Genomic DNA, 57,671 nt, shown 5'->3' with positions numbered 1-57,671 from the left:
GTTACAAGGGCAGGCGTGCGATCGCAGAAATATTAATATTGAATGACGAGATTCGCGAGTTGATTATCGAGAAGCGGCCGATACGCCAGATCAAGGAGGCAGCGCGCTTAAATGGCACGCGTAGCCTGCGCGAAGCAGCATTGGAATTAGTCAAACGCGGCGAAACGACGCTGGATGAAATAAAACGGGTGACCTTGCATGCTTGATTGGCGTAAAGGCACACTCAGGATAGGTGTATCCCAGCAAGGCATTGGCGTGTTACACACGACCGGCTGGCGTTCGCGCACCTCTATTTTGCTTGATCAACGCTTTGATATAGAAGCGGCGGCCAGCCCTCTGGAGTTACTTTCGCGCTGCCAGGTAGCAATCGGCAGCATCAAGCTTAGCGGCATGCCGGCTACCGTCGTGCTCAGCGATGACTTCGCCAGGCTGTTCATGGTGGCACCACCGCAGAATGTTATCAGTTTGCAAGACTGCAAGGCCGCCGCAGCCATGCGCTTTCAGTCGCTCTATGGAGAATCCATGGCGAGCTGGCAGTTGGCCGCCGACTGGAATGCGAGCCGTCCCTTTCTTGCCTGTTGCCTACCTCATCCTTTGCTCAGCGCTCTGCAACAATTCGCGCGAGAGAGTAGATTTCAATTGATCAGTGTGCAGCCTCAGTTTGTCGCCTCCTTGAATGGTTGGCGACATCGACTTCACAAGGATGACTGGTTCGGCCAACTGCACAACCGGGTACTTAGCTTAGGAGCGACGGTCAACAGGAAGCTCCATGCAATACGAGCAACGAATATTCCTGATGATGCACAAGGCAACGACTGGCTGCAACAGCATGTCGCCAGGGAGGCTTTGCGACTCAACCTGCCTGTCCCGCGTAGATTGCAGCTATGCGGAGAAATCGACAAACTTGCTCTAAGTCCAACCGAAGCGAAAGGGACAGATGCACTTATCTGCAGTGCATTGCGAGATCCTTTCTTGCTAAAAGTCCAGACTTTGCCATCGCCGCACATTGCGCTAGCACGCAGTGGAGTGAAGCTATGAACGAAATTCGTGTCGACTTCGCGCCACCTTCGCTGCGTCGTCGCATAGCCAGCGCGTCAATATTTACATGGTTACTGTTGGTTGCGGGACTTTCTCTGTCGGCTTCTGCAGCTTGGTCCATAAATGGATTCGTAGAGTCGTATGAGGCACAGGCCACGACCATCGCCCGACTCCAGACCAAACTAAGCCGGCGTACCCTGGCAGTGCCTGTCGTTGAAAAAATCACGATTCCTGAACCGCAAGCAATCGCCGTCAACCATGCAATTGCACAACTGAATTTGCCTTGGCGCGATGTGTTGGATGCAATAGAAGCCGCCACCCCAAAAACGATCGCCTTGCTGGCGCTGGAGCCGGATGCCAAGCGCAATCTGATCAAGGGCTCTGCGGAGGCAAAGTCCAGTTCAGAAATGATCGCCTATATCGAAGAGTTGAAGCACCAGGCTTTCTTTGTCTCAGTGATCTTGAATAAGCACGAAATCAACGAACGCGATCCGAATAAGCCATTGCGCTTTCAGTTTGAAGTGCAATGGGCGGAGGACGCCAAATGACGATGCAAAGAATTCGGCAGGCAGGCTTGCAGTTGTATTTGGGCTTACGCCGATCCGGCTGGCTGATCAATGTTGCCGCGCTGCTGTTCATCTTGGGAATTTTCGGCTGGAGCGTGGGTGTACCGCATTTCAAAGAGAAGCTGGCCGTCCAACAGTCAAAATTACAGCGGTTGCAGCATACTGTTGCATCACTACCACCTACCGTACTACCCGCTAAGATGCCGGTCGCGCAGCTTCGGCTGAAGGATTTTTATGCAGCATTGGGTGAGCAGCGCTATCCTGAACAGCAGGTAAAAACCCTGTTCGCGATCGCTGCCAAAAACGGCTTGGCACTCTCTCAGGCAGAATACAAAGCAACTTATGATAGCGCTGGCCGATTCCATACCTACAGAATTCAATTACCGATCCGTGGGCAATATCCGGTGATTCGTCAGTTCTGCGAACAAGTACTATTGGCCATCCCATTTGCATCGCTGGATGAAATCACCTTTAAGCGTGATGCAATCAACAATCCCCAACTGGAGACCAAGCTGAGTTTTACTTTGTATCTGAATGCTAAGCAAGACCAGGTTGCCGGCGGTGAAGTAGCAAACCGCAAAGCAGGAATAGAGTGATGAACACGAAACACGTGCTGATGGCAGCCGGTTTGTTGGTCACTGCGTGGCTGGCATTTTTTGCTGACAAGACGCCCAACACGGGCGTCACAGAAGCGGTCAACCGCACAACTACGTCTGAAACAAAATCGGCTACAAGGGAAGTTGCTCCCATCCCAGTGACCGGTTCGACGATCAAATCACCGTCATCCGCTGTTACTACCAGTGGGCGTTCAGGCAAAGAAAAAAAAGAGATCAGCATTCTCGAACTACGTCCCAGAGACCAATTACTGGGGAGCACGTCGTTCGAGAAAGGCACAGATGGCGTATTTGCAGCCCAAAGCTGGGTACCGCCTCCTCCGCCCGTGCAGAAACCTCCGCCTCCACCACCGCCGACGGCGCCTGCGCTACCGTTTAGTTACCTGGGGAAGAAGAATGAAGATGGAAAACTGGAAATTTATATTGGTCGCGGCGACCAGACCTACATCGCCCGCGAGCAGATGGTGATCGATGACACTTACCGAATCGATGCTATCAAACCGCCATTGATGACCTTTACCTATTTACCACTGAAACAAGTGCAAACTCTTACCATTGGAGGCGTCGATTGATGCCGCATGATCCGACACAGACGCCGGTTAGCTCTAATACAGAAACGTCAAATAAATTAAAGACCTCGAAACCCGCGGACACGTGGACTAACTTCGACGAAGAGCTGAAGGGGAAACTCTCTAAAAAGATCGTTGTCTGGACGACGGGCTGCCTAGGCATTCTACTGCTGACGGCTTGTGCAGGACAGATGGCCTATCGTAACGGGAAAGAATTGGTCGCAGACGGTAAAGTAGAACAAGGCCTGGCAAAATTCCAGGAAGCGATTACCTATGCCCCACAGGACGCCCAGTTTCGCTCCGCCTACCTGCAGACACGTGAACGCGCCCTGAATAGTTATCTGGAGCAGGCGGACAAACTTGCCAACGGTGGACAACGTACCGACGCCGAAAAACTGTATCAACGCGCCCTCTCTATCGCACCTGGTAATGAACGGGCAAAAGCGGGGCTGTTGGCATTGGACGTAGGTCAGCGTCATACCAAAGCTCTGCAAGAAGCTAGCGCGGCTTTCAATAAAAAGGATGTAGAAACTGCGCGCGCCAGACTGGCAGGCATCTTAGCCGAGAACCCAGAAAACGAGCAGGCCTTGGCGTTGCAACGGGCCATCAACGAAAGAACCATGCGACCAGCATCTGAGTCGCTATTGGCGGCTAATTATAAGAAGCCGATCACGATTGAATTCAGGGATGTAGCGTTGAAACAAATTTTTGATGTAATCTCGCGCAGCTCCGGCCTGAATTTTTTGTTCGACAAAGAGGTCAAAACGGATCAACGGACTTCCATCTTCCTGAAGAACAGTACCATTGAGTCAGCGGTTCATTTCACGTTGCTGACGAATCAGTTGGAGCAACAGGTATTGGATGGTAATACCATACTGATCTATCCGAATACTGCAGCCAAGCAAAAAGACTATCAGGAGATGGTGGTTCGCACTTTTTTTCTGACGAACGCAGATGCCAAGAATGTCGCCAACACCATCAAAACGATAGTTAAATCGCGCGATATCGTCGTCGATGAAAAACTGAATATGCTGATCGTACGCGATAGCCCAGACGCGATAAAAATCGCAGAAAAACTTATCGCCCTGCAAGATGTCGCCGAACCGGAAGTTATGCTGGAAGTAGAAATTTTGGAGGTAAAACGCACCCGCCTGCAAGACCTAGGTATTCAATGGCCAGGGAGTTTGAGTCTGACACCTTTGTCCCTATCGGGCGTATCAGGCACCGGCACGACCAGCAGCAACTTGACACTGAACGACCTGCTGCATCAGAACCAGCGGAGCATAGGTGCCAGCGTGGGCACGACAACAATCCGGGCCAATGTTCAGGATTCGGATGCAAATCTGCTTGCCAATCCCAGGATACGCGCCCGTAACCACGAAAAAGCCAAGATCCTGATCGGCGAACGCGTCCCCAATATTACGTCCACTGCGACTTCAACTGGCTTTGTCTCTCAGTCGATTAACTACATCGATATCGGTCTGACTTTGAATGTGGAGCCAACCGTATATCTGGACGACGATGTTGCCATCAAGGTGTCGCTTGAAGTCAGCAGCATCATTAACCAGATTACCACGCAATCCGGCACCAGCGCATATGAAATCGGAACGCGTACTGCCAGCACGGTACTGCGCCTGAAGAATGGCGAAACTGAGGTATTGGCGGGCCTGATCAATGACCAAGAACGCCGCTCAGGGAACAAAATTCCTGGCATAGGTGAAGTACCCGTTGTGGGCAGGCTGTTTGGCAACACTAACAACAATGATGAAAAGACAGAGATTGTCCTTTCCATCACGCCACATCTGATCCGTAACATCCAGCGACCAGACGCAACGCAGGCAAGCTTCCGCTCCGGAACAGAAAACAGCCTTCGTGTGCGCCAGGATTCCACCATCACCAATCCTGTTACGACGGCTCCAACTGTAACCAACCCAAGTGGAACCCAACAGAATCGCCAGGCGCCAGCCGCACCTGCAACGGGTGCCAATGATGCATCCATGGGAAGCGGATCGTTAGGCTCCGCGTCCGGGTCTTCCAACGCCAACCCAGTCATCGTTGCCCCTGACCTACAGGGTGGAATTTCTGGAGGCGGCATCCCTTCTGCGAGCGGCGCCAAGCCGGTGTTGCAGGGGCCACCGCAGGCGAAAGTCGGCGACACCATTTCCTTACAAGTAGTGATGCAGTCGGATCAGCCGATTGCAAATTTGCCTTTGACCCTGCGCTATGACAACAAAGTATTGCAGGTGACTGGGATTTCGGAGGGAGATTTCATGAAGCAAGGCGGCGTGCAGACTCGCTTTACCAGCGGGGTTGATACCAACGGCAATATTTTAATAACCGATACCCGTGCCGATAATTCGGGCGTGGCATCGCCAGCGACCTTGGTGACAGTCAATTTCCGCACCTTGGCTGAGATGCCGGCAACGCAAGTGCAATTGATCAGCATGACTGCCACTGGCCCGGTTGGAAACCAGATCAACGCCGTTCTACCCGCGGCCTACTCTGTCCAGGTGATACGGTAAGCATATGCAACTCTGCGACCATAATGCATCTTCTTATCATGCGTAAATCTGCGCCTCCCTTCCTTAGCTCGCAGGAACAAGCCAACGCGGGTTTTACGTTGATTGAATTGCTGGTCACTTTGGCGATCATGGGTGTGCTTGCCAGCATAGCAGTCCCGGTCGCCCAGGTCACAATTCAGCGTAGCCAAGAAAATGAGTTGCGGCAGGCCATACGAGAGATTCGCCGCGGCATTGATGCCTACCAGCGCGCCAGTAGCGAGGGACGGGTTTCCAATCCTGTGGGAAGCAGCGGATACCCTAAAGATCTGGAGATACTGGTGGAGGGCGTGCCGGACCAACGCGACCCTAAACGGAACAAGATTTACTTTTTAAGGAGGATTCCCAGGGATCCGATGAGTCCTGATACCAATATACCGGAGTCAGCATCATGGGGAAAGCGCAGTTACGCGAGCGAAGCGAATGATCCGCAAGAAGGGGATGACGTCTATGACATCTATTCCTTGTCCCAGAAAGTGGGATTAAACGGCGTTCCTTACAACAAATGGTGAGCGCATGAATACATCCGTTAAACCTTATTCGAAGCCAGCCGGTTTTACGCTGATTGAACTGCTGGTAGTACTCGCCATCGTTGCGCTATTACTGACTTTGGCAGTGCCTCGCTACTTCCAAAGTATCGAGGCATCCAAGGAAACAGTATTGGCACAAAACCTCAATGCGACTAGGGAAACGATCAATAAATTCTATGGGGACACAGGCCGCTACCCGGAATCGCTGTCAGAGCTAGTGGGTAAAAAATATCTACGCGAACTTCCCTTCGACCCGATCACGGAAAGCAACACGACCTGGCTGATCTTGCCACCAGACGACAGCGCAATGGGGAATGTATATGACATCAAGAGTGGTGCCGTGGGATTGAACCGCAAGGGGCAGGCCTTTGCCGACCTATAGTCATTCCAACATAACCGGGGTGCGTCGCCTGAGCCCATATGCTCGTGGGCTAAAATCAAGAGCGCGAGGGTTTACTTATATCGGTCTGCTAATCACGCTGGCTATTATAGGTGTCGCGACCGCTGCGACTTTGCAACTCGGTCTTGTGATTCAGAGAAGGAATGCGGAGCAAGAATTGCTCACCATCGGTAGAGAATTTCGCGCGGCCTTGATTAGCTATGCCAGCGCGACGCCGGCAGGACAATCGTCTCGCCCTCGTACTTTGGAGGATCTGTTAAAGGATCCTCGTTATCCTAATATTCGCCGGCATCTGCGAAAAATCTATGATGATCCGATCACGGGCAAAGCTGAGTGGGGAGTTTTAAATTCACCGGATGGGTCAGGTATTATTGGCGTGCATAGTTTGTCGACTGAGGTACCGATCAAGATCGGAAATTTTGAGATGGAGTTTCGGTATTTGAGTGGAAAAACTTCTTATTCGGACTGGGTCTTTGCTCCGACAATTTAGTAACAGATCCGATGATTAAACTACGCTGAACGTGGAAAATTACTGTTATCCATAGTCTAATGCACTGCATGTAATCCTAGAACCATTGTAGCGCGACTGCATTTTTTTGATATTATCAGCACAATTCTAGTCGGATCCCGGAGTATCACTTGGATCGGCGACGACGTTCAAGACTTTTTTCGAGTCTACTTGAAAACCAACGATCAAATTCTTGGTTCGTTGCGGGACTCGCAAGTTGGTCTTCGTAAGTCAGGCGCTCATAATCCTTACTCCCGAACTCGCGCCCAACTGGCGCCATGCCGAGCCAGGCCCGCTCCTCTTCTTGTCATATGATTTGAGATTTGTGATAGCGCGCATACACTAGCCGTTTAATTGCTCGTTGTTTCATCTTAGTCTCTGGATCAGCAGCAAATTACTGGTATTGAAATCATTATCTAAGCGAACTGATTGACGGGCAACCGGCTTGCAAGTCAGAACGGGCCGTTACGTAATCGATGTCCCACACTTACTTTCTGGCAATACCGGCAGATATTAGCTTAGGAAGCGAAAGTAAAGGATTCTAATAGCGAACAATTCCCACTAATGGTGGCCCCTCTGGACCGTCGTCAAGAGGGTTATTTAATTATGTTCACTATATGTGAGACTGCAGATGACCCGCAAGGCGTTTTCAAAGAGTCCAGTAATGTTGTCAAAGAAGATGGGATTCTTTGAGCTAGCCAAGACCGAAGCCAAAACAAATCATTCCTAAGAAAGCAATTAAATTTTCTTCGACTCTCTATCTTTCTCCAATCTTCTAAACTCTTCTAGGATCCCTTTTACTGCGCCAATAACCGGTGCAAAAAAACCGCGAGGTGTCTCTTTCGCTGCCATCCAAATTACTTTTAAGACATGACTCATTCTCACCTCTCTTTGGCACAACTCACTTTAAATATAGCACGAGAACCGCAAGGAATAACATTGCGTCGTTAACTTCATTTATCAGGAATAATGGAAGAAATTTTTATTCCTGTTTTAGGCAAAGTCTGCCATAGTCAACTCGAAAACGTAATGCAACTACAAGAAAGGATTTGACATGAAAGTTGCAAGGGCCGGTAAGAGCCGGATGGCTAAAGCCTCGGTGGCTATGAACGGGAGTCCCTCCGAGAATTATGAAGCATTGCTAGCCAAGGCAACTGATATCGCGAAAAATATGCAACCAGGCATGGAGCAACGGGCAGCAAAATTGCGCGCCCTTAACATGAACGATGGCGGGTTATTAGCCGGACCAGTAAAGAAATGAGGGATTACCAATTGCCGAATGCAGCAAGCCTGGGTCGCGTTGTTTGTAGGTATCCCTTTCGAACACATTGAGAGCTGTTCTACGGCCGACTCTAAATTTCAATTTACAAAATTCGGTGACTGAAACGCGATCAATATGAATTACCTGGATTATTCGCAATCCAATCAAGGTGCAACCAGAACGCCTACCACCATGCCCGAGAACGATATCAGAAGAGGGACCGTTGCCGGCGCTGGGATGCCCGTGGTGAACGGTAGATAAATGGAAATTCGCAATAATCAAATAAATATGCTTACCGGAACCTTAAAACGCCCGGCTAGTAACTTAATTTGACGGGTGTCCAACTGCTGCTTCCCACAAAGAATATCCGACACTTCATCCTCGCTGCCTATCTCCGGCATATCGGATTGCGCAAGATGATGCTGCTCCATTAGAAAGCGCAGTAACTCAACAGGCGCGATCGCCGGGACTGAGTTCTGCGCGCTTTCGTAATCAGCGACCAGCAATCCCAATACGTTCGTTAGATCGGCTAGCGGCGAGAATTCGTTGGCTGCTCCCGTGTCTAGCAGTTGATTGATAAATACCACGGCATTGACGTAGTCATTCTTCGTGCGAATAGGGCGCAACGGTACAAGCGATGCCAGCGCTTGAAACCGTATAGTGATTTGTTCAATAGCACTGTGTTCCATTGTGCCTCCAAATTTATACTGTAACTTAACTCAATTATCAATTCATCTGCAATTTTTAAACTCAAATTCACCCGCCGTCGAGGGTAATGGTACTTTTCGTACAAATTGAAGCGCTTGGAGCAAATAACTCTGAGAGTGAATTGAGGTCCACCGCTTCAGTTAAAGCCAGTTACAGGCTAATGCGTGCGCCAGTTAGTCCCGTACACTTCGACTGGAATCAGCTTTACAAAAAGGAGCGGGTGACCGTTTTTTGCGCGAACGGCAATGCGCAAAGTAGCCATTGGGAATGGATTTGGTTAGGGGATCAATACATTCAGATAAGTCGCACAAAAAACGAAGGATTTAGGAGTTATATAAATAGAATTCCGAGTTAGCCGAACGTCGACAATAGTGTCATACCATCGATCGCCTCATACCCCAGTCATCCAGTACAGGTAACAGTACTTCCACCTAAACCAGCTGGACCAGCCATTTGCCGAAGGCAACGCTACCGTGCAGGATGCGCAGCACTTCCTGCAAGCGGTATACACGCCGGTAGATCGCGGAGTTACCGCGCCAGTGCGCAAGCGAGCCAGGGACTTGCTCAAGTCTGTTGGCGCCGTAATCAACACGCTGTGGCCGGCTGTCACGACATCTTCCAATGCCAGGCTCATTACCTCACTGCGGTAGATCCAACGGCTCGTGCGGGGCATCAATGTTTTTGATGGGGGCGTGCCTTGTTGGATTTGCCTCCAAATTTTGGATCATCTTTTTTTACAATTATACATTTTTTGGCATCGTCGAAATATTGCGTACCACTCGGACATTCGCACGACTTACCATCCAACGATAATTTACTTCCGATTGGGCAATTTAACATTGTGAACGCGAAGGTCTGACAGCCATACCCACTGTCACCATTGCAAGCATATTGATTTCGGAGTTGAGCCCCAAATGGCCCCATTCCACAAATCGGATACGGCTGGTTGGGATTGGTATGCTCAGCAAAATAAGTACAGGATGCTGTTGGGTCAGATAGGTCAGACGCCATCATCCCGCCAGTTCTCCACAAGCCCTTAACCGTACTAGTTGAAGCAATACTGGCTCCCGAATAAAGTATGAATAGTACGCTCAAGATAACCATAAAGATTATCTTTTGTATGTTGATACTGAGGAAGCCAACACTGTTTTTCGCATGAATATGTCGATTATTTGAAGCTGTGACCCAGCCAAGTTGTAACGCCAAAAATTTTAAATGCATTAAGTTCTCCGGACTAGTTTCTTGAGGTGAATTGAAATTCGATAACCCGATTAAAAAATTGGCTATGCCATATTGCCGTTCTATTTTTATAGAATGCTATCATCAATGGAAATATTTCCTAATAGAAATTATTCTCACACAACTTGTTTTTCTTGCTAAACCCCATTTCTTGAAAGATACGCCAGTAAACAGATATCCATAAACGCCCGCCAGTTGCCTCGCTGCAGGTTCGCACAGCTTGAGCAGGGATGAAGATTTGGGATTAGAAGGGGAAAATGGGAATTTCAGGACTTGCTCATTGATTGGATTTATAAAGCGGATACTTTCAAAAACGTGAAATTCAAAACATTAATAACTTCTTCAAAGTAATTTTTGATAAATTCAGACTTAAATGAAAAAAATCCGGTCGAATTCAGAGTTAGCTGCATTTTTTGTTCAAAATTAGAAGCTTACGAGTTTTGTAACTTATTGAAGTTTATATAAACAGAGTTTCGAGTTAGCTGAACGTCGACATTTGTGTCAGCAACCAGATGACGCCCCCTGACTTTTTCCTTTCTTGCGGGCCAGGCGGTGGCAGATGATTTGTACAAAATCATGACAATTTCCAGACATCTGCAGAGGGATTGATATTGGCAAAAAAGTTACGCTTCGCCATCACATCAAGGCATTGGCCTTGATGATATAAAAAAGAAAAGGCAGCGAAGATGAAGAAATGTATAGGAATCAGCAGCGCAGCAATGCTCACCATTACCCTGGTTGCTTGCGGTGGATCGGTGGAATTGAACCCTCCGCCACCACCGGTGCCGGTACAACTGAGTGTGGATTTCAATAGCTCTCCAACAGGCTGGGTAGGAGGCTACTCCGACTTTAGTACCTCTACAAAACCGAATGATGTGGTCACCGATTTCAAAACCCTGCCTGCACCATTTTCCGGCAAAGGCCTGTATGTTTTCGGCACCAACAGAAGCGATGACCTGTTTATCTACGTCAAGAAAAAATTTACCGGTTTCGCACCGAATAAGCAGTATGCGCTGGACTATCAGATTACTTTCCTCAGCAATGCCGCTTCCGGCTGTATTGGTGTAGGCGGAGCTCCCGGCGAGAGTGTTTACGTCTATGGCGCGGCGGCTGCCATCGAGCCTCTGACGATGCAGGCCGGCGAAGAATACAGCATGAATATCGACAAGGGTAATCAAGCCGCACCGGGTAAAAATGCCTTGGTACTGGGAAATATCGCTAACAGCAGTACCAATTGCGGCAATGCGCCATATCAGGAAAAAAACCTGGCCAGCAAAACGCCGCTGCAAGTCACGGCCGATGCCAGCGGTGCGATATGGCTATTGCTGGGTCTGGATTCCGGCTACGAAGCTGCGAGTCAGATTTACTATAAGTCCATCGTCGTGACAGCCTCGCCTACCGGCCGTTAATTACGCAAAGCGGTAATCCCGCACATCCAGAGCCCCTCCAGGGCTGAACCTGCGCCCTGGAGCCTCTGTTTGCCAACACATCGCGAGCTCCCTGAAGCCCAGGGAGCTCGCCATCCTCATCTCCTGCAATCAGTTCTTTGCAATTTCGCAGTTTGCGCCTATCCTAGCAATTAATGCCTAAATTGCAATAAATGGTGAGCTTGCCAAGCACCTTGTAGCAATAGGGCATGGACAGAATCAAGCCACCTGCAAAGACACTAACTGATACAAGAGAAATCATGTCAACTCTCGCCTGCCGTTTGATCCATGCCAGCAACCTCGCCTATAGCATCCCGCAGACAGGGGCAAACTTTGATCCGGCAACCATTGCCGCTGCCGTCGCCAATGTCGGCTTCCTGCCTGCAACACTGCAATTTTTCCGGGCTCCGACTCAGAATCAAATCAATGCCTGCTACTACGGAGAAACGGCCACCGAAGCCATCCTGAGTTTTCGAGGCACCCTGCCGCCGACCAATGCCTCGCTGGACGGCTTTTTCCGCTCACTGCTGGACTGGATCAATGACGGCGATATCAAACTGGTCAAGGGATCCAATCTGGCCGGTATGGTGCATAGCGGATTTCTCAAATCCCTGGACGAACTGTGGGACTGGATAGATGGCCTCCATCTGAAAAAAGTCGTCGACGGCGGTAAATCACTGAGGATTACCGGTCACAGCAAAGGCGGCGCCCTGGTATATCTGGCCGCATATCGGCTGGCGCAACTCGGGGTCAAGGTTGCCAGCGCTTACAGCTATGCAGGCGCCCGCGCCGGAGACGAAGCCTTTGCCAAGGCTTACGATCAGATGGTCAAGAACGGCAATATCCAGGAAGCGTTGCGCTTCGAATACCAGAACGACCTGGTTCCTCATCTACCTCCATCCACTAGTTCCTGGCGCGTGATACAGCAGGGATTGACGCTGATACATAACAAATTCCCCCTGGCCGCACCACATGCGACAGCCAGCCCGGCGGTGGTACGCGACGTGGACAATTTCCTGACCCAGTTCGATCACATTTCCAACTGGCCGTCTTACGTGTCGGCTGGCAAGCTGCAATTCATAGACTGGAGCAACAACATCGTCGCCGACTCGTTTTCCTTGTCTACCGACCGTAACCTGCGGCTTGCCACTGCGATGGCCGAGTTCAAATTTGAAGAAATTGCGGGCGACCATTCCAGCACGGGCGGCTATATGCAAATCCCCTGCAAAGTCTGACGCCCAGCGATACGCCCTCCCCCGCAGGTTGAAAAACGCCGGCTGACTGCAGACCAAGCTCCGTTTTTCAAGAATCTCTGTTTCTGCCACGCATTCCTTCAGGTTTATGCGTGCGTCTTGCCGCCCATGCCAAAAACCAATAGACTAAGGCTAGAGACAATCACAATCCGGCCCTGCTCACCATCCAGTTTCCTCTCTGATGGCGCGATATAAGGTCGAGTGCACCGAAAATTACAATCATGCGTATCTTGCTTGCAGAAGACGATAGCGTACTTGCCGACGGCCTGACCCGTTCCTTGCGGCAATCCGGCTATGCCACCGATTGCGTCAACAATGGGCAGGAGGCCGATTCCGCATTGTCGACGCAGGATTTCGATTTGCTGATCCTGGACCTGGGCCTGCCTAAAATGAGCGGCCTGGAAGTATTGCGGCGTTTGCGCGCGCGCAACTCACATCTGCCGGTGCTGATACTGACCGCAGCAGATTCCGTCGAGCAAAGAGTCAAGGGCCTGGACTTGGGCGCTGACGACTATATGGCCAAGCCCTTCGCGCTGTCGGAACTGGAAGCCAGGGTGCGCGCACTGACGCGGCGCGGTGCCGGCGGCGGCCCCACCTTGATTACCCACGGCCCGCTCACCTATGACCAGGTAGGACGCATCGCCTACATCCGCGAACAAATGCTGGACCTGTCCGCGCGCGAACTTGGCTTGCTGGAAGTCTTGCTGCAACGTACCGGCCGCCTGGTTTCCAAGGAACAGTTGGTTGACCATCTGTGCGAATGGGGTGAAGAGGTCAGCAACAACGCAATTGAAGTGTATGTACACCGTTTGCGCAAAAAGATTGAGGTAGATGGCGTGCGCATCGCCACCGTGCGTGGCCTGGGTTATTGCCTGGAAAAATTCTTTGTCGCTCCCGCGCCAAACCCGGCATCCGCAAGCACACCTGCAGGTTCAGCGGCATCCTCGATAAGCACGCCAAAAGCCACTGACACAGAGCCCACATGATGCCGGAAAGCGGCGCGCACGAAACCGCTGCCCCTGTTGCCACATCCGTACCGGATAGCAAAATCCACAGCCAGCCGCCGGAAAAAATTCAGCGCTCGCTGTTCGGCGAGATCCTGGACTGGATGCTGGCACCCTTGCTATTGCTATGGCCGCTCAGCATCGCCATCACCTACCTGGTCGCCAAATCCATCGCCAACCAGCCCTTTGACCGCGCCTTGGAAGATGATGTACTGGTGCTGGCGCAGCAGGTTAAGGAAGTGGACGGCAAAGTCGTCACGCAACTTTCCAATCCTGCGCGCGATATCTTGCGCGCCGACGATCTGGACAGCAGGTATTTCCAGGTAAAAGGCAGCAAGGGCGAACTGATAGACGGCGACCGCGAGCTGCCACAACCCAATGACGAAGAAAAACCGCTGCCGGGTGCGGTCACGCTGCGCACCGACAATCTGCGCGGCATAGAAATCCGCGTAGCCTATAGCTATATAGATTTGAACAGCCGGGCTAGCCTGGGCTATGGCCCGGGGAAAGGCAAGGCCGAGCCGCATCTGGCGCTGGTGCAAGTCGCGGAGACTCTGGAAAAACGCACTGTGCTGGCCAACGAAATCATCAAAGGTGTGATCCTGCCGCAATTCATCATCCTGCCGGTAGCGCTGGCGCTGGTCTGGTTTGCGCTATCACGCGGCTTGTCGCCGCTGGCCGAACTGCAGCATAGGATACGCGCCCGCCGCCCTGATGATCTGAGTCCCATCGATTCACGCCAAGTACCGGAAGAAATTTCCCCACTGGTACGCTCGCTGAACGACATGCTGAGCCGCTTGGCGCAAACCATAGAAATACAAAAACGCTTTATTGCCGACGCCGCGCATCAGATGAAAACGCCGCTGGCCGGCATGCGCATGCAGTCTGAGCTGGCTTTGCGCGAAACCGACCAGGCAGAGATACATCGCTCGCTGCTGCAGCTCTCCAAAAGCTCGGAAGCCGCAACCAGGCTGGTGAACCAGTTGCTAACACTGGCACGCGCAGAAAATCAAACTCCCGCGACCAAGCCGCTGGTGCCGGTGGAACTCGCCGAGCTGGCCCGCAGCACCGTGCAGGACTGGATACAAACTTCATTCACCTACGGCATAGACCTGGGTTTTGAACAACCAGGGTATCCGGTGATGATCGTCGGCAATCCGCTGATGCTGCGCGAGCTGCTGAACAATCTGATCGACAATGCACTGCACTACACGCCGAAAGGACAAAGCGTTACAGTCAGGATACGGGTTGCAGACAATGAGCAACTGGCAATACTGGAAGTGGAAGATAATGGCCCCGGCATACCGCCATCGGAACGCAGCCGCGTGTTCGAGCGCTTCTACCGCATACTGGGCAGCAATGTCGCAGGCAGCGGGCTGGGCCTTTCCATCGTTAGGGAAATTGCCCAGCAACACGATGCGCAGATTGAGATCGTCAACAACTCTCGTAATCAGGATCCGAAATATCCAGGCTGCGTGTTTCGCATTGCGTTTCGGATGAATCCGCACTCCAGCACACACTCGGCCTATATAGGGGATTTCGGCTAATGGAAAATTCTATCGACGAGGGCATGACGGCGCAGTCCCAGCGCAGATACAGTTGCTGGCCGCAGACGCGGCGCCTCAGCGCATACTTGCTGGCCGCATGGTTCGTCATGACTTTTGGCATGCTGTTCTTCGCGCGTGAATTATCCAACGTGTATTTCTTCGGCTGGTCGCTCCCCTTATACATGGCAGCACAGGGATTAAGCCTGTTTTATGTCTTGATACTGGCTGTGTACTCCCTTGGCATGCGGCGCATAGAAAAATCCGGAAAGGGCAAAGCCTGATGGCGCAAAAAAGCTTTACCAGAAGACTGACCATCTACTACTTCTGGTACACCGTATTGTTTTTTGTCTTTCTGATCAGCCTTGCCGTACTGGAAAAAGAAGGTGTGCCCAGGGTATGGATAGGTTATCTGTTCATGTTCGCGACCATCGTCATCTACGCCGGCATAGGCGTAATGAGCCGCACTTCGGATATCTCTGAATACTATGTGGCAGGCAGGAGGGTACCGGCCGTATTCAACGGCATGGCCACCGCCGCCGACTGGATGTCGGCCGCCAGCTTTTTGAGCCTGGCAGGCGGTATCTACCTGACGGGCTTCGACGGCCTGGCCTACATCATAGGCTGGACCGGCGGCTTTTGCCTGGTGGCGCTGCTGATCGCGCCGTACCTGCGCAAGTTCGGCCAGTACAGCATTCCCGATTTTCTCGGTACCCGTTATGCGGGCAAACACGGCAGCAATTTTGTTCGTGTGCTGGCGGTCATCGCCACCGTGATCATTTCGTTCACCTATGTGGTGGCGCAGATCTACGGCGTGGGCCTGATCACTTCGCGTTTTACGGGCGTGGACTTTTCAGTCGGCATCTTCCTCGGCCTCGCGAGCATCCTGGTCTGCTCCTTCCTCGGCGGCATGCGGGCCGTGACCTGGACCCAGGTGGCGCAATACATCATCATCATCGTGGCTTACATGATTCCGGTCACCTGGCTATCGATCAAGCACACGCATATGCCAGTCCCTCAGCTAGCCTACGGCAGTACATTACCGGCACTGAACGCGAGAGAAAAAGTCTTTGCCAACGATCCCAAAGAGCAGCAGGTCAGGGCCATTTTTGAACAAAGGGCCGATGCCTATCTGGACAAAATCCAGCATCTGCCGGGATCCTGGGAGGAAGGGCGCTACGAGGCGCAGCGCAAACTGGAAGATCTCAAATCGGGCAATGCATCGCTTATTGATATCAAGACCGCGGGCAGGGAGTTAGCCAACTATCCGCAAACACCGCAAGAGGCCGAAGTGCGCTGGACTGAAGCCAGGAACAGCAACCTGGCACGCGCCGAAGTCCCGGTGTCCAACTTCCAGCCTTATGCGGCAAAGAACAAGGAGGATTCCGACATCAAGCGCAACAACTTCATGGCCCTGGTATTTTGCCTGATGATGGGCACCGCGGCCCTGCCGCATATTTTAATACGCTATTACACGCCGCCGTCGGTCAAGGCCAGCAGGGATTCGGTGTTCTGGTCTCTGTTCTTCATCATGCTGCTGTATGTAACCATTCCTGCGCTTGCGATACTGGTCAAATACGATATCTATACCTCGCTGGTGGGTACCGATTTTTCCAAATTGCCGTCCTGGGTCACCTATTGGAGCAGCGTGGACAAGATCAATCCGCTGGTCAGCATTACCGACATCAATCATGACGGCATTGTGCAATTGGCAGAAATCGCGCTGGACGGCGACATCGTGGTACTGGCTACGCCGGAAATCGCCGGCCTGCCCTATGTGATCTCAGGGCTGATCGCCGCCGGCGGCCTGGCGGCTGCCCTGTCTACTGCCGATGGCTTGTTGCTGACCATCTCCAACTCACTGTCGCACGACATATACTACAAAATTGTTGATCCACAAGCATCTACCCAAAAGCGAGTGACCATTTCCAAGCTGCTGCTGCTGGTGGTCGCCCTGATCGCCGCTTATGTCGCCTCGCTAAAACCGGCGGATATTCTGTCACTGGTCGGCGCAGCATTTTCTTTGGCAGCATCCGCATTATTTCCGGCACTGGTCCTTGGGGTATTCTGGAAACGCGCGAATCAACAGGGGGCTATTGCGGGCATCATTACCGGCTTTGCCGTCTGTGTGTACTACATGCTGCATACACATCCCTTATTTGGCGGTAATATAAGCAATCAGTGGTTCCATATCGCCGCCATCTCCGCCGGTGTATTCGGCGTACCGGCAGGCATGCTGGCCCTAATCGGCGTCAGCCTGCTGACCCCGGCAACGGATCTGCACACCTTGGACCTGGTTGACTATATCCGTGAACCGGATTGAAAGGATCCCTATTCCGTGTTTTGAAATACCCTGTCGCGCCCCTGGCATGTTTCTTGATAGTTAGTTTTGTGTAGCTAAATCATAAGTACAACTTTCACGCGAAAACAGGATCATGGCAAAATTTTTCAATGAAATGCATGCCGATGGTAGTGATACCGCGACTAGCACTGATGCAGTACGAGAACATTATCGCGAGTTTGATGCCTGGTTAAAGCGACAGCCGGCCGATACCATCGCCAGGAAACGCGCCGAAGCCGACCTGATGTTCCGCAGGGTAGGCATTACCTTCGCCGTGTATGGCGACGACGCCGGCACCGAGCGTCTGATTCCCTTCGACATCATTCCACGCATCATCCATGCCGAAGAATGGACGCAATTGCGAGCCGGTCTGGTACAGCGTGTGCAGGCGCTGAATATGTTCATTCATGATATTTATCATGACCAAAACATCATCAAGGCCAAGATCATTCCCGCAGAACAGATTTACAAGAATGCGCAATACCGTCCGGAAATGCAGGGCATCTCGGTGGCGTCTGACATTTACGCCCATATCGCTGGGGTCGATATAGTGCGGGCCGGTGCCGGCGAATTCTATGTACTGGAAGATAATCTGCGCGTGCCGTCCGGCGTTTCCTACATGCTGGAAGACCGCAAGATGATGATGCGGCTGTTTCCGGAACTGTTTGCGCGCAACAAGATTGCTCCCGTCGACCATTATCCCGATATGCTGCTGGATAATCTGCGATCAGTGGCACCGATGGGCGTTACCGATCCGACCATCGTCGTAATGACACCCGGCATGTACAACTCTGCCTATTTCGAACATGCTTTCCTGGCCCAGCAGATGGGGGTGGAACTGGTCGAGGGACAGGATTTGTTCGTCAACGACAATGCCGTATATATGCGCACCACGCGCGGCCCCAAACGGGTGGACGTGATCTATCGCCGCATCGATGATGATTTCATGGATCCCCTCGCCTTCCGTCCTGATTCTTCGCTTGGCGTGCCGGGCCTGCTATCGGTCTACCGCTCCGGCAGGGTCACGCTGGCCAATGCCATCGGCACCGGTGTAGCGGATGACAAGTCGATTTATCCTTTCGTACCGGACATGATCAAGTTTTACCTGAGCGAAGAACCTATCCTGAACAACGTTCCGACCTATCAGTGCCGCAAGAAAGAAGACCTGGCCTATACGCTGGCCAACCTGCCTGACCTGGTCGTCAAGGAAGTGCACGGCGCCGGCGGCTACGGCATGCTGGTCGGGCCTGCCTCGACCAAGGCGCAGATAGAAGATTTCCGCCAGCGCCTGCTGGCCAAGCCGGACGGCTATATCGCCCAGCCTACGCTGGCGCTGTCTGCATGCCCTACCTATGTGGAGAGCGGCATTGCGCCGCGCCATATCGACCTGCGCCCGTTTGTGTTATCCGGCAAGACGGTCTCCATGGTGCCCGGCGGGCTGACCCGCGTCGCTCTGCAGGAAGGCTCGCTGGTCGTCAACTCCTCGCAGGGTGGCGGTACCAAAGACACTTGGATATTGGAGAGTTAAAATGCTAAGCCGCACCGCCGATCATTTGTTCTGGATGGCCCGTTATACAGAACGCGCCGAAAATACCGCCCGCATGCTGGACGTCAATGTGCAGACGTCCATGCTGCCGCAATCCGCTGAAGATGCAGAAAAAGGCTGGCGCGCCATGCTGGGCATCTCGGAATTGCAATCCCGCTTTGATAACAAGTACGGGCTATTGAACTCCAAGGATGTCGTGGATTTCATGGTTCGTGACCCGGACAACCCATCTTCCATCTGCGCCTGCCTGACCGGGGCGCGCGAGAATGCGCGCGCAGTACGCGGCACCTTGACCACCGAGGTATGGGAAACCCAGAACGCCACCTGGCTGGACATGTCCAAGCGCATCGATAGCGGCTTGCTGGAACGCGATCCTAGCCAGTTTTTCGAATGGGTCAAGTACCGCTCGCATCTGTCCCGCGGCGTGACGCTGGGCACCATGCTGAAGGACGAGGCCGTGCATTTCATCCGCCTGGGCACCTTCCTGGAGAGGGCAGATAATACCGCGCGTATCCTGGATGTGAAATTCCACGGCGCCACCGGCAAGCGAACTACCGGCAATGAAATCTCGCAGAGGGATTTCTACTATTGGGCAGCGTTGCTGCGCTCGGTTTCCGGCTTTGAAATCTACCGCAAGGTCTACCGCGACGTCATTACACCGGAGCGGGTTGCAGAATTGCTGATGTTGCGCGGCGATATGCCGCGCTCGCTGCTGGCCTGCATGGACGAAGTGGTGAACAATCTGAAAGAGGTGCGCAACGATGTGTCTGCAGAAACGGAACGCTTTGCCGGCAAGCTGCATGCGGAACTGCAGTTTGGCCGCATAGAAGAAATTCTTGGGGCGGGCTTGCATGTGACGCTGACGGAATTCCTGGAGCGCATCAACGAACTGGGTAATCGCGTCAGCCGCGACTTCCTGGTTCCCCTTGCTGCTTAGCCGGCCCGGTTCCCTTATGCGACTATCCATACGCCATGAGACTATCTACCGCTACAGCATGCCGCTGGCGTATACGATACAGCAGTTGCACCTGACTCCGCGTCCCGAACCCCAGCAGAACGTATTGTCGTGGCAGATCAATACTTCAGGCCAGATGCACGCGTATACCGATGCCTACGGCAATCTGTGCCATACGCTGACCATTACCGGCCCGCATGAACAAGTCGCCATCATTGCGCAAGGTATCGTTGAAACCACCAGCCCGGACAGGGGCCGGCTGGCGGACGACAATCCACAGTCGCCGCTGATCTTTACCGTGGCGACCCGCTTGACTGAAGCGACACCGATGGTGCTGGATTTTGCCGCTGACAGCTTGCCGCCGGCTGGGCAAGCGGTACAATCGCAGCACCTGATCACGCTGGCGGAGCGCATTTGCGGTGCAGTGAGTTACCAAAGTGGTGCAACCATCGTCACCACCACCGCCACCGATGCGCTGCAATTGGGAAGAGGCGTGTGCCAGGATCACGCGCATCTATTCCTGGCCTGCTGCCACGCGCATGGAGTGCCGGCGCGCTACGTGTCTGGCTATATCGACCCGGAATCCACCGGCCACGCAGAGAGCCACGCCTGGGTGGATGCGTGGATCAGCGAGGCGGATTTCAATGGTTGGGTCAGCATAGACGTCACCCACGCCCGCCTGATGACCGATGCCTATTGCCGGCTGGCGATTGGCAGGGATTATGATTCGGCGGCCCCGATCCGCGGGGTCAGGCGCGGTGGCGGTAATGAAATATTAACAGTGAAGGTAGAGGTCGTTCCTTTGTTGACAGAATGAACAAAGCCCGCCAGTACGGAAGAAATCGGTGCAGGCCAACATCATTTCAGCAGCCTAAAGTGTAAAATAGTGGTTTTAATCAAGATGTTGCAAACATGACATATTGTGTAGGCATGCGCCTCGACGAAGGCCTGGTTTTTCTCTCCGATTCACGCACCAACGCAGGCGTGGACCAGGTAGGCACTTTCCGCAAGATGAGCGTGTTTGAAAATCCTGGCGACAGGATGATGGTCTTGATGACGGCCGGTAATCTGTCAATTTCACAATCGATACGCCAGCTCATTTCAGAACATGTCAGCGAAGACGGCCAAAGTATCTGGACTGCAGCAACCATGTATGATGCCGCGCGCATGCTGGGTGACGCGGTGCGTACCGTGCACAAGCGTGATGCAGAATCGCTGGCCGAGTTCGGCATCGATTTCAATGTCAGCATCATCTTCGGCGGCCAGATCAAGGGCGAGCGTTGCCGCCTGTTCCAGGTGTATGCAGCCGGTAATTTCATAGAATCGCACAACGAAAGCACCTACTTCCAGATCGGTGAAGCCAAATACGGCAAACCCATCATAGACCGCGTGGTCAACCCGTCCACTAGTCTGGATGAAGCCGCCAAGTGCGCACTGATCTCCATGGACTCTACCCTGCGCTCCAATATCTCCGTGGGCCTGCCGCTGGATCTGCTGGTGTACAAAGCCGATAGCCTGGCGGTGAGCCGCTTTGTGACCATTGATGAAAAAAATCAATATTTCCAGATGATACGCAACACCTGGGGCCAGCAACTGAAGACGGTCTTTGAAGGCATAGCCGATCCCATCTGGAATGCAGCACCGGATGCAACCAGCAATGTGCTGTCGTCGACCAATATGCATAGCAAGCCGGTCCGGGTAAAACTTCCCGAGCATCTCGGCTCGTCCGCTGGCCAGCAAGCATCCGAACTGCAATCGCTGGCGCAGCAGTTCAATAATAAACAGCCCTGAAACCTGGCCCCAAATACATCGCCCCTAAGCCGTCCCTCGGCCAAAATCGCCAGATATGAGACAAACACGGCAATAAATTGATTTATTGCCATGTTTCATATGTACAATATCTTTTCCACAACAAAGAAACTGGGAAAGATCGGTGATGAATCAAAAAAAATGGTGCAAGCCGCTCATGGCCGCCGTAGCACTTTGTTTTTCTTGCGGCATGCTTGCCACTCCCCTAACCCAAGCCCAGGCTGCTCCGCCCGCCGTCAGCGAATTTTTCAAGCCCATCGTATTGAACAGTGCGCGCTTGTCGCCGGACGGCAAATCAGTCGCTATTCTGGTATCCGGCTCGGATGAGAGAGTGATGCTGGCCGTGATTGACGTTACGACGAATGCGCACAAGATTCTGGAGCACTTTTCCAGCCTGGATATCGCCAATGTCCACTGGGTCAACAATAAGCGGGTTGTGTTTCAAGTGACGGATAAGACTATCGGACAAGGCGAGACCCGTACCGGTCCCGGCCTCTTTGCCATCGATATCGACGGCAGCAATCACCGCGAACTGATAGAGCGCTTCTATACATCGGAAAGAAAGATCAGCCGCCAATTGCCGCCAAATCATTTTTTTGTCGATGTCGATCATCAAAAAGATTCCGATGACGTCTTTGTCGTGGAACAAAATGGCAATAACCTGAAACCGACGCTGAATTTTCTGCGCCTCAACACCCGTACCGGCCTGACACAGCGTATCGAAACGCCCAAGAATTCCGTCAGTTTCCTGGTGGATAAGGCAGGCCAGGTCAGGGTAGCAGAAGCCTCTGACAAAAGTATCACCTCCATCTATTACAAAGATCCAAAGACGGAAAACTGGCGCAAGCTGATCGAATTTGATCCCCTCAAGGAAGAAGGCTTCACTCCCCTCTTCATTAGTCCGGATGGCAGCCTGTATGTCTCTGCGCATCAGGGGCAAGATACCACCTCCGCCTATAAATATGATCTGGAAAATAACCGGGTATCTGGCACACCGCTGATCAGCATGAAGGGCTATGACTTTAGAGGATCCTTTGTCTACAACACGGTAGAAAACAAAGTAATCGGACTGCGCTATGAAACGGACGCCGAAGCCACCATGTGGTTCGACGACAGCTGGAAAAAAATGCAGGAAAGAATAGACGCCCAGCTACCCGATACCATCAATACAATAAGCGGCGCAGAATTTGCGTCCAGCGAAACGATTTTGGTCCATGCACATTCCGATATCTACCCCGGCGTCTATCTGCTGTTTAACACCAAAACCGGTAAATTTTCACCGCTTGGCGAAGCCATGCCCAATATCGACAGGAGGCAGATGTCGCATATGGATATGGTGCGCTACAAGGCGAGGGACGGCTTGGAAATTCCAGCCTATCTGACGCTGCCAAGAGGAAGCAGCGGCAAGAATCTTCCGTTAGTGGTGATGGTTCACGGCGGCCCCTATGTCAGGGGCGGCCACTGGCAGTGGAACCCCGTTACGCAATTCCTTGCATCGCGCGGCTATGCAGTGCTGGAACCCGAATTCCGTGGCAGCACCGGCTACGGCTCCAAGCTGTGGACTTCCGGATGGAAGCAATGGGGCCTTGCCATGCAGGACGACGTGACCGACGGCACAAAATGGGCCATCGCCCAGGGCTATGCCGATCCCAAGCGTATTTGCATCGCCGGCGCCAGCTATGGCGGCTATGCGACGTTGATGGGACTGATCAAGGAACCGGATCTCTACCAGTGCGGCATCAGCTGGGTAGGTGTATCCGACATCAACCTGCTCTATGACGTGACCTGGAGCGACACCTCGGACGACTATGCAAAATACGGCATGCCTACCCTGATAGGCGATCAGGTAAAGGATGCCGCCCAATTAAAAGCCACATCACCGATAGAACAGGCTTCCCGCCTGAAAAAACCGCTTATCCTGGCCTATGGCGGCTCCGATGTCCGTGTGCCGGTAGTGCACGGCACCAAGTTCTACAATGCGGTGAAGGCACACAATCCTAACGTAGAGTGGATCGTCTACGGCGAAGAGGGCCACGGATGGCGCCTGAAGAAAAACAATATCGATTTCTGGACGCGGGTCGAAAAATTCCTGGACCAGAATATCGGTAAAAAATAAGCCATCCAGATTCCAGTACAAGGGCACTCCAAGCGAGTGCCTTTTCTTTGGCGCGAGGGATTTAACCGCTTTTTATCCGTTTCTCTTGTCTATTTCTTGCGCCAGTCGCAATCCGCAGCATGGTCCTGCACCATGCCTATACCCTGCATATAGGCATAGATGATCGTCGAACCGACGAACTTGAAACCGCGTTTTGCCAGATCCTTGGAAATCGCATCCGACAACTCAGTCTTGATGATGCGCTCACCCTTATTCTTGATAGGCTTGCCTTTCACCCACGCCCATAGATACGCGTCCAGCCCGCCCAGTTCTTCGCACAGGCGCAGATAGGCTTGCGCATTGGTGATTGCGGCGGCCACCTTAAGTTTGTTCCTGATAATGCCGGGATTGGCCAGCAGTTCCGCCACCTTGGCGGCATCATATTTGGCAATCTTTTTGGCATCCCAACTGTCAAACGCGAGCCTGTAGCTTTCACGTTTGTTTAGCACGGTTTCCCAGCTCAAGCCGGCTTGTGCCCCTTCCAGGTTCAGCATCTCAAACAGGCGCCGCTCATCGTGGCAAGGCACGCCCCATTCGTTGTCGTGGTAGTCCAGGTAGAGGGGATTGGCGGAATTGGCCCAACCGCATCGTTTGCTTGCCATTGGTGATTTTTCAGATTGGAGAGTTGATTAGAAAATTATTTATTTGACAGCTTAAAATATTATCATATGGCATCATATCGCCTCGACCATCTTACGCTCGGCACTCCCGGGTTTGCAATGAAAACATTTTTGAAGCTTTCTATCATTTTATTGGCATTGCCCATGGCAGCTTGCGGAGGGGGAGGATCTAGCGCAAGCTCGCCGCCCACTACGGTACCACCAGACAATCCGGTAGCCGAAGGACCTGCAGGCAAACCCGCAGAACTGGCCAACGTCTGCACGCCGGCCGGTGAAAAAAGCTGGATCAGGGCGAACCTGGATGATGTCTATCTTTGGTATAGCGACATCGTCAATGTGCCGTCGGTCACTTACAGCACCCCGTCCGCTTATTTCGATGCCTTGCTGGTCAAGAGTAAAGACAGGTTCAGCTTCACTGCCAGCAAGAGCGAAATCGATGATTTTTTTCAGTCCGGGCTGGATATCGGCTATGGCGCCGACCTGGTTAACGAAAACGGTAAATTGCGCGTCACTTACGTACAACCCGGCTCTCCGGCGGATCAGCAGAAAATTGCCCGCGGCGCCCAGATCATCGGCATTAACGGCAGCCCGATCACCACGCTGAGTAGCACTGTCCAGCGCGCGGCGCTATATCCAACCGCCACCGGCGCCACCAACAGCTTCGAGGTATTGGATAAGGCGGCGGGCAGCAGCCGCGTGGTACAGATGACTGCCGTATCGGTGAACAAATCGCCGGTATTGCAAGATACAGTGATCACCACGCCGGATAACAGGAAGATAGGCTATCTGCTGTTTACCGACCATGTAGCCACCGCAGAAATTCCGCTGGTACTGGCTTTCCAGAAGTTCAAGACTGCAGGCATCGACGACCTGGTTTTGGATGTGCGTTACAACGGCGGCGGCTACCTATATATCGCCGACGAGCTGGCTTCCATGATAGGCGGCGCCAAAGTGCAGAATCAATTGTTTGAACAACTGCGCTTCAACGACAAGCATCCCGAAAAAACCAATGATCCCAACTACAAGATGAACTTCGTCAACCTGAGCCGGCAATTTCTCAGCCTGCCGCTGCTGAACCTGCCGCGCGTTTTCGTTCTGACGACGGCCCGCAGTTGCTCGGCCACTGAATCGGTGATCAATGGCTTATCACCGTTTATGCAAGTCATCACGATAGGCGGCGCCACCTGCGGCAAACCTTACGGATTCATCCAGCAAGACAATTGCGACACCTCCTACTTCGCCATCCAGTTCGATGGCGTGAATTCCGCCGGACAAGGTGGCTACGTCAATGGCATTGCACCGAAGTGCAGCGCCGCCGACGATCTGGAGCATGCTCTGGGAGACAGCAGCGAGCGCTTATTATCGACCGCGATCGGTTACAGCAAGACAGCCAGTTGCCCTGCTAGCGGTTTTAGCGTATCCGAGCTGGCGCAGCGTAGCGCAACACCGGCACCGGAAAGCGAGCGCTACCCATGGCGGAATAATCGCATCGTCAAATAATGCAGCCCATAAAAAAAGCGCACCTCGTGCGCTTTTTTTATTGCCGATAGACTGCCTGGCTCAGACAACGATAGTCTGTGCTTCATCGCCTTCACGTGCACGGATTTCACCGATGCGTGTGACTGTTTCGCCGGCTGCCGTCAATTGCGCCAATGCCGCATCCGCATTGTCCTGCGATACGATAACTACCATGCCTATGCCGCAGTTGAATACGCGGTGCATTTCAGCGTCGGCCACGCCGCCGTGCTGCTGCAGCCAGGTGAACAGCGGCGGCATGACCCATGCGTCTTTATGCAGGACTGCGGTCAGCTTGTCGCCCAGTACGCGTGGCACGTTTTCAACCAGACCGCCGCCGGTGATGTGCGCCATGCCTTTGACTTCCATGCTGGCCATCAGCGCCAACAAAGGTTTCACATAAATGCGGGTCGGTGCCATCAGCGCATCAGCCAGGCTGCGGCCGTGGAAATCGCTGTTCAGGTCAGGCTTGGAGACTTCAATGATCTTGCGAACCAGGGAGAAACCGTTGGAGTGGATGCCGGATGAAGCCAGACCCAGGATCACGTCACCCGGAGCAATCTTGCTGCCGTCGATGATCTTGGATTTTTCTACTGCGCCGACGGCAAAACCTGCCAGATCATATTCACCGTCCGGGTACATCGAAGGCATCTCAGCGGTTTCGCCACCGATCAGTGCGCAGCCGGCCTGTTCGCAACCGAAAGCAATACCCTTGATCACGTCTGTTGCGGAAGGCACATCCAGCTTGCCACAGGCAAAATAATCCAGGAAGAACAAGGGTTCCGCACCCTGTACCAGAATGTCATTGACGCTCATCGCGACCAGGTCTATCCCTACCGTATCATGGCGGTTCAGGTGAAAAGCCAGCTTCAGCTTGGTGCCGACACCGTCGGTACCAGATACCAGCACCGGTTCCTTGTATTTTTTACCAATTTCAAACATGGCGCCAAAACCGCCGATTCCAGCCATGACACCTTCACGCATGGTGCGCTTGGCGTAAGGTTTAATCGCCTCTACCAGCGCATCGCCGGCGACCATGTCGACACCGGCGTCACGATAAGAAAGGGAAACATTATTTGTTGAGCTCATGATATTAGGCAATAGAAACGAGAATAGATGCGGTAGAGGCGGTAAAATAGCGAAGTTGCGCGAAAATGCCTCTGCGAAACCGCTATTTTAACAAAACGACTCGGCAAACACCCGCTTTTTGGGTATTGAGTGCATACAGCCCCTTATTCAAGCCTTACTATTCAACGTACATAACAAATCGACAACGATGCCTTTTGCCTTTTCACCAGAACAAAAACAGACAGCTTTGTGGCTCAGCGTAGCCCTGGCATTCCTGGTTCTGCTGAGCTTGCTGGGGCCGGTGCTGATGCCTTTTGTGGTGGCCGCCATACTGGCCTATATGCTGAACCCCTGGGTGGACCGGCTGTGCGCGCGCCGCATAGGAAAGTTCAGCCTGCCGCGCCCCGTTGCAGCAAGCTTGCTGATCGTACTGCTGATTTGCTCGGTATTGGCGATGGTGTTGATCATTACACCTATACTGCAAAAACAGGTTCCGCAGTTGCAAGAACAGATTCCACGCTTTCTGGACAAGACCAATACCGTTCTGAGCCCTAAATTGCAGGAACTCGGCATTTCCGTGCAACTGGACAGTGCAGGCGTCAAAGCGATGCTGACCGAACAATTGAAAGATAGCGGGGAAACCATCGCCAAAGCGGCCCTCTCCTCCATCCGTGTTGGCGGTACTGCAGTCATGGGCTTGCTGGCCAATCTGCTACTGATCCCTATCGTGCTGTTTTATCTGTTGATCGACTGGCATGCAATGATGGCAAGACTGGAACACTTCATTCCACGCCGCTGGGCCCGCAATAGCCGCGATGCGGTGCTGGAAGTTGACAGCATCCTGGCACAATACCTGCGTGGCCAGATCATGGTGATGCTGGTGCTGGCGGTGTATTATTCGGTCGCGCTGGCGATTGCCCGCTTTGACCTGGCATTGCCGGTAGGAATCATTACAGGTTTACTGGTGTTCATCCCTTACCTGGGTTATGGCCTGGGACTGGTGCTGGCACTGATCGGGGCGGTATTGCAATTCAATGACCTCAGCGGCCTGATTTCGGTCGCCATCATTTACGGCCTGGGCCAGGTGATCGAATCCTTTTTCCTGACACCCAGGCTGGTTGGCGAGCGCATAGGCTTGCATCCGCTGACCGTGATTTTTGCATTGCTGGCCTTTGGCCAGTTGTTCGGTTTTATCGGTATCCTGGTGGCCCTGCCTGCCTCGGCCATCCTTGCAGTCGCAGTCAAGCATTTGCGCTCACATTATTTTAATAGTAGTTTTTATCATCAGCCATGAGGCAATTATTGCTGGATCTGGACGCGGAAAAACCGCAGTCTCTCGATACCTTTGTTGTTGGACAGAACGCCGAACTGGCGCAATTGCTCAGCCTGTTTTCTACACGCACTCCCAGCCTGTACGGGGAGCGCTTTGTCTATTTATGGGGCCAGCCTGGCGCCGGCAAGACCCATTTGCTGCAAGCCCTGGCCGATACCGGCGACGCCCGCTTCCTGACACCGGACGCTCCCAGCGAAGCCTTCACCTACACACCCGCCATCAGCATGTATTTGCTGGATGATTGCGAGAAGCTGTCGCCGCGCGCGCAGATCGATGCCTTCAACCTGTTCAATGAAGCAAGGGCCAATGGCGCCTTCCTGATCGCCGCCGGCAATCACCCGCCCATGATCCTGGGTGTCCGGGAAGATTTGCGTACCCGGCTGGGCTGGGGCCTGATCTACCAGGTGCACGGCCTGACCGATGAAGACAAGATCAATGCGCTGGAAAAAGCGGCGCTGCAACGCGGCATGAGCATTTCCGCTGGCGTGCTGCCCTACCTGATCACGCACTACCAGCGCGACATGAATTCGCTGACCAAGATGCTGATCGCGCTGGACCAGTTTTCGCTGGAAACCAAACGCCCGATTACCCTCCCGCTACTACGAGATTTCCTGCTGCAGCAGGAAGCCTATACTTCCTAGCCGCCATGAATAATATCGCCCTGTTTGATCTCGACCACACGCTGATCCCTATCGATTCCGATTATGAATGGGGCCAGTTCCTGAGCAGGATAGGCGCAGTGGATGCCGCCGCCTTTGAAAAACGCAACGCGGCGTTTTTTGCGCAATACCAGGCCGGCACATTGGACCCGGTGGAATACCTGGAGTTTGCGCTGGGCACGCTGGCGCAATTCCCGCGCAAGCAACTGGATGCCTGGCATGAGCAGTTCATGCAGGAAGTGATACAGCCTGCGCTATTGCCGGCTGCGCTGGATCTGGTCAAGCGCCATCAGGATCACGGCGACCTGATGGCAATCATTACCGCGACCAACCGCTTTGTCACGGCTCCGATCGCCAGGGCATTGGGTGTGGACAACCTGATCGCTGCCGAGCCTGAACTGACAACGGATGGCAATCTCACCGGTAAACTGCTGGGAATACCTACTTCCGGCGAGGGCAAGGTGATACATCTGCATCAATGGCTGGACCAGCAGGGCAAGAAACTGGAAGACTTCACCTGCAGCCACTTTTATAGTGACTCGCAAAACGATATTCCTTTATTATCCGTCGTCACCCACCCGGTGGCGACAAATCCGAATGCTAAACTATTGGCACATGCTACCCAGCAGGGCTGGCCTATCCTTACCTTATTCAACGCGCAATGATTAAAAAGTTTATCCGCAAGATGCTCGGCGTCAAAAGCAAAGCAGATACTGCCGGCGCTAATAATGAACCGACGGTACTCAGCGCCAAAGAGCACGGCATCAATCCCAACCTGCTGTCATCCAATGCCATCCGCGTTACGCAAACCCTGCAGGAGGCCGGCTTCAAGGCTTTCGTGGTCGGCGGCGCGGTGCGTGACCTGTTGCTGGGAGTGAAGCCCAAGGATTTCGACATCGCCACCAATGCCACGCCCGAGCAGGTCAAACGCCTGTTCCGGCGCGCGTTCATTATCGGCAAGCGCTTCCAGATCGTGCATGTGATGTTTGGCCAGGATTTGCTGGAGGTGACCACCTTCCGCGGCACCGTCACCGACGGCGCACCGAAAGACGAACACGGCCGGGTATTGCGCGATAACACTTTCGGCGAACAGCATGAAGACGCGGTACGCCGGGATTTTACGATCAATGCGATGTACTACGATCCGGCCACGCAGACTGTGCTGGACTACCATGACGGTATCGCCGATATCCGCAAGAAAACCCTGCGCATCATAGGCGTGCCCGAGGCACGCTACCGCGAAGATCCAGTGCGCATGCTGCGCGTGGTGCGCTTCGCGGCCAAGCTGCAGTTCACGATAGATCCTGCCACCAGCGCCCCCATCGCAGTGATGGCGCCGCTGATCAACAATGTGCCTACCGCGCGCGTGTTTGATGAAATGCTGAAGCTGCTGATGAGCGGCCACGCGATGGCTTGCCTGCAGCAATTGCGCAAGGAAGGCCTGCATCATGGCCTGATGCCTTTGCTGGATGTGGTGCTGGAACAGCCGCTGGGTGAAAAATTTGTAACGCTGGCGCTGGCCAATACCGATGAACGCGTACGTCAAGGCAAGCCGGTGTCGCCGGGCTTCCTGTTCGCGTCGCTGCTATGGCACCAGGTATTGGAAAAATGGGATGCCTACAAGGCTTCCGGCGAGTTCCCTATCCCTGCGCTGCATCTGGCTGCCGACGATGTGCTGAACCGGCAGACCGATGCCCTGGCGCTGCAACGCAAGATAGGCTCGGACATGCGCGATATCTGGGCCATGCAGCCGCGCTTTGAAAAACGCGCCGGCAAGACGCCCTACAAACTGCTGGAGCATCCACGCATGCGCGCGGGCTATGATTTCCTGCTGCTGCGCTGTGCTTCCGGGGAGATTGATGCCGAGCTGGGCGAATGGTGGACCGGTTTCATCAATGGCGACGGCGAAGAGCGTGAGCATCTGCTAACCGTCAAACCCAAACAAGAAGCCGCTGCGCCGAAGAAACGCCGCCCGCGCCGCCGCGGCCCTCGCAATCCCGCCGCCGGAGGCAAGCCGGATAGCGCAAGTGAATAAAGCGGGCAAGCGCCATCAGGCTTACATAGGCATAGGCGCCAATCTCGGCGATGCGCGTGCGACGGTGGAACTGGCGATCGCCCGGCTGGGCAGCCTGCCGGACACCAGCCTTAGCAAGCAATCCAGCCTATTCAGCAGCGCACCGATTGATTCCAGCGGCGACGACTATGTCAACGCCGTGGCAGAAATCAGCACTGCGCTGGATGCCCCGATCTTGCTGGCAGCACTGCAGCAGATAGAGGCCGATTTTGGTCGCGAGCGCCCCTACCGCAATGCACCGCGTACCCTGGATCTGGACCTGCTGCTGTACGCAAACCGGCAGATCGACACTCCCGAACTGAGCGTGCCGCATCCGAGAATGACAGAGCGCGCCTTCGTGCTGCTGCCGCTGTTGCAACTGGATCCTTTCATCAGCATTCCCGGCAAGGGTGCCGCGCACCAGTTCGCGCCGCAAGTCGCCGGCCAAGCCATCAAGAAGATAGGCTGAGAGCCGATGCGCGATGGCCCTATGGCCAGATTGAAGGCTGGCGTGCTTGCAGGCAGAATATGCCAAGCTCATACGCGACTTCAGATACAAACCTATAATACAAAAACTTCATTTTTACGCGGAGAGATATCTTGGCTGAATATTTGCAAGACCGAAAAGCAGTGACCATTCCCGGCTTGATCGCACAGCGCCAGCAGGGTGAAAAAATCACGATGCTGACCTGCTATGACGCCAGCTTTGCGGCACTGATGGACCGCTGCGGCGTGGAAATGCTGTTGATCGGCGATTCGCTGGGCATGGTCAGTCAGGGGCACAATTCCACGTTGCCGGTCACAGTGGCAGATATCGCCTACCATACAGCCAGTGTAGTTCGCGGCAACAAGTCTGCCTTCGTACTGTCCGACATGCCTTTCGGCAGCTATGCAACACCGGAATCGGCTTTCCAGAATGCAGTGCAATTGATGCAGGCCGGTGCGCAGATGGTCAAGCTGGAAGGCGGTGCCTGGCTGGCGCCGACCGTCAAATTCCTGACCGAACGCTCCATCCCCGTCTGCGCCCATCTGGGACTGACCCCGCAGTCCGTGCATCAGCTCGGCGGCTACAAGGTGCAGGGCAAGACGCATGAAGCAGCAGATTTGCTGAAATCCGATGCAATGGCGCTGCAGGCAGCCGGCGCTTCAGTGCTGGTGCTGGAAGCGATTCCGTCAACTCTGGGCAAGGAAGTGACCGAGCTGCTGGCCATACCGACGATAGGCATAGGCGCTGGCCCGGATTGTTCCGGCCAGGTATTGGTCATGCATGATTTGCTGGGCGTGTTCCCAGGCCGCAAGGCGAAGTTCGTCAAGAACTTCATGGAAGGCCAGACCAGTATCGATGCTGCCGTACTGGCCTATGTGGCTGCGGTCAAGGATGGCAGCTTCCCTGCCGTGGAACACTGTTTCTGATTTATTGCTTCTGATTTGTGCCGCTGAGCCGGCTTATTGATGCATGCCGCATCGATAAGCCGAAACCGCAGAACAGCCCAATCAGGCTGTTCCGGACCCGTAGCGCCTCAGGCTGCTTCCCAGCTTCTCTGCCAGCATTTCCGATGAGCTAACCATCATTCCCACTTCGTTCAGCAAACCATCCTGCAAACCATAGACCCAGCCGTGCACGGTCAATTGTTGCCCCCTGTCCCAGGCGTCCTGCACTATCGTGGTCTGGCACAGGTTGACTACCTGCTCTATCACGTTCAACTCGCACAGGCGGTCCTGCTTTTGCTTGCTGGATAAAGTCTCGCCCAGATAACGTTCATGCTTCTGATGCACGTCCTGCACGTGGCGCAGCCAGTTATCCGCCAGACCTACCCGTCTTCCCGTCATCGCCGCATGCACGCCGGAACAGCCGTAGTGGCCGCAGATGATCACGTGCTTGACTCCCAATACCTCAATCGCAAACTGCAGTACAGACAGGCAATTCAGATCAGAGTGAACGACCACATTGGCGATATTGCGATGGACGAATAATTCGCCCGGCAGCATGCCCAATAATTCATTCGCAGGGACGCGGCTATCGGAACAGCCTATCCACAGATATTCGGGATTTTGTTGCGCAGCCAATTTTTTGAAAAAATCGGCATCCTTGGCCCGGATGGACTCGGCCCATTTCCTGTTATTTTCAAATAATTGCGCAGGGGAAAGATTGGATTTGACGGAATCTGTCATGTATTTGTCCTGATATTTCGACAGACCAGATTCTATACTTTCTGCGAGCCGGTTGCCCGCCTATCTTTTAGCTTGGCTGAAAAGCAAAACGCGGATATTGCTATCCGCGTTGTCATTTCCTTCAGTGCTCATTGCCGATCAGATCAGCGGAAATTGCTCCTGTCTTCGCTTTCGCCCAGCATGGCTTTCTTGAGAGACTTGTCAACCGGGCTTTCTCCCAGCCAGATGCGCAATAAGGCATTATTGAACAGCAGGTCAGGATACGGTTCACCCATCTTCTTGCCGTTCAGCGACACTACGCTGCCGACGCCCGGCACCCAGTCCAGCACCATCACGTCGCCTTTTTTCAATTCAGGCACAGACGCAAACAGTTCGCCAAAACGCAGGAACTGGCCTGTCATCTTCATTTTTTCAGCTTTTTCCGTATTCTGCTGGATTCCGGACATGAAGCCGCGGCCAAACTCTTCGTTGCTGACATCACGCAGCATCACGATAGTCACGCGGCGTGGCCCCTGCGATGCCAGTACGTCCGGTACCGTGTTTTTCTTTTCTTTCAGATACAACGCCGCCACATAGACCTTGAAGATGGCCTTGTAGCGTATGCCTGCACCGTTCAGCTTCAATTCAGTATTGGCCACGTGAGCGGTCTCATCCAGCTTCACCCCTGCCACTTCCATACCCGCGGCTTGCGCAGCCAATGTTGTGATTGCCGCTCCGGCAACCGCACCGATCAGCATCCCGCTACGAAAAACCTGTTTTACTCTATTCCAGTTCATATCATCTCCAAAGTATGTCTTTTATTAAGACTATGATTTTTAATTAGAATTACTTACTGCGTTACCAACCTATTACCCATTTGCAAAATTCCTTCTTGCCGACAGCGCAGCTTATAGGAAAAAAGCGAGTGATGCATGCAACAAAATGTATCGATAATGGCCTGGGCAATTAATTTCCTGAATAAGCCAATCCGGCGGAATCGGTGTAAAGCAAGGCTCAAGGCGACCAACAAGCACGGCCAGGCTCTCGCCCTGCGGCATTTGCGACCTTATATCCCGCGGCCCTGCGCCGGCCTTCGCCAATTCTGCCCGACGAATTGGCCGCTCACGGCATTATGCATCCAGCAATTCTTCAAATTCGTTGATTGCTATCGGCTTGCAGAAATAATAGCCCTGATATGCCTGGCAGCCTGAGCGCAGCAGGAAATCCCTTTGCTCCGGCGTCTCCACCCCCTCGGCTATCACGTTCAGGCCCAGGCTTTCGCCCAGGTTGATGATGGTACGGACTATCGTCGCGTTACTCTTGTCCTTGGGCAAATTATGCACAAAGGAGCGATCGATTTTCAATTGGTTTAAAGGCAGGCGCTGCAAATACGAAAGCGAAGAATAGCCGGTCCCGAAGTCATCCAGCGAAAAACATACGCCGATTTCTTTTAAGGCATGCATCTTTTCTATCACCGTATCCACTTCCTCCAGCACTACGCTCTCGGTCAGTTCCAGTTTCAGCAATACAGGGTTGGCGCCGGTGCGAGCCAGGATGTTTTTGATGTCGTCGACAAAGGAGGCTTGCCTGAATTGTCTGGCGCTGACATTCACCGCCAGTTGCAGGCCGGCTCTCGCCGGTATCGCTGACCATTTTTTGATCTGCAGGCAGGCGGTTTCAAATACCCACAGGCCTATCGGCAGTATCAGACCGGTTTCTTCTGCCATAGGGATGAAATCCATAGGCGACACCAGGCCGCGCCGCGGGTGCTGCCAGCGCAGCAGAACCTCAGCGCCGATGGGATCGCCCAGCGCGCTGACTTGCAACTGGTAATGCAAGACAAACTGCCCTGCACCAATCGCCTGCCGCAAATCGCTTTCCAGCGCCGTGCGTGACTCCAGCGCTGCCTGCATGCTGGGATCAAAAAACCTCAAGCCATTCTTGCCCAATGCCTTGGCCTGATACATCGCCATGTCGGCACGCCTGAGCAACTCATCAATGCCGATAGGTTCGTCGCAGAACATGCTGATGCCTATACTTCCGGAACTCTCATAGTCAACGCTGCCCAGTGCAAACGACTGGTTCAGTATCTGGCGGATTTTTTCTGCAACGCCTTCGGCCTGGGCAGCAGCCTGGTTCAGCTCCGGATGCAATTGCTCCAGCACGACAACAAACTCATCGCCGCCGGTACGCGAGACGGTATCTTCAGTGCGGGTGCAGGCTTTCAGGCGCAGCCCGATCTCTGTCAATAGCTGGTCGCCGACATTATGGCCCTTGGTATCGTTCAGCGTCTTGAAGTTGTCCAGGTCTATCATCAGGATAGCGCCATGCCGCTTATGCCTGGCGGTCGATGCCAGCGCGCGGCCCAGCCTGTCTATCAGCAGGCGCCGGTTGGGCAGGTTGGTCAGCGGATCAAAAAAGGCCAACTGGTGGATCTTGTCTTCGGATATCTTGTACTCGGTGATGTCGGTAAAAGAACCCACGTAATTGGAAATGCTGCCATCATCGGCCACCACTGCTGTGATAACCAGCCTCTCGGGATACACTTCCCCACTCTTGCGCCGGTTCCATACCTCCCCCGACCAGTAGCGGTTCTTCGCGATGGATTGCCACATTTCCTTGTAAAAGGCTACATCATGCCGGCCCGACCTGAGTATCGACACCGGTTTGCCTATCGCCTCAGCGGCTTCATAACCGGTAATTTCGGTAAATGCGCGGTTCACCCTGAGAATGGTGCTATGGGTGTCGGTGATCATGATGCCTTCCTGCGTCTCGAAGGCCATGGCCGCGATCTTGAGCTCCTGCTCCGCCAGCTTTTTCTTGGTAATTTCACGCAGTACGCCGACATACTGTCGGACCTTGCTTTGCTGGTCAGTCACCAGGCTCATCGTCAATTCCAGCCAGATCACCTTGCCGTCGGCAGTCTCGCGGCAAGTTTCATGCTGCAGGGTTTTCTGCAGCTCCGGATCTTCTTTCAGGAAGGCGCGGACTCTGTCACCGTACAGCTCGCCTAGCTTCATCCCTTGCAGATACTGCTGCGACAGGCCGCTCAGGTAAGAGGTAGCCTGGTTCACATACGTAATCCGGCCATCCGGGGTCGCGATAATCACGCCCTGCGAGGTGGCGCTGAGCGCATCATTGCGCAGCCTCAGGAGTGCTTCGCTTTCTATCAGTTTTTTCTCATTTTCCTCACGCAGGCGATTGCGCTGCAGCCACTGGTAACTGAGTACAGCCACCACCACACTGAGAATGAAGCCCAACACCTCAATCACCTTGCTGACTCTGGACGTCACCTGCCAGCCGCCAGTGGGCTGGGCGGCGACTTCCCACGCACCTCCCGGCAGCGGAATCTGCTGGGTAATCGCGCCCTCGCCGAATAAGGCGGGATCGCCGAAGAACACGTCGCCGTCCCTGCCTTTGGCGTCACGCCCTCGTATCGCAATATTGATTTCGCGCTGCATCAGCGGCAGGCCGATATCGGACAGCAGGCTTTCATAGTTGACGACCATCCCTATCGACCCCAGGAAGCTCGCGGATTTATCCTTGCCGTCCGCCTGCCTTGGTCCGTCCGGCCGATATACCGGAATGCGTACAACCAGGCCGGTCCCGCCCTGCACCAGGGTCAGCGGGCCGGCAACCTGTATCGCCATTTCCCGCATCATGCGCTGGTAGACAGGCCATTGCGCCGGCATGTCCCGGTAATCCATACCGACAATTTTTTCGTTGCCCGCCAGCGGAAAGACATAGTCAACCTTGGTATCCCTGACCAGCACGATATTCCTGATGCTGGTATTGGACGCATGGACTTCAGCCGCCAGGCGGATGAATTCTTCCTTGTCTATTCCGGGATGAGTCGCAAAGGTGACGGCCAGCACGCGCGCAGCCGAGATGGTGGAAGTAAGGCCGCCGGCCAGCTTCGCTTGCAGCACCGATAGCTTTTCTATCACTTCCACGCGCTGCTTTTGCGCGTTCAACTGGCGTTCATTGTCATCCAGTACCCATAGAGCCAATAGTACTAACGCTGCCGATCCGACAGCCCCAACCAGGGGAGTAGTAAAAAAAGAGCGTATTTTGCGTGCGCCGGACAAAGTATCGACACCTCATAATGGATTGGCTTACTTCTGCATGCTAGCAGAACTTGCAGCCAGTTAGCGTTGCTTTTTGGAACGCCCACGCATGGGAAATGCGTATTTCCTGCCATGCGATGGCAATCGCATGCAATGAAGGCAATACCGATAAAAAAACCCCGCCAACGGAGGTTGGGCGGGGTTTTGGAGAATTTTGGATTCCAGCACTTATTTCATTGCTTTTCCATTATTCGCTATTCGAAGAATTTCTTCACTTTATCCATCCAGGTCTTGCTCTGCGGATTATGCTTGGAGCCGCCTTCAACGGTCAGCCTCTCAAAATCACGCAGCAGGTCCTTTTGCTTGTCGGTCAATTTCACCGGCGTCTCTATCACGACGTGGCAAAACAGGTCGCCGGCATAACCGGAGCGCACGCCTTTCACGCCTTTGCTGCGTAAGCGGAAAGTCTTTCCTGTCTGCGTACCTTCAGGAACGGTGAACGAAGCCTTGCCGCTCAGCGTAGGTACTTCGATTTCGCCGCCCAGCGCCGCTTTTACAAAGGAGATAGGAATCTCGCAGTGCAGATCGTCGCCATCACGCTGGAACACCGGATGCTGCTGGATATGGATTTCCACATACAGGTCGCCCGGAGGACCGCCATTGACACCCGGCTCGCCGTTACCGGTGGAGCGGATGCGCATGCCGTCATCAATACCGGCTGGAATTTTGACTTCCAGCGTCTTGTTGCGCTTGATGCGGCCCAGGCCCGAGCAAGTAGTACATGGCTCAGGAATGATCTTGCCGGTGCCGTGGCACTTGGGGCAAGCCTGCTGAATGCTGAACAAGCCTTGCTGCATACGCACCTGGCCGTGGCCGCCGCAGGTCGTGCAAGTGACCGGCGAAGTTCCTGGCTTGGCACCGGAACCATGACAGGTATCGCATTCATCATACGAAGGCACGCGTATCGTCGTATCGAAACCGTTGGCTGCCTGCTCCAGCGAAATTTCGAGGTTGTAGCGCAAATCGGCGCCGCGATAGACCTGAGGTCCACCGCCGCGATTGCGGCCGCCACCGAAAATATCGCCAAAGATGTCGCCGAAGGCATCGGCAAAGCCGCCTGCTCCGCCGCCACCGCCGCCACCCATGTTCGGATCTACGCCGGCATGGCCGTAACGGTCATAGGCTTCCCGTTTTTTGGTATCGGACAGCATCTCGTAGGCCTCTTTGGCCTCTTTGAATTTTTCCTCAGCACCCTTGCTATCCGGATTGCGGTCCGGATGGTATTTCATTGCCAGCTTGCGATAAGCCTTTTTGATTTCGTCATCCGAGGCGTTTTTGCCCACCCCTAGAATCTCGTAAAAATCACGCTTCGCCATCTCGATTACACCTTGTTTTTTATAAGCGAAAACGCCGAGCAGGGCGTCGTATGAACGATCGACCTACCCGGCGAGTCTTGGCGGGTTTTGTATGCAGCAAGTCTTGAGCTGACCCGCTGCATTACCGCCGGACTAAAGTTTATTTATCTTTAACTTCTTTGAAATCTGCGTCTACTACGTCGTCATCCTTGGGTTTGGATTCCGATGCGCCTGCAGATGCACCTGCCTGGCCGGCTGCCTGCTGAGCCTGCATATCGGCATAAACTTTTTCGCCCAGTTTTTGCGATGCTGTGGACAAGGCTGCCAACTTGGTATCGATATCCACTTTGTCGCCAGATTTCAACGCAGCTTCAAGATCCTTGATGGCGGCTTCAATCTTCTCTTTTTCACCGGCATCCAGCTTGTCGCCATGCTCTGCCAATGCTTTTTGAGTCGAGTGAACCAGAGCGTCGCCCTGATTGCGGGACTCGGCCAATTCCTTGACCTTTTTGTCTTCTTCCGCGTTCAGTTCGGCGTCTTTCACCATTTTTTGAATCTCATCTTCGGTCAAACCGGAGTTGGCCTTGATGGTGATCTTGTTTTCCTTGCCGGTTGCCTTGTCTTTCGCGCCTACGTGCAAAATACCGTTGGCGTCGATGTCGAAGGTCACTTCAATTTGTGGCGTGCCGCGTGCTGCTGGCGGAATGCCTTCCAGATTGAATTCGCCCAGTCCTTTGTTACCGGCAGCGATTTCGCGCTCACCCTGGTAAACCTTGATGGTTACCGCTGGCTGATTGTCGTCCGCAGTCGAGAACACCTGGCTGAACTTGGTCGGGATCGTGGTATTTTTCTGGATCATCTTGGTCATCACACCACCCAGGGTTTCGATACCCAGAGACAGTGGAGTCACGTCCAGCAACAACAGATCTTTACGTTCGCCAGACAGGACAGAACCCTGGATCGCAGCACCAACAGCAACCGCTTCATCCGGATTGACGTCCTTACGTGGGTCCTTGCCAAAGAATTCCTTGACCAGTTCCTGCACCTTAGGCATACGCGTCATACCGCCGACCAGAATGATGTCGTCGATGTCGGTAACTTTAACGCCTGCATCCTTGATCGCGATACGGCAAGGCTCGATCGTTTTCTTGATCAGCTCTTCTACCAACGCTTCCAGTTTTGCGCGGGTGATTTTCAAGTTCAAATGCACCGGAGCGCCATTGGCCATCGCGATGTAAGGCTCGTTGATCTCGGTTTGCTGCGAGCTGGACAGTTCTATCTTCGCGCGTTCGGCAGATGCCTTGATACGCTGCAGAGCGATAGGATCCTTGGACAGGTCCAGGCCGTTGATCTTCTTGAATTCATCAATGATGTAATCGATGATGCGCTGATCGAAATCTTCACCGCCAAGGAAAGTATCACCGTTGGTGGACAGCACTTCAAATTGCTTTTCGCCGTCTACGTCAGCGATCTCGATGATGGAAACGTCGAAAGTACCGCCGCCCAAGTCATATACGGCAATCTTGCGGTCGCCTTTTTCAGCCTTGTCCAGGCCGAAAGCCAGCGCTGCTGCGGTAGGCTCATTGATGATACGCTTGACGTCCAGGCCAGCGATACGGCCGGCATCTTTAGTCGCCTGACGTTGTGCGTCATTGAAATAAGCAGGAACGGTAATGACTGCTTCTGTCACTTCTTCGCCGAGATAGTCTTCAGCGGTTTTTTTCATTTTGCGCAGGACTTCAGCGGAAATCTGTGGCGGCGCCAGTTTCTTGTCGCGCACGCTGATCCATGCATCGCCGTTGTCTGCCTTGCTGATGCTGTAAGGCATCAGGGAGATATCTTTCTGTACTTCTTTTTCTTCAAACTTGCGGCCAATCAGACGCTTCACTGCATACAGTGTGTTCTTTGGATTGGTAACAGCCTGGCGTTTGGCAGATGCGCCAACCAGAATTTCGCCATCTTCCTGATACGCGATGATGGACGGGGTAGTACGCGCGCCTTCGGCGTTTTCTATCACTTTAGGCTGGCCGCCTTCCATGACTGCGACGCAGGAGTTGGTTGTACCCAAATCAATACCGATCATTTTTCCCATGATATTTCCTATTTGAATTTTTAAATTTTAAGTTTTTAACTAAGCCCGAAAGCTCCAATGATCCAGATATAAGGTAAAAACCCGGCTTTTCAAGCGGTTTTCACCCCAATTTGCATCGTTTTTATCATTTTCCTTGTGCAACGGTCACCAGGGCCGGACGCAATAGACGGTCGGCAATGGTATATCCTTTTTGCAATACGGTAACAATAGTATTGGCTTCCTGTTCGGCTGGCTCCATGGAAATAGCCTGGTGTTTCATTGGGTCCAGCTTGTCGCCCTTCTGTGGACTGATTTCAGTCAGGCGATTTTTTTCAAACGCAGCGCTGAGCTGACGCAAGGTCATCTCAACGCCTTCTTTCAAAGACTCTACGGACGGTGTTTCGACTTTCAGCGCCATTTCCAGGCTGTCTTTTACCGGAACCATTGCTTCGGCAAAACCCTCAATCGCAAACTTGTGCGCCTTGGAAATATCTTCCTGTGCGCGGCGGCGGATATTTTCACCTTCCGCTTTGGCGCGCATGAAGGAATCTTGCAATTCCTGCACTTTTGCTTCCAACTGCGCCACCACGTCAACTGCCGGTGCTGCCTCCACCGGAGTTGCTGCATCCGTCGCCGGAGCAGAATTTACAGCGGCGTCCGTCGCGCTTGCGTTTGTAACAATTTGTTCAGCAGTATTTATGGTTTCTGCCTGTTTTTCTTGCTCTTGCATTCACTACCTCCGACGATCAATACGAACTATCCCGTTAAATTGGGGGGGTAACCATGTCATTTCAAGGGGTATTTGCGAACTTTTGTAAAGAAAGCAGGTCTTACATCAAATAATTGCAATTAAGATCATTTAATGTTGCACTGCATCCTGAGACGTTTCGTTACAAAATATACACGCCCAAAGCTAGAAAACGAAACAAAACAATCTACCATAAAGGTAGGCGAAATTTACGACAATTGCGCCGCACAATTGAATACAAATCGCGTAGGAACGCGCCAAAGCAAACACAGGCAGGAGAAATACAAAATGAAACTTTCCCTGATATCCCTCATCGTTTTTGCCTATACAGTCATCACAGTGGCATGGATTTGCTATACCCAAACCAGCGGCAGCTAGCGCAGCAGTAGCCGCCTGCCCGCTCGCCACCTACCTCCACCTGCCTGACTGCCGGCAAAGTTCTTGGCAAATTGTCTCTTCAGCATCAAATCCCCTTCTCCGAAATCCCTTCCCAACCTGTAAATTGCTTCGGTGTCGCGATCTTCTCGCGTAAAATTGCCATTTTTAGTGGCTGTTTTATCGAAACGGGATAATAGAATGATTTTCGTCACCGGCGGAGCAGGTTTTATTGGCGCCAATTTCGTGCTGGATTGGCTAGCGCAAAATGATGAGCCAGTCATCAATTACGACAAACTGACCTATGCGGGCAACCTGAACAACCTTGCCAGTATCAAGCAGGATGCGCGCCATATTTTTGTGCAGGGCGACATACTGGACACAGACAAGCTGAACCAGCTATTTGCCCAGCACAAGCCGCGCGCCATCGTCCATTTCGCGGCTGAAAGCCATGTTGACCGCTCCATACACGGCCCGGCTGCATTCGTGAATACGAATGTCAACGGCACTTTCAGTCTGCTGGAAGCCGCGCGTGCCTATTGGCAAGGCCTGACTGGCGACGAGCGCAGCAACTTCCGTTTCCTGCATGTATCCACCGACGAGGTGTACGGTACGCTGAGCACCGACGATCCTCCATTCAGCGAAACCACTGCGTACGCACCCAACAGCCCTTACTCAGCTTCCAAGGCCGCCTCGGATCACCTGGTACGTTCTTATCACCATACCTATGGCTTGCCGGTGCTGACCACGAATTGCTCGAATAACTACGGCCCGTATCACTTCCCGGAAAAACTGATCCCGCTGATGATCACCAATGCCCGCGCTGGCAAAGACCTGCCCGTGTATGGCGATGGACAGCAAGTGAGGGACTGGCTGTATGTGAGTGACCACTGCACCGCTATCCGCCGGGTGCTGGAAGCCGGCAAGCCTGGCGAAACCTATAACGTCGGCGGCTGGAATGAAAAAACCAACCTGAGCGTGGTACATACGCTATGCGACCTGCTGGATCAGTTGCAACCCAAGGCGAACGGCAGCTATCGCGACCAGATCAAATACGTCACTGACCGCCCCGGCCATGACCGCCGCTACGCGATTGATGCGCGCAAGATAGAAAAAGAACTGGGCTGGAAGCCTGCAGAAACCTTTGAAACCGGTCTGCGCAAGACGGTTGCCTGGTATCTGGCCAACGATGAATGGGTGGCGCAGGTGCAATCGGGTGATTACCTGAAATGGGTAGACCTGCAATATTCAGGCAACTCAAGCAATAAAAATGCACAGGAGCAAGCATGACTCAGGAAATCACATCCCGTAAGGGCATCATTCTGGCCGGCGGTTCCGGCACACGCCTGTACCCGGTAACGCAGGCCATCTCCAAGCAACTGCTGCCGGTCTACGACAAGCCGATGATCTACTATCCGCTGACCACATTGATGCTGGCCGGCATGCGCGAGATACTGATTATCTCCACGCCGCAAGATACGCCGCGCTTCAAGGAATTGCTCGGCGACGGTTCTCAATGGGGCATACAGTTGGAATATGCAGTGCAACCATCGCCGGACGGCCTGGCGCAGGCTTTCATCATCGGCAAGGAATTTGTCGGCGACTCGCCATCCGCGCTGATCCTGGGCGACAACGTGTACTACGGCCATGAATTTGAATCCAAGCTGAAGGCCGCCAATAACCATAGCGTAGGCGCAACGGTATTCGCCTACCATGTGCACGACCCCGAGCGCTACGGCGTGGTTGAGTTCGACGAGAACCGCCAGGCCATCAGCATAGAAGAAAAACCAAGCAAGCCGAAATCCAATTACGCGGTGACCGGTCTGTATTTCTATGACCAGCAAGTGTGCGATATCGCGGCGAACATCAAGCCTTCCGCCCGCGGCGAACTGGAAATTACCGACGTGAATAATGTCTATCTGCAGCAGGCACAATTGAATGTGGAACTGATGGGCCGCGGCATGGCCTGGCTGGATACCGGTACCCATGAATCGCTGCTGGATGCCAGCCAGTTCATCGCCACGATAGAAAAGCGGCAAGGCCTGAAAGTCGCCTGCCCGGAAGAAATCGCCTACCGCCGTGGCTACATCACCGATGAGCAACTGGAAAAACTGGCCCAGCCTTTGAAGAAAAACGAATACGGCATGTATTTGCTGCAATTGCTGCGCGCGAAAGCCTATTGATATTGTATCGGCGAGCCGAGCACTGCCGGCAGAATGCCTGGAGAAACAAGAGATGAATGTAATTGCAACAGACCTGCCTGAAGTACTGATACTGGAACCGCGCGTTTTTGGCGACGACAGGGGTTTTTTCTACGAGAGCTTCAACGCCAAGAAATTCAAAGAGCTGACCGGAGTTGACGCAGAGTTCGTACAGGACAATCACTCCATGTCGGCAAAGAATGTTTTGCGCGGACTGCACTACCAGATCCAGCAAACCCAAGGCAAGCTGGTGCGTGCAACTGCCGGCGAAGTGTTTGACGTCGTTGTCGATTTGCGCAAGAGTTCCCCTCGCTTCGGCAAATGGGTAGGGCTGACGCTGTCCGCCGACAACAAGCGGCAGCTATGGGTACCGCCCGGCTTTGCGCATGGTTTTGTCGTAATCAGCGAGAAAGCCGAATTCCTGTACAAGACCACCGACTACTGGGCGCCGGAACACGAGCGCTGCCTGCTGTGGAACGATCCGGCACTGGGCATACAATGGCCTATGCAGGAAGCCCCCGTGCTGTCCGGCAAGGACATGCAAGGCCTGCCTTTGTCCCAGGCTGAGACATTTGCATGAGAATATTGTTAACCGGTAGCAGCGGCCAGGTAGGACACGCGCTGGATTCGACCCTGCGCAGTCTGCCGGGTGTTGAAGTCATCATTCCCCAACGTACGCAGATGGACTTGTCCAGGCTGGATCTGGTGCGCGATACGATACGGGACATCAAACCGCAACTGATCATCAACCCGGCAGCCTACACTGCAGTGGACAAGGCAGAAAGCGAACCTGGCCTGGCGCAGACCATCAACGGCGATGCGCCTGGCGTGATGGCAGAGGAAGCAAAGAAACTCGGCGCCGCACTGATCCACTACTCTACCGACTACGTCTTTGACGGCAGCAAGCGTGGCAGCGACGGCAGCTTGCTGGCCTACACCGAACAGGATGCTACGCACCCCCTCAACGTGTACGGCAGCAGCAAACTGGCTGGCGAGCAAGCCATTGCGGCAAGCAGCTGCGCCCACCTGATCTTCCGCACCAGCTGGGTCTACTCCGGCTTTGGCAAGAACTTCCTGTTGACCATGCTGCGCCTGGCAAAAGAACGCGACGAACTGAAGATTGTCAACGACCAGTGGGGTGCGCCTACCTGGGCCGGCTGGATAGCACAGGCGACAACAGACATCGTGCGCCAGTTACAGCAGGCGAGCGACACCGACGCTTGGTGGGCAGCACATCGCGGCATCTACAATCTGACGACGCAGCAGTACACTAGCTGGCAAGGTTTTGCACAGGAGATCATGCAGCAGGCGGTCGGCTTGAAGCTGCTGGACAAGGCTCCGGTTGTCAGCGGTATTCCTGCTGCCGAGTATCCAACCCCGGCAACGCGCCCGGTGAACTCCACGCTATCGATGCAATTGCTGAACGAGCATTTCCAGATACAGCCACCACTCTGGAGCCAGGCTTTGACAGATTGCCTGCGCGGCATCAATACTGAACAAGCAGCCCAGTAAAGCGCGTACTGCACCCGGCAAAGCCGGTGGCCGAACGCGCTTATCGAATGCGCTTATTCACTATAACGACAAGAATAAATGGCGATTGACGGTCTGCTAAAGCAGTACCGGCAATTGCACGGCGAACCCATATCATCATGACCATCCACCGCGAGTTGCCACCATGAGCCTGATCCGTACCAGCCTGCTGAATGCCATTGCCGTGGGTGTGCGCATGCTGACCATGCTGGGCCTCAGCAAATTATTGGCGGTGTACGTGGGGCCGAGCGGGTTTGCCGTCATCGGACAGTTTCAGAATGCGGTGACGATGATCCTGTCCTTCGCCAGCGGTGCGATCAATACCGGTGTCACCAAATACACTGCCGAATACCATGACGATGCAGCCATGCAGCACAAGCTATGGCGCACAGCGGGATTCATTTCCTTTACGACCGCTATCGCTGCGTCATTGTTGATCGCAGTTTTCCATCGCCAGTTGGCCGCCTCCATTTTGAAAGACGAGGCACTGGGCAGCATCTTCCTGTGGCTGGCCGCCTGCCTCAGCCTGTTTGTGCTGAACACGCTGTTGCTGGCCATCCTGAACGGCAAGAAAGCGGTATCCAGCTACGTCGCAGCAAACATCTGCACCAGCGTTGTTACCCTGCTGGCTACCTGGCTGCTCGCGAGCGCCTGGGGCCTGTATGGCGCGCTGGTGGCGCTTGCCATCAATCAATCCGTCGTCGCCTTTGTCAGCCTCGCGCTGTGCCTGCGCACAGACTGGTTCAAGCTCTCCATGCTGTTTGGCAAGATGGATCGCGTCATCGCGCGCCAGCTGGCTTCTTTTGCGCTGATGGCCATTGTCACCGCGGTGGCGGTTCCCTTGAGCCAGTTGCTGATACGCGACCACATAGTGCAGGGCTTCGGCTGGAGTGCAGCCGGTTACTGGCAGGCAGTGACCCGCATCAGCGATATGTACCTGATGCTGATTACTACCACGCTGACGGTATATTACCTGCCCCGCCTGTCTGAAATCCGCGAGCGCGCAGAGCTGGGCCGGGAAATCCGCCGCGTGTATCGCTTCGTATTGCCGCTGACGATAGTCGGCGCCGTCTGCGTCTATCTGCTGCGCGAATGGATCATCCGCCTCGTATTTACTGAAGACTTCTCGCCCATGCTGGATTTGCTGGCCTGGCAGCTGATTGGGGACGTGATCAAGATAGGGAGCTGGGTGCTGGGCTTTGTGATGCTAGCGCGTGCAATGACCAAGGCCTACATCATTACCGAACTGGTCTTCAGCTTGTCGCTGGTCTTGCTGACCTACTGGCTGACGCCCCTGTTCGGCCTTAAAGGCTCAGTACTGGCCTTTACGCTCAACTACATATTCTATTGGGCGTGCATCGCGGTCATACTCAAGAAAAACGATTATTAATACAATGAGCCTATCCGCCTTTATCCAGCATTCGATCAACGCCATTGCCGGCGCACGCAGTTTTGACGAAGCCATCGCCATGTCGCGCTTCCTGGGCGAACTGCTGTGGAAAAACAGCATGGGCCAGTACGAACTGGCACAACTGGAATTCCTGCTGCTGCAAAAATACAAGGAAGAGTTCGCCCAGATTCCAGCCCCGGCACATCGATGCGAATATTTGCATGTGCTGACCAAGGCCTACGACACCGGTGGCCATACGCGCATCGTAGAACATCTACTGTCCTCCACAGCACTGTCGGAAGCGGCAGTGCTGGTGACCGAAGAATTGCGGCCGAATGCCAAACGCAAACTGTCTGCTGCAAAACACGGCTGCACCCTGCTGCCCAGGCAAAAAGCTGGACGGCAAAAAATCCTGCAACTGATAGCGCTCTTCGCGCAGCATACAACGGTCATCCTGCATATCCATCCGTACGACATCGACGCGGTCTTTGCCGCAGCTGTAGCCAAACACTACTTTGGTACCAGGATTTACCTGTACAACCATGCCGACCATGTTTTTTCTTATGGCCATGGAATTGCCGACAGGGTGCTGGAAGTCAGTTATTTTGGCTGGGCTTTGCGTGCACGCCGCAACATACAGGACAAGTCGGTGTTTGCCGGCATCCCGTTAAAATTACCTAAAGGCAATATTGCGTCAGCATCTGCGCCGATAGAAACCGGCTCCTACCTTGCATCGGCAGGAACTGCCTATAAATACAAGCCGAACAAAGAATTTTCATTTCCCAGGTTTGCACTGGAATATGCAAAAATCCGCCAGGACCGGCTGATATTGATCGGGCCCAAGCTTTGGTCCAACTGGTGGTGGTGGAAAGTCTGGATGAAGCTGAAATCCAGGGTGGAGTTTCATGCCAGGATGCCGCATGACAAGTATCTCGCCTTCCTGTCACAGGCAAAAGCCTATGTGGACAGCTTCCCGCTGACAGGAGGAACGGCCTTCCCCGAAATATTCAGCCTGGGCATTCCCAGTTTTGGCGTATTGACGGGTTCGCATGGCTACTCCCCGGCGGATCAACTAAAGTCGCCCAGTATTGACGCGCTGATCCGTGATCTGTCTGCTTTTCTTGCGGCGCAGCAAAACCAGAGAGTTGAAACAGCTACAATACTTGCACAAATACATGAGGTGCATAGCATAGAAAACGTTGCCGACAGGATCAGATATGCATATGATCTCACCACAGGCCAAAAGCAGCCGCCATGGGATAATCCGGGTATCATCGATAATTATTTTTATGAGAAAATCTGGATGTCAGGAAAGAAACTGTTCCTTCCGGTCCACACGGTACCATCGTTGAAATTGGTCAGCTTGTTTTGGAAATACAGGAAGCAGGCGCGCTTTGAAAAAGAGTAAATAATTTGGCAAATTTGCCGAGGCGTGCATAATGGCTGACCGTTTTGATAATTGCTTTGTTTACCCGCTCTAAGGATAGCATTTCACTATGATTCATGTCGCCATCGTCAGTCACGGCCACGAGGACTTGCTGATAGCAAGCCGCTTGGGCGGCTTGCAGAATGCTGGCCCATGCATGAGAGTGTGGGTCAAGGACAATAAGCCGAATAGCAAGCTGAGTGCCTACTGCGCGCAGCACGGTATTTCCTATAGCGATGCGAAACCCGGCATGGGATTCGGCGACAACAATAATTTCCTGTACGAAGTGGTGCGCAACGAGGTCGGCTTCAAAATGGGCGATACCTTTGTCGTGATGAACCCTGATATCACAATAGATCCGCAATCCATCATCAGCCTGGCTGAGCAGATGCACAAGGATCGCTACCCGATTGCCACGATCAATCTATACCGTGATCAGCAATACGCAATTGCAGACTCCAATATCCGCCGCTTTCCCGACATTTTTTCTCTCATACGCATGGCCATCGTGCGCTCCTTGTCCCAGCCGTATGACAAGACGCAGATGGAGAATATCTGCCACGTGGACTGGGCGTCTGGCGCCTTCCTGGCTTTCGACGCAATGCACTATTCGGCGCTGGAAGGTTTTGATCCACGCTACTTCATGTATTTTGAAGATGTGGATATCTGCTACCGTTCGCGCAAACTGTTGGGCAAAGGGGTACGCTACTACCCTTCGCTGAAAGCCACCCACATCGCGGCGCATAAGAACCGCAATCTGATTTCCCAGCATGCTTCGTGGTTTTTCCGCAGCTTCCTGAAGTTTTTGTCCCGTCGCTATTTCATTTACGACCGCCAGGCAAACCTGACTTCTGCCAAATAGTTGCTTTCATGACTCAATCTGTATTCCTTACCGGGGCCTCCGGTTTTGTCGGCCATGCCATTGCATTAAATTTAATACAACAAGCGATTCCGCTCACTTGCGCCAGCCGCAAACCTCTGGCAGCGGATCTCGCATCCTCCCGCTTGTACCCTATCTCCGAAATCAGTAGCGACACCGATTGGTCTGCCGCTCTTTCCGGCATCCATACCGTGATCCACTGTGCGGCAAGGGTGCATGTAATGAATGACACTGCCAGCGACCCTCTCGCCTTGTTTCGCAGCGTCAATGTTGAAGCGACGCTGCAACTGGCGAAGCAGGCCGCCGCCGCCGGTGTCAGGCAATTCATCTTCCTGAGCTCGGTCAAGGTCAATGGTGAAGAGACCCAGCCCGGCGCCGCATTCACAGAAAATACGCCGCCCGCGCCTTCCGACCCATATGGCATTTCCAAATACGAGGCCGAACAGGCCTTGCTGGCGCTCGCCAAAAGCTCGGGCATGGCGGTCACCATCATCCGTCCGCCGCTGGTATATGGTCCCGGCGTCAGGGCCAATTTCCTCAGCATGATGCAGTGGGTCAAAAAGGGGCTGCCCTTGCCGCTAGGCAGCATCCGCAACAAGCGCAGCTTCGTGTATCTGCAAAACCTGGTCAGCCTGGTGCTGGCCTGCATGGACAATCCTGCCGCCTACAATGAAGTGTTCCTGGCCTCCGACGGTGAAGACTTGTCCACTACCGAACTGTTGCGCAACTCGGCCGAGGCTTTCGACCTGCCCTCTCGCTTATTGCCCTTTCCACCGGCCTTGCTGACCTTGCTGGCTACGCTGGCGGGCAGGAAGTCGGCAGCGCAACGCCTGTGCCAGTCACTGCAGGTTGATATCAGCAAAGCCAGGACGCGCTTATCCTGGGCCCCTCCATTTACCGTGCGCCAGGGCCTGCAGGCCACTGCCAGACATTTGACCAGACACTAAACGACAATGCTGAAACGCTCCTTTGATCTTTTGCTCGCCTTGCTGGCAGCCTGCGTATTAATCATCCCTGTCATGATCGTTGCCGTTTGCGTCAAGCTGACTTCCGCCGGTCCAGCAGTTTACTGGTCGGACCGCGTAGGCCGTTATAACGCGATCTTCCGCATGCCCAAGTTCCGCACCATGCGGACCGATACGCCAGCCGTAGCGACCCATTTGCTTAGCAACCCCGACCAGTACCTGACCCCGATCGGCTCTTTCCTGCGAAAAACCAGCCTGGACGAACTGCCGCAGCTATGGAGCATACTGAAAGGCGATATGAGCTTTGTCGGCCCGCGCCCTGCGCTGTACAACCAATATGACCTGATAGGCCTGCGCACCGAGCATAAAGTGCATGAAATCCCGCCAGGGCTGACTGGCTGGGCACAGATCAATGGCCGTGACGAGCTGCCTATCCCCGACAAGGTCAGCCTGGACGCGTATTACCGCCAGCACCAGTCGTTCGGACTGGACCTGCGCATCCTGTTCCTGACCTTTTTCAAAGTCATCAAGCGCGACGGTGTTACCCATTAATACCCAGCGCTATCAATGAAATGAGTTTTATTGCAAAAATTGAATGAAATGCTGCGATTCATGTTTATTTTGGTTACAAATGTAAGACATAATTGAGCAGCAACTTGTTTACTATCTGTGCGGGCCGCCAGCTTCATATTTCCGGCATTTGTTTTCAGCTAATTTAAGCAAGTTCTAACAACAAAAATATTATCATTTTGCAATGCAAACCATACTCGCATTACCCCGCCTACAAAAGCAGATCATAGCCGCCGTCGCGGATGCCCTGTTCTTGCCGCTCGCCTTCATCCTGGCGATCTGGCTGCGCTATGACGGCTTTAATATCGACCTGCTCAAGCATTATTTCTGGCTGATTGCCTCGGTTCCCTTCGTTTCCATTCCCATTTTCGTTCGCATAGGCCTGTACCGCGCCGTCATCCGCTTCATTGACCAGAAAATCATCTACGTCGTGGTGTTCGGCGTCACTCTTTCCGTCATGGCGCTGGCCTTCATCAGCGTGATGACGCACATCATGGCATTGTCACGCGCGGTATTCTTCATCTACTGGGCCACTGCCATCCTGTATGTTGCCGCCAGCCGCTTCCTGACCCGTTCCTATCTACTAGGCATCAACCGCAGCGATACTGCAGTCAATATCGCTATCTATGGCGCCGGCAAGGCCGGCGCGCAACTGGCCAACGCGCTAAGGGCCAGCGATGAATTCGTCTGCGTCGCCTTTTTGGATGACAACAGCAACCTGCAAGGCTCTTCCATCGCCGGCATCAAGGTCTCCAGTGTCGCCAACCTGAAGAACCTGATACGCCAGCACGACATCAAGGAAGTGCTGCTGGCCATGCCCTCCATTTCCAAGATACGGCAAAAACAGGTGCTGGATCAGTTGGAACCCTACAAGCTCAAGATCAAGGTCACTCCGTCAATCAAAAGCCTGGTCAACGGCGAATTGAGGGTGCAGGACATTCGCGAAATCGAAATTGAAGACTTGCTGGGGCGCGACTCGGTAGAGCCGGACGAACGCCTGCTGGCCACCTGCATCACCGACAAAAAAGTCCTGGTCACAGGCGCCGGCGGTTCCATCGGTTCCGAACTATGCCGGCAGATCATGCGGCAAAAACCGGCACAGCTGATCTTGTTTGAAATGTCGGAATTTGCGCTGTATTCGATAGAGCAGGAACTGGAAGCACTGAGGCTCAGCCTGGGGCTGGAACTGGAAATCATCCCTTTCCTGGGCAATATACAAAATGCGGCCAAGCTGGACAAGATTTTCTCGTCCTACCATGTCGATACCGTTTACCACGCGGCCGCCTACAAGCATGTACCGCTGGTCGAGCACAATCCCATCGAAGGCATACGCAATAATGTATTTGGCACGCTGACCGTCGCCCAGGCGGCAATCAGGGCCAAGGTCAAGAATTTCGTATTGATCTCCACCGACAAGGCAGTTCGCCCCACCAATGTGATGGGAGCGACCAAGCGCCTGGCGGAATTGATCCTGCAAGCCTGCGCGCGCGAGCAGCATACAACCCGCTTCTGCATGGTGCGCTTCGGCAATGTACTGGGCTCTTCCGGTTCCGTGGTGCCGCTATTCCGCAAGCAAATCATGCAGGGCGGCCCGATCACGCTGACTCATCCTGAGATTACCCGCTATTTCATGACCATACCCGAGGCTGCGCAACTGGTGCTGCAGGCGGGGGCGATGGGCGAAGGCGGCGATGTATTTGTGCTGGACATGGGCGAACCGGTGCGTATCATCGATCTGGCCAAGCGCATGGTGCATCTGAGCGGGCTGGAAGTAAAGACCGAGACGACTCCGGAAGGCACGATAGAGATACACCACGTGGGCTTGCGCCCCGGTGAAAAACTGTATGAAGAATTATTGATCGGCGACAATGTAGAAGGCACCAGCCATCCGCTGATCATGCGCGCGCAGGAAGATGAAATCCCGTGGGCCAGCCTCTCCGCGCTACTGCAGCAACTGGACTCCGCCTGCGAAAGCTTCGATTTACTGCAGGTGCGTTCCCTGTTGCTGGAAACAGTGGCAGAATACGAGCCTCAATGCGGTATAGAAGACTTTATCTGGCAACTCAGCAATTCCGGGGATGTGGTAGCCGCCGCACAGACGGAAGTGCCGCGCGCCATGCTACATTAGCCGCCTGTATGCATCCCCCAGACCATTACTCTGAATAAAATATCATGTCCCTCATCTCTCCGACCATATTCAAGGCCTACGATATCCGCGGCATCATAGGCAAGACACTGGATGCCGAAGTTGCCTACCAGATAGGCCAGGCCTTTGGCTCTGCCGCACTCGCCAAGGGTGAAAAAACGGTAGTGATAGGCCGCGACGGCCGCCTGTCCGGCCCAGAGCTGGCTGCGGCGCTAGCCAAAGGTCTGCAATCTACCGGTGCCGACGTGATCGACCTCGGTGTAGTCGCCACGCCTATGGTGTATTTCGGCACCAGCACGCTGGGCGCGAGTTCGGGTGTGATGGTGACCGGCAGCCATAATCCGCCTGACTACAACGGTTTCAAAATGGTGCTGGCCGGAGAAGCCATTTACGGCGACACGATACAGGCGCTGTACCAGGCCATCCTGAACAAGGCATTCAAGCAGGGCGCAGGCGCCTACAAGACGCATGACATCGCTGCAGCCTATCAGCAGCGCATCGTCAGCGACGTGAAAACTGCCCGCCCCATGAAAATTGCAATCGACTGCGGCAACGGCGTTGCCGGCGCTTTCGCCGGTGACCTGTACCGCGCAATGGGCTGCGAAGTCACTGAGCTGTTTTGCGAAGTGGACGGCAATTTCCCCAACCACCACCCCGATCCCGCGCACCCTGAAAATCTGCAAGACCTGATACGCTGCCTGCAAGAGACCGATGCTGAAATCGGCCTGGCCTTTGACGGCGACGGCGACCGCCTCGGCGTGGTGACCAAGGACGGCCAGATCATCTATCCGGACCGCCAGTTAATGCTGTTTGCCGAAGATGTGCTGAAGCGTAACCCCGGCAAGGAAATCCTGTATGACGTCAAATGCACGCGCCATATCTCGGCCTGGGTCAAGGCACGCGGCGGTGTGCCGCTGATGTGGAAAACCGGCCATTCGCTGGTCAAGGCCAAGATGCGCGAAACCGGCGCCCCGCTGGGCGGCGAGATGAGCGGCCACATCTTCTTCAAGGATCGCTGGTACGGCTTTGATGACGGCATGTATGCCGGTGCCCGCCTGCTGGAAATTCTCAGCAGCCTGCCAGACCTGACAGCAACGCTGAACGGCTTGCCGCAATCGTCCAGCACGCCGGAACTGCAGGTAAAGCTGGCCGAGGGAGAAAACTTCGACATCATCGCCAAGATGCAAAAGAACGCCAATTTCCCCGGCGCTGACGATGTGATCACGATAGACGGCCTGCGGGTTGAATATCCGGACGGTTTCGGCCTGGCGCGCTCATCCAATACCACTCCGGTGATCGTCATGCGCTTCGAGGGTGAAACACCGGAAGCACTGGCACGCATACAGGCAGCCATGAAGCAGGCTATCCTGGCTGTCAAGCCGGATGCGGCAATGCCCTACTAAGCCCCAGCTTCACTGTGAAAATCCTGCTGGTACGCGTGTCGTCGCTGGGCGACGTGGTCCACAACATGCCTGTTGTGGACGATTTGCTGCGCCATTTCCCCGGCGCAGAGGTAGACTGGGTCGTAGAAGAAGGCTATGTCAGCCTGGTGAAACTGAACCACGGCGTGCGCCGCATCATTCCATTTGCGCTGCGGCGCTGGCGCAAAAGCCTGTTCACCCGGGCAACCCGGCTGGAACTCAGGCAGTTTTATGCATCGCTGCGCGGCGAGCAATATGATCTGGTACTGGATACCCAGGGCCTGATGAAAACCGGCGCCATCATGGGGCTTGCGCGCCTCGCCAAAGGCGGCAAAAAAGTCGGCCTGGCGAACGGCACCGAGGGTTCAGGCTACGAAGCCATCTCGCGCATCTTCCATTCCGAAAGTCTGGCCATAGCTAGCCGCACGCATGCAGTCTTGCGCGGCCGCCTGGTGGCCGCACATGCGGGCGGTTATAGGATAGATACGCCGGCCAGCTTTGGCATGCATGCGCCGCAGTTGGGCACTAAGGAAGGCGCACGCCCGGCCTGGATGCCGGAACATGACTATGCGGTGTTTTATCACGGCACCGCGCGCGATAGCAAAAAATGGTCGCAAGACAACTGGGTGCTGGCCGCCAAGACCGTCGCCGAGTATAAATTACCCATCCTGCTCCCCTGGGGTAATGCCGCTGAAAAACAGGAAGCAGAGCAATTGGCTGCGCGCATACCGGGCTCCACCGTGCTGCCGAAATTGTCGATGCTGGAGGCTGTTGCACTATCGCAGCGCGCAGCACTGGCAGTCGGTGTAGATACGGGCCTGACGCATATTGCCGCCGCCTATGAAAGGCCTACGGTAGAAATCTATTGCGATTCACCGCGCTGGAAAACCGAGGGCAACTGGTCTCCACGCATCATCAACCTCGGCGACGTGGGCCAGCCCGCTACGGTGGACGAAGTCAGCGCCGCCATCCGCAGCTTGCTGGGCCAGCCTGTTCCCGGCTCGGGGCAGGTTTAGGGTATATTCCATCCTGACAGCATTTTTCCCAGACCTCCACTGCAGTAAATAAGCATGATACGTAAAAACCTGGATGGCTTTGCCATCTCCCTGATGTTGCTCCTTTGCTTTTGCTGGGGTTTGCAGCAAGTCGCCGTCAAACTGGCGGCACCGGTCGTCAGCTCCAGCATGCAGATAGGCCTGCGCTCCGCGCTGGCCGCGATCATGGTGTATATCTTGATCCTGGTGCGCCGCATCCCGTTTTCTCTGAAAGATGGCAGCCTGCTGCCCGGCCTTGTCGCAGGCATATTGTTTGCGCTGGAATTTCTTTGCGTTGCCCTAGGCTTGAACTACACGTCGGCGTCGCACATGTCGGTATTCCTGTATACCGCACCCATCTTTACCGTCATCGGCCTGCACTGGCTGATTCCCTCGGAGCGCATGCATGTCAGCCAGTGGCTGGGCATCTTATCGGCATTTGCCGGCATTGCAGTCGCCTTTTCAGCGGCGTTTGCCGCCAGCTCCGGCAAAGGGCTGGATGATCCCAATCTCGGCAGGATGCTGGCCGGCGACGCACTGGGCGTGCTGGGTGGCCTGCTGTGGGCGGCAACCACAGTTACGATACGCAAGTCCAAACTGTCGGAAGCCGAACCTACCACCACATTGCTGTACCAGCTTGCCGGTGCTGCCGTCATCCTGCTGATCTACGCATCGGCAAAGGGTGAGTCCCTGCTGATACCGGCATCGGCCATCGCCTGGGGCAGCATCCTGTTTCAGACCGTGGTCGTGGCTTTTGCCAGCTATCTGACCTGGTTCTGGCTGCTGCGCCACTATCTGGCCTCCCGGCTATCGGTTTTTTCTTTCCTCACACCATTATTCGGCGTTGCAGCCGGTGTGATATTCCTGCATGATGCGATCAGTCCGCGTTTTGCCATCGGTTCATGCCTGGTATTGGCCGGCATCGTGCTGGTAAATCGCCGTCAATGATCCTTGATTGAAACTTGTCCATGCGCCTGCTCTATAGCTTATTTTGGGGTTTGTCCCTGCCTTTCGCACTGGGCCGCCTGTGGCTGCGCGGACGGCAAGAGCCGGGTTATCGCGAACACGTTGCAGAGCGCCTGGGCTTCTATAAAGGAAGCACCAGCCGTCAGGTAAAGCGCAAGATTATCTGGGTACATGCGGTATCCGCTGGCGAGACGCGCGCTGCCGAACCCCTGGTGCGGGCGTTGCTACAGCGCTATGCCGATCACCACATCCTGCTGACCCACATGACGCCAACCGGCCGCGCGACCGGCAAACTGCTGTTTGCCGACGTCTCGTCCAGGCTGATCCAGAGCTTCTTGCCGTATGACATCAACTGGATGATCAGGCGCTTCCTGCACCATTTCTCCCCGCGGCTATGCGTGCTGATAGAGACTGAGGTCTGGCCCAACCTGGTGGCGCAGTGCGAACAGCATCGCGTGCCGGTGGCGCTGGTGAATGCCAGACTGTCGGAAAAATCGCTGAAAAAAGCGCACAGGCTACCCTCGCTGATATTGCCTGCGGCACGCGCCATCAACTGCGTCGCCGCCCAATCCGGGCCGGATGCGCAGCGCCTGAAGGAGCTGGGCGTAGGCAAGACCATCATCACCGGCAATATGAAGTTCGACGTCAACCCGCCGCCGCAAATGGCCGAACGCGGCGCGCAACTGAGGCAGGTATTCGGTGAGCGCGCAGTCTTCCTGTGCGGCAGTACCCGCGACGGTGAAGAAGAACTGATACTGAAAGCCTTTTGCGATTTCCGCCAATCGCATCCTCAGAAACAGGATGCGCTGCTGGTCATTACGCCAAGGCATCCGCAGCGATTTGACCAGGTCGCAGAAATGATAGATGCTCACGGGCTCAAGCATGTGCGGCGATCGCAACTGAATTTTGACTCCGGCCTGGAAAAATTGCCCGCCGATGTGCAAGTCGTGCTGGGCGACAGCATGGGCGAAATGTATATGTACTATGCGGCCTGCGATGTGGCCTTCATCGGTGGCAGCCTGATCCCATTGGGCGGGCACAACCTGATCGAAGCCTGCGCAATGGCCAAGCCCGTGCTGATAGGGCAGCACACCTTCAATTT

Annotated in this window: 54 protein-coding genes (2 of these 54 cut by a window edge); 43 read left to right on the top strand and 11 right to left on the bottom strand. The window is 54.1% G+C overall.

Annotation, left to right across the window (positions count from 1 at the left end):
* The 9 genes in view from IEW12_RS16795 to IEW12_RS16755 are tightly spaced (at most 38 nt apart) and all read left to right on the top strand, a layout consistent with a single transcriptional unit that may run on beyond the window.
* Positions 1 to 206: the final stretch of a GspE/PulE family protein gene (locus IEW12_RS16795; RefSeq protein ID WP_188567227.1), read on the top strand. It extends 1,498 nt beyond the left edge of the window; 206 of the gene's 1,704 nt are visible here — the last part of the coding sequence; its start codon lies beyond the left edge, outside the window; the stop codon is at positions 204 to 206.
* Complete coding sequence (locus IEW12_RS16790; RefSeq protein WP_188567226.1) at positions 199 to 1,038, top strand: hypothetical protein; 840 nt, start codon at positions 199 to 201, stop codon at positions 1,036 to 1,038. The genes IEW12_RS16795 and IEW12_RS16790 overlap by 8 nt, the downstream gene beginning before the upstream one ends.
* Positions 1,035 to 1,586 (top strand): PilN family protein, encoded by a 552-nt coding sequence (locus IEW12_RS16785; RefSeq protein ID WP_188567225.1) that lies wholly within the window; start codon positions 1,035 to 1,037, stop codon positions 1,584 to 1,586. Before IEW12_RS16790 ends, IEW12_RS16785 begins: the two co-directional genes overlap by 4 nt.
* Positions 1,583 to 2,200 carry a hypothetical protein gene (locus tag IEW12_RS16780; RefSeq protein ID WP_188567224.1) on the top strand — a complete coding sequence of 206 codons (618 nt, stop codon included), beginning with the start codon at positions 1,583 to 1,585 and terminating at the stop codon, positions 2,198 to 2,200. Before IEW12_RS16785 ends, IEW12_RS16780 begins: the two co-directional genes overlap by 4 nt.
* The gene (locus IEW12_RS16775; RefSeq protein WP_188567223.1) at positions 2,200 to 2,790 is read left to right on the top strand and encodes a hypothetical protein; all 591 of its coding nucleotides are present in this window, start codon (positions 2,200 to 2,202) and stop codon (positions 2,788 to 2,790) included. The genes IEW12_RS16780 and IEW12_RS16775 overlap by 1 nt, the downstream gene beginning before the upstream one ends.
* The gene (locus IEW12_RS16770) at positions 2,790 to 5,309 is read left to right on the top strand and encodes a secretin GspD/PilQ domain-containing protein (RefSeq protein ID WP_229751168.1); all 2,520 of its coding nucleotides are present in this window, start codon (positions 2,790 to 2,792) and stop codon (positions 5,307 to 5,309) included. The genes IEW12_RS16775 and IEW12_RS16770 overlap by 1 nt, the downstream gene beginning before the upstream one ends.
* A gap of 38 nt (positions 5,310 to 5,347) precedes the next feature.
* Positions 5,348 to 5,857, top strand: coding sequence for a type II secretion system protein (locus IEW12_RS16765; protein ID WP_188567555.1), 510 nt, complete (start codon positions 5,348 to 5,350; stop codon positions 5,855 to 5,857).
* Positions 5,858 to 5,861: 4 nt separating this feature from the next.
* Entirely contained in the window at positions 5,862 to 6,257 is a 396-nt protein-coding gene (locus IEW12_RS16760) for a type II secretion system protein (RefSeq protein WP_188567222.1), read from the top strand.
* Positions 6,244 to 6,765, top strand: a complete 522-nt coding sequence (locus IEW12_RS16755; protein WP_229751167.1) for a type II secretion system protein — start codon at positions 6,244 to 6,246, stop codon at positions 6,763 to 6,765. The genes IEW12_RS16760 and IEW12_RS16755 overlap by 14 nt, the downstream gene beginning before the upstream one ends.
* Positions 6,766 to 7,521: 756 nt before the next feature.
* On the opposite strand, the gene IEW12_RS16750 is transcribed toward IEW12_RS16755, so the two are convergent.
* Entirely contained in the window at positions 7,522 to 7,662 is a 141-nt protein-coding gene (locus tag IEW12_RS16750; protein ID WP_188567221.1) for a hypothetical protein, read from the bottom strand.
* Positions 7,663 to 7,837: 175 nt separating this feature from the next.
* Here IEW12_RS16750 and IEW12_RS16745 point away from each other — a divergent pair, with 175 nt between their 5' ends.
* Complete coding sequence (locus IEW12_RS16745; RefSeq protein WP_188567220.1) at positions 7,838 to 8,044, top strand: hypothetical protein; 207 nt, start codon at positions 7,838 to 7,840, stop codon at positions 8,042 to 8,044.
* A 278-nt stretch (positions 8,045 to 8,322) separates the two neighbouring features.
* Here IEW12_RS16745 and IEW12_RS16740 read toward each other — a convergent pair whose 3' ends face one another.
* Positions 8,323 to 8,733 (bottom strand): helix-turn-helix domain-containing protein, encoded by a 411-nt coding sequence (locus IEW12_RS16740; RefSeq protein ID WP_188567219.1) that lies wholly within the window; start codon positions 8,731 to 8,733, stop codon positions 8,323 to 8,325.
* 492 nt (positions 8,734 to 9,225) lie between these two features.
* On the opposite strand from IEW12_RS16740, the gene IEW12_RS16735 reads away from it, so the two are divergent.
* Positions 9,226 to 9,402 (top strand): hypothetical protein, encoded by a 177-nt coding sequence (locus IEW12_RS16735; RefSeq protein ID WP_188567218.1) that lies wholly within the window; start codon positions 9,226 to 9,228, stop codon positions 9,400 to 9,402.
* Positions 9,403 to 9,424: 22 nt separating this feature from the next.
* Here the strand turns inward: IEW12_RS16735 and IEW12_RS16730 are convergent, their stop codons facing one another.
* Positions 9,425 to 9,973: a hypothetical protein gene (locus IEW12_RS16730; protein WP_188567217.1), complete on the bottom strand. Its 549-nt coding sequence runs from the start codon at positions 9,971 to 9,973 to the stop codon at positions 9,425 to 9,427.
* Between the two features lie 737 nt (positions 9,974 to 10,710).
* Between IEW12_RS16730 and IEW12_RS16725 the strand changes: the two genes are divergently transcribed.
* From IEW12_RS16725 to IEW12_RS16675, 11 genes are all read left to right on the top strand, one after another.
* Complete coding sequence (locus IEW12_RS16725) at positions 10,711 to 11,400, top strand: hypothetical protein (protein ID WP_188567216.1); 690 nt, start codon at positions 10,711 to 10,713, stop codon at positions 11,398 to 11,400.
* A 278-nt stretch (positions 11,401 to 11,678) separates the two neighbouring features.
* Positions 11,679 to 12,653 (top strand): lipase family protein, encoded by a 975-nt coding sequence (locus tag IEW12_RS16720; protein WP_188567215.1) that lies wholly within the window; start codon positions 11,679 to 11,681, stop codon positions 12,651 to 12,653.
* A 239-nt stretch (positions 12,654 to 12,892) separates the two neighbouring features.
* A complete protein-coding gene (locus IEW12_RS16715) occupies positions 12,893 to 13,657 on the top strand; it encodes a response regulator (protein ID WP_188567214.1) in 765 nt (254 codons plus the stop codon).
* Positions 13,654 to 15,222, top strand: a complete 1,569-nt coding sequence (locus tag IEW12_RS16710; protein ID WP_188567213.1) for a sensor histidine kinase — start codon at positions 13,654 to 13,656, stop codon at positions 15,220 to 15,222. Before IEW12_RS16715 ends, IEW12_RS16710 begins: the two co-directional genes overlap by 4 nt.
* Positions 15,222 to 15,503 carry a DUF4212 domain-containing protein gene (locus IEW12_RS16705; protein WP_188567212.1) on the top strand — a complete coding sequence of 94 codons (282 nt, stop codon included), beginning with the start codon at positions 15,222 to 15,224 and terminating at the stop codon, positions 15,501 to 15,503. The genes IEW12_RS16710 and IEW12_RS16705 overlap by 1 nt, the downstream gene beginning before the upstream one ends.
* On the top strand, positions 15,503 to 17,542 hold the full coding sequence (locus IEW12_RS16700; protein WP_371874550.1) for a sodium:solute symporter family protein: 2,040 nt from the start codon (positions 15,503 to 15,505) through the stop codon (positions 17,540 to 17,542). Before IEW12_RS16705 ends, IEW12_RS16700 begins: the two co-directional genes overlap by 1 nt.
* 112 nt (positions 17,543 to 17,654) lie before the next feature.
* Complete coding sequence (locus tag IEW12_RS16695) at positions 17,655 to 19,088, top strand: circularly permuted type 2 ATP-grasp protein (protein ID WP_188567211.1); 1,434 nt, start codon at positions 17,655 to 17,657, stop codon at positions 19,086 to 19,088.
* A 1-nt stretch (position 19,089) separates the two neighbouring features.
* Positions 19,090 to 20,043 (top strand): alpha-E domain-containing protein, encoded by a 954-nt coding sequence (locus tag IEW12_RS16690; protein ID WP_188567210.1) that lies wholly within the window; start codon positions 19,090 to 19,092, stop codon positions 20,041 to 20,043.
* Positions 20,044 to 20,059: 16 nt separating this feature from the next.
* Positions 20,060 to 20,878 carry a transglutaminase family protein gene (locus IEW12_RS16685; RefSeq protein WP_188567209.1) on the top strand — a complete coding sequence of 273 codons (819 nt, stop codon included), beginning with the start codon at positions 20,060 to 20,062 and terminating at the stop codon, positions 20,876 to 20,878.
* 95 nt (positions 20,879 to 20,973) lie between these two features.
* The gene (locus tag IEW12_RS16680) at positions 20,974 to 21,852 is read left to right on the top strand and encodes a proteasome-type protease (RefSeq protein WP_188567208.1); all 879 of its coding nucleotides are present in this window, start codon (positions 20,974 to 20,976) and stop codon (positions 21,850 to 21,852) included.
* 145 nt (positions 21,853 to 21,997) lie between these two features.
* Entirely contained in the window at positions 21,998 to 23,986 is a 1,989-nt protein-coding gene (locus tag IEW12_RS16675; RefSeq protein WP_229751166.1) for an alpha/beta hydrolase family protein, read from the top strand.
* Positions 23,987 to 24,075: 89 nt separating this feature from the next.
* Here the strand turns inward: IEW12_RS16675 and IEW12_RS16670 are convergent, their stop codons facing one another.
* Positions 24,076 to 24,627 (bottom strand): DNA-3-methyladenine glycosylase I, encoded by a 552-nt coding sequence (locus tag IEW12_RS16670; protein WP_188567207.1) that lies wholly within the window; start codon positions 24,625 to 24,627, stop codon positions 24,076 to 24,078.
* Between the two features lie 162 nt (positions 24,628 to 24,789).
* Between IEW12_RS16670 and IEW12_RS16665 the strand changes: the two genes are divergently transcribed.
* Positions 24,790 to 26,145, top strand: coding sequence for a S41 family peptidase (locus IEW12_RS16665; RefSeq protein WP_188567206.1), 1,356 nt, complete (start codon positions 24,790 to 24,792; stop codon positions 26,143 to 26,145).
* 60 nt (positions 26,146 to 26,205) lie between these two features.
* On the opposite strand, the gene purM is transcribed toward IEW12_RS16665, so the two are convergent.
* Positions 26,206 to 27,249, bottom strand: a complete 1,044-nt coding sequence (purM, locus tag IEW12_RS16660) for a phosphoribosylformylglycinamidine cyclo-ligase (RefSeq protein WP_188567205.1) — start codon at positions 27,247 to 27,249, stop codon at positions 26,206 to 26,208.
* Positions 27,250 to 27,436: 187 nt separating this feature from the next.
* On the opposite strand from purM, the gene IEW12_RS16655 reads away from it, so the two are divergent.
* From IEW12_RS16655 to panB, 6 genes are all read left to right on the top strand, one after another.
* A complete protein-coding gene (locus tag IEW12_RS16655) occupies positions 27,437 to 28,522 on the top strand; it encodes an AI-2E family transporter (RefSeq protein WP_188567204.1) in 1,086 nt (361 codons plus the stop codon).
* Positions 28,519 to 29,202 carry a DnaA regulatory inactivator Hda gene (gene hda / locus IEW12_RS16650; RefSeq protein ID WP_188567203.1) on the top strand — a complete coding sequence of 228 codons (684 nt, stop codon included), beginning with the start codon at positions 28,519 to 28,521 and terminating at the stop codon, positions 29,200 to 29,202. Before IEW12_RS16655 ends, hda begins: the two co-directional genes overlap by 4 nt.
* A gap of 5 nt (positions 29,203 to 29,207) precedes the next feature.
* Complete coding sequence (locus IEW12_RS16645; RefSeq protein ID WP_188567202.1) at positions 29,208 to 29,885, top strand: histidinol-phosphatase; 678 nt, start codon at positions 29,208 to 29,210, stop codon at positions 29,883 to 29,885.
* Positions 29,882 to 31,255 carry a polynucleotide adenylyltransferase PcnB gene (gene pcnB / locus IEW12_RS16640; RefSeq protein WP_188567201.1) on the top strand — a complete coding sequence of 458 codons (1,374 nt, stop codon included), beginning with the start codon at positions 29,882 to 29,884 and terminating at the stop codon, positions 31,253 to 31,255. Before IEW12_RS16645 ends, pcnB begins: the two co-directional genes overlap by 4 nt.
* Entirely contained in the window at positions 31,248 to 31,742 is a 495-nt protein-coding gene (gene folK / locus IEW12_RS16635) for a 2-amino-4-hydroxy-6-hydroxymethyldihydropteridine diphosphokinase (RefSeq protein ID WP_188567200.1), read from the top strand. The genes pcnB and folK overlap by 8 nt, the downstream gene beginning before the upstream one ends.
* Positions 31,743 to 31,873: 131 nt before the next feature.
* The gene (panB, locus tag IEW12_RS16630) at positions 31,874 to 32,686 is read left to right on the top strand and encodes a 3-methyl-2-oxobutanoate hydroxymethyltransferase (protein WP_188567199.1); all 813 of its coding nucleotides are present in this window, start codon (positions 31,874 to 31,876) and stop codon (positions 32,684 to 32,686) included.
* A gap of 81 nt (positions 32,687 to 32,767) precedes the next feature.
* On the opposite strand, the gene can is transcribed toward panB, so the two are convergent.
* The 6 genes from can to grpE form a co-directional block, all read right to left on the bottom strand.
* Complete coding sequence (gene can / locus IEW12_RS16625) at positions 32,768 to 33,445, bottom strand: carbonate dehydratase (protein ID WP_188567198.1); 678 nt, start codon at positions 33,443 to 33,445, stop codon at positions 32,768 to 32,770.
* Positions 33,446 to 33,588: 143 nt separating this feature from the next.
* Positions 33,589 to 34,221: a chalcone isomerase family protein gene (locus IEW12_RS16620; protein ID WP_229751165.1), complete on the bottom strand. Its 633-nt coding sequence runs from the start codon at positions 34,219 to 34,221 to the stop codon at positions 33,589 to 33,591.
* A gap of 333 nt (positions 34,222 to 34,554) precedes the next feature.
* On the bottom strand, positions 34,555 to 37,434 hold the full coding sequence (locus tag IEW12_RS16615; RefSeq protein ID WP_188567197.1) for an EAL domain-containing protein: 2,880 nt from the start codon (positions 37,432 to 37,434) through the stop codon (positions 34,555 to 34,557).
* A gap of 311 nt (positions 37,435 to 37,745) precedes the next feature.
* On the bottom strand, positions 37,746 to 38,867 hold the full coding sequence (gene dnaJ, locus IEW12_RS16610; RefSeq protein ID WP_188567196.1) for a molecular chaperone DnaJ: 1,122 nt from the start codon (positions 38,865 to 38,867) through the stop codon (positions 37,746 to 37,748).
* 139 nt (positions 38,868 to 39,006) lie between these two features.
* Positions 39,007 to 40,938 (bottom strand): molecular chaperone DnaK, encoded by a 1,932-nt coding sequence (gene dnaK / locus IEW12_RS16605; RefSeq protein ID WP_188567195.1) that lies wholly within the window; start codon positions 40,936 to 40,938, stop codon positions 39,007 to 39,009.
* A 124-nt stretch (positions 40,939 to 41,062) separates the two neighbouring features.
* Positions 41,063 to 41,647, bottom strand: a complete 585-nt coding sequence (gene grpE, locus IEW12_RS16600) for a nucleotide exchange factor GrpE (RefSeq protein WP_188567194.1) — start codon at positions 41,645 to 41,647, stop codon at positions 41,063 to 41,065.
* Between the two features lie 594 nt (positions 41,648 to 42,241).
* Here grpE and rfbB point away from each other — a divergent pair.
* The 14 genes from rfbB to waaA all read left to right on the top strand — a co-directional run.
* Positions 42,242 to 43,330, top strand: coding sequence for a dTDP-glucose 4,6-dehydratase (rfbB, locus tag IEW12_RS16595; RefSeq protein WP_188567193.1), 1,089 nt, complete (start codon positions 42,242 to 42,244; stop codon positions 43,328 to 43,330).
* On the top strand, positions 43,327 to 44,223 hold the full coding sequence (rfbA, locus tag IEW12_RS16590) for a glucose-1-phosphate thymidylyltransferase RfbA (protein WP_188567192.1): 897 nt from the start codon (positions 43,327 to 43,329) through the stop codon (positions 44,221 to 44,223). The genes rfbB and rfbA overlap by 4 nt, the downstream gene beginning before the upstream one ends.
* Before the next feature lie 52 nt (positions 44,224 to 44,275).
* Entirely contained in the window at positions 44,276 to 44,821 is a 546-nt protein-coding gene (gene rfbC, locus IEW12_RS16585) for a dTDP-4-dehydrorhamnose 3,5-epimerase (RefSeq protein WP_188567191.1), read from the top strand.
* On the top strand, positions 44,818 to 45,753 hold the full coding sequence (rfbD, locus tag IEW12_RS16580; RefSeq protein WP_188567190.1) for a dTDP-4-dehydrorhamnose reductase: 936 nt from the start codon (positions 44,818 to 44,820) through the stop codon (positions 45,751 to 45,753). Before rfbC ends, rfbD begins: the two co-directional genes overlap by 4 nt.
* A 163-nt stretch (positions 45,754 to 45,916) precedes the next feature.
* Positions 45,917 to 47,161: an O-antigen translocase gene (locus IEW12_RS16575; protein WP_188567189.1), complete on the top strand. Its 1,245-nt coding sequence runs from the start codon at positions 45,917 to 45,919 to the stop codon at positions 47,159 to 47,161.
* 4 nt (positions 47,162 to 47,165) lie between these two features.
* Positions 47,166 to 48,569: a hypothetical protein gene (locus IEW12_RS16570; protein ID WP_188567188.1), complete on the top strand. Its 1,404-nt coding sequence runs from the start codon at positions 47,166 to 47,168 to the stop codon at positions 48,567 to 48,569.
* 88 nt (positions 48,570 to 48,657) lie between these two features.
* On the top strand, positions 48,658 to 49,449 hold the full coding sequence (locus IEW12_RS16565; RefSeq protein ID WP_188567187.1) for a glycosyltransferase family protein: 792 nt from the start codon (positions 48,658 to 48,660) through the stop codon (positions 49,447 to 49,449).
* Between the two features lie 8 nt (positions 49,450 to 49,457).
* Entirely contained in the window at positions 49,458 to 50,414 is a 957-nt protein-coding gene (locus tag IEW12_RS16560; protein WP_188567186.1) for a UDP-glucose 4-epimerase family protein, read from the top strand.
* 9 nt (positions 50,415 to 50,423) lie between these two features.
* Positions 50,424 to 50,984 (top strand): sugar transferase, encoded by a 561-nt coding sequence (locus tag IEW12_RS16555; protein ID WP_188567550.1) that lies wholly within the window; start codon positions 50,424 to 50,426, stop codon positions 50,982 to 50,984.
* A gap of 202 nt (positions 50,985 to 51,186) precedes the next feature.
* Entirely contained in the window at positions 51,187 to 53,130 is a 1,944-nt protein-coding gene (locus tag IEW12_RS16550) for a polysaccharide biosynthesis protein (protein ID WP_188567185.1), read from the top strand.
* 44 nt (positions 53,131 to 53,174) lie between these two features.
* Positions 53,175 to 54,551, top strand: coding sequence for a phosphomannomutase/phosphoglucomutase (locus IEW12_RS16545; protein ID WP_188567184.1), 1,377 nt, complete (start codon positions 53,175 to 53,177; stop codon positions 54,549 to 54,551).
* Between the two features lie 14 nt (positions 54,552 to 54,565).
* Positions 54,566 to 55,585 (top strand): lipopolysaccharide heptosyltransferase I, encoded by a 1,020-nt coding sequence (gene waaC, locus IEW12_RS16540; protein ID WP_188567183.1) that lies wholly within the window; start codon positions 54,566 to 54,568, stop codon positions 55,583 to 55,585.
* A 54-nt stretch (positions 55,586 to 55,639) separates the two neighbouring features.
* Entirely contained in the window at positions 55,640 to 56,551 is a 912-nt protein-coding gene (locus tag IEW12_RS16535; RefSeq protein WP_188567182.1) for a DMT family transporter, read from the top strand.
* Between the two features lie 20 nt (positions 56,552 to 56,571).
* A protein-coding gene (gene waaA, locus IEW12_RS16530) for a lipid IV(A) 3-deoxy-D-manno-octulosonic acid transferase (RefSeq protein ID WP_188567181.1) crosses the window boundary here: on the top strand, positions 56,572 to 57,671 show its 5' portion. 205 nt of this gene lie beyond the right edge of the window; only the first 1,100 of its 1,305 coding nucleotides appear in the window; its start codon is at positions 56,572 to 56,574; its stop codon lies beyond the right edge, outside the window.

Origin of the sequence: Parundibacterium terreum, assembly GCF_014636315.1 — a bacterium.
Taxonomy (GTDB): Bacteria; Pseudomonadota; Gammaproteobacteria; order Burkholderiales; family Burkholderiaceae_D; genus Undibacterium; species Undibacterium terreum.
Note: the sequence above shows the minus strand (reverse complement) of the source record. Positions and strands in the feature narration are given on the sequence as shown.

Bases quoted from the DNA above. Each gene is read 5' to 3' on its own strand.
- IEW12_RS16560 (WP_188567186.1), top strand. From the start codon at position 49,458: ATGACTCAATCTGTATTCCTTACCGGGGCCTCCGGTTTTGTCGGCCAT.
- hda (WP_188567203.1), top strand. From the start codon at position 28,519: ATGAGGCAATTATTGCTGGATCTGGACGCGGAAAAACCGCAGTCTCTC.
- dnaK (WP_188567195.1), bottom strand. From the start codon at position 40,938: ATGGGAAAAATGATCGGTATTGATTTGGGTACAACCAACTCCTGCGTC.
- IEW12_RS16715 (WP_188567214.1), top strand. From the start codon at position 12,893: ATGCGTATCTTGCTTGCAGAAGACGATAGCGTACTTGCCGACGGCCTG.
- purM (WP_188567205.1), bottom strand. From the start codon at position 27,249: ATGAGCTCAACAAATAATGTTTCCCTTTCTTATCGTGACGCCGGTGTC.
- IEW12_RS16565 (WP_188567187.1), top strand. From the start codon at position 48,658: ATGATTCATGTCGCCATCGTCAGTCACGGCCACGAGGACTTGCTGATA.
- IEW12_RS16535 (WP_188567182.1), top strand. From the start codon at position 55,640: ATGATACGTAAAAACCTGGATGGCTTTGCCATCTCCCTGATGTTGCTC.
- IEW12_RS16665 (WP_188567206.1), top strand. From the start codon at position 24,790: ATGGCAGCTTGCGGAGGGGGAGGATCTAGCGCAAGCTCGCCGCCCACT.
- IEW12_RS16570 (WP_188567188.1), top strand. From the start codon at position 47,166: ATGAGCCTATCCGCCTTTATCCAGCATTCGATCAACGCCATTGCCGGC.
- IEW12_RS16670 (WP_188567207.1), bottom strand. From the start codon at position 24,627: ATGGCAAGCAAACGATGCGGTTGGGCCAATTCCGCCAATCCCCTCTAC.
- IEW12_RS16550 (WP_188567185.1), top strand. From the start codon at position 51,187: ATGCAAACCATACTCGCATTACCCCGCCTACAAAAGCAGATCATAGCC.
- IEW12_RS16790 (WP_188567226.1), top strand. From the start codon at position 199: ATGCTTGATTGGCGTAAAGGCACACTCAGGATAGGTGTATCCCAGCAA.
- IEW12_RS16775 (WP_188567223.1), top strand. From the start codon at position 2,200: ATGAACACGAAACACGTGCTGATGGCAGCCGGTTTGTTGGTCACTGCG.
- rfbB (WP_188567193.1), top strand. From the start codon at position 42,242: ATGATTTTCGTCACCGGCGGAGCAGGTTTTATTGGCGCCAATTTCGTG.
- IEW12_RS16655 (WP_188567204.1), top strand. From the start codon at position 27,437: ATGCCTTTTGCCTTTTCACCAGAACAAAAACAGACAGCTTTGTGGCTC.
- rfbD (WP_188567190.1), top strand. From the start codon at position 44,818: ATGAGAATATTGTTAACCGGTAGCAGCGGCCAGGTAGGACACGCGCTG.
- rfbC (WP_188567191.1), top strand. From the start codon at position 44,276: ATGAATGTAATTGCAACAGACCTGCCTGAAGTACTGATACTGGAACCG.
- IEW12_RS16730 (WP_188567217.1), bottom strand. From the start codon at position 9,973: ATGCATTTAAAATTTTTGGCGTTACAACTTGGCTGGGTCACAGCTTCA.
- IEW12_RS16770 (WP_229751168.1), top strand. From the start codon at position 2,790: ATGCCGCATGATCCGACACAGACGCCGGTTAGCTCTAATACAGAAACG.
- IEW12_RS16745 (WP_188567220.1), top strand. From the start codon at position 7,838: ATGAAAGTTGCAAGGGCCGGTAAGAGCCGGATGGCTAAAGCCTCGGTG.
- IEW12_RS16750 (WP_188567221.1), bottom strand. From the start codon at position 7,662: ATGAGTCATGTCTTAAAAGTAATTTGGATGGCAGCGAAAGAGACACCT.
- IEW12_RS16705 (WP_188567212.1), top strand. From the start codon at position 15,222: ATGGAAAATTCTATCGACGAGGGCATGACGGCGCAGTCCCAGCGCAGA.
- IEW12_RS16740 (WP_188567219.1), bottom strand. From the start codon at position 8,733: ATGGAACACAGTGCTATTGAACAAATCACTATACGGTTTCAAGCGCTG.
- IEW12_RS16680 (WP_188567208.1), top strand. From the start codon at position 20,974: ATGACATATTGTGTAGGCATGCGCCTCGACGAAGGCCTGGTTTTTCTC.
- IEW12_RS16575 (WP_188567189.1), top strand. From the start codon at position 45,917: ATGAGCCTGATCCGTACCAGCCTGCTGAATGCCATTGCCGTGGGTGTG.
- IEW12_RS16545 (WP_188567184.1), top strand. From the start codon at position 53,175: ATGTCCCTCATCTCTCCGACCATATTCAAGGCCTACGATATCCGCGGC.
- IEW12_RS16620 (WP_229751165.1), bottom strand. From the start codon at position 34,221: ATGAACTGGAATAGAGTAAAACAGGTTTTTCGTAGCGGGATGCTGATC.
- IEW12_RS16765 (WP_188567555.1), top strand. From the start codon at position 5,348: ATGCGTAAATCTGCGCCTCCCTTCCTTAGCTCGCAGGAACAAGCCAAC.
- dnaJ (WP_188567196.1), bottom strand. From the start codon at position 38,867: ATGGCGAAGCGTGATTTTTACGAGATTCTAGGGGTGGGCAAAAACGCC.
- IEW12_RS16700 (WP_371874550.1), top strand. From the start codon at position 15,503: ATGGCGCAAAAAAGCTTTACCAGAAGACTGACCATCTACTACTTCTGG.
- grpE (WP_188567194.1), bottom strand. From the start codon at position 41,647: ATGCAAGAGCAAGAAAAACAGGCAGAAACCATAAATACTGCTGAACAA.
- IEW12_RS16785 (WP_188567225.1), top strand. From the start codon at position 1,035: ATGAACGAAATTCGTGTCGACTTCGCGCCACCTTCGCTGCGTCGTCGC.
- IEW12_RS16695 (WP_188567211.1), top strand. From the start codon at position 17,655: ATGGCAAAATTTTTCAATGAAATGCATGCCGATGGTAGTGATACCGCG.
- IEW12_RS16725 (WP_188567216.1), top strand. From the start codon at position 10,711: ATGCTCACCATTACCCTGGTTGCTTGCGGTGGATCGGTGGAATTGAAC.
- IEW12_RS16685 (WP_188567209.1), top strand. From the start codon at position 20,060: ATGCGACTATCCATACGCCATGAGACTATCTACCGCTACAGCATGCCG.
- IEW12_RS16645 (WP_188567202.1), top strand. From the start codon at position 29,208: ATGAATAATATCGCCCTGTTTGATCTCGACCACACGCTGATCCCTATC.
- IEW12_RS16690 (WP_188567210.1), top strand. From the start codon at position 19,090: ATGCTAAGCCGCACCGCCGATCATTTGTTCTGGATGGCCCGTTATACA.
- IEW12_RS16720 (WP_188567215.1), top strand. From the start codon at position 11,679: ATGTCAACTCTCGCCTGCCGTTTGATCCATGCCAGCAACCTCGCCTAT.
- pcnB (WP_188567201.1), top strand. From the start codon at position 29,882: ATGATTAAAAAGTTTATCCGCAAGATGCTCGGCGTCAAAAGCAAAGCA.
- rfbA (WP_188567192.1), top strand. From the start codon at position 43,327: ATGACTCAGGAAATCACATCCCGTAAGGGCATCATTCTGGCCGGCGGT.
- IEW12_RS16780 (WP_188567224.1), top strand. From the start codon at position 1,583: ATGACGATGCAAAGAATTCGGCAGGCAGGCTTGCAGTTGTATTTGGGC.
- IEW12_RS16760 (WP_188567222.1), top strand. From the start codon at position 5,862: ATGAATACATCCGTTAAACCTTATTCGAAGCCAGCCGGTTTTACGCTG.
- IEW12_RS16675 (WP_229751166.1), top strand. From the start codon at position 21,998: ATGAATCAAAAAAAATGGTGCAAGCCGCTCATGGCCGCCGTAGCACTT.
- can (WP_188567198.1), bottom strand. From the start codon at position 33,445: ATGACAGATTCCGTCAAATCCAATCTTTCCCCTGCGCAATTATTTGAA.
- IEW12_RS16710 (WP_188567213.1), top strand. From the start codon at position 13,654: ATGATGCCGGAAAGCGGCGCGCACGAAACCGCTGCCCCTGTTGCCACA.